Genomic DNA, 56,175 nt, shown 5'->3' with positions numbered 1-56,175 from the left:
TTTTGGCGTTTGGAGCCAAGCCCAGTGCGAGAACTCGGAATCGGTCGAGCAACCGACGACAGCGACATTGCGCTTTTCGAATTCAGCGAGTTCTTCCTGGAAACGATGAAGCTCTGTCGGGCAAACGAAGGTGAAGTCCTTCGGATAGAAGAAGAAAACGACGTATTTGTTGCCCTTGTATTGTTCGAGCGAGAAATTCTCGATGATGGTTTCGCCTTTGACGGCTTTGGCGCTGAAGGATGGAGCTGATTTGCCAACGAGGACGGACATGGAGCTGTTAGGTTGGAGTGAAAAAATCGGGCAGGATTTGTGCCCGGCGCTGGGTAGGCGATGCGGAGGTGGCGGACAAGGTTTTTGTCCCCTGAATCGATGTTGCGCCGGGCTGATAGTTCTGGATTTACTCGGAAACCGCTTGGAGTCGCAGGAAGCGATGGCCGCCACTTCCGATCGCTACGGTGGCCCGAATGGTCTGGGTTTGAGCTTGTTCTGACAGTGTTTCGTAAATGACGCCGACGTCGCTCCAGGTTTGCAAATCGTCCGACCACTGGGCTTTCAGGCTGATGTCGGTGGCATCGGCATTTTGCGTGTAGGTTAGCGAGAGTGTTGCCTCATCGACCCCTGGCTCCAGAGGCGGATTGGCAACCGCAGGATCGGTGCCGAGTGCATACTCCAGAAGATTCGGGATTTGATCGTGATCTGGATCGGCTAGCTGGCCGATGATGGATTCATCGGTCTCATCGGCGAATTGACTTTGCTGCCAGGCGGCAAAGCCAATCAGATTCGCGGCAAGTGGGGTGACTGCCGAAGCAGAACTTTCTCCAAGCGAATTGATGGCGATGACTCGGTAAAATAACTCGGTCTCTGCAGGTGCATCCGGATCGGTGTAAGAGGTTGAGCCAAGTTGGTCCGCGATCACCGTGAACGGACCGCTTGCTGAGGTGCCGCGTTCGAGTCGGTAGGAAGTGGCCCATGGTGTGGTGTTCCAGGTGAGCAAGGCACCGCCTGGGTCGGTTGAAGCCACAATCGTTCCCGGCGTATCCGGCAGTCGCAGTCCGTAGACTTCCAGTTCCGCGATGTTGCAATTCGGATCGGACCGATAGCGAAGGTAGCGGAAAGTGTGCGGATTGGTAACAGGGACTGAAGTGAAGGAACCGACCGGGGGTTGATCGGGAATGGTGTAAATGGTGACGGCGTCGCTGAAGTCAACGGAGTTGGCACCTTCAAATACTCCGCCCACCATGCGTGCAGCAAAGCCAGAGCGTGGTGCGTAACGAAGCGCGGTGATTTGTGCGGCAGAGCCGAGATCGAGTCCGACCCACGCGCCGAATTCATCCGGAGCGTCGAAGGCGGTGTTGAAGTTTCCATCGAACACGTTTTCCCGGACGTCGCCGAGATTCGACCATGAGCCTTCCGTGCCAATGATGGTGCCGGTGAGTTGGAAATTCGCCTCGGGTTGTGGTGGAAACGCGGCAGCGACTTCGGCGGCGCTTGAGATAGCGAAGTCACTTCCAACGGCTTCGACCTCGATCATGGCCGACGATTGATTGCCTGAGCGGGCGACATTTGCCGCGTAGAATGCATTCGCCGGAGTTGCGCCAAGCCAGAGCCGTGAACCATCAGCGAGTCGCTGGAAAACGTTGTAGTAATAGATGTTCCCGGTAGAGGATGCGCTCCACTTGATGCGCAGGTTGGTGTTATCCAACGTGCTTGGATCGTTTTGTATGATGCGCAAATCCGTGACGGCGGCGGGTGGAGTCGGCGTGCCATCGTAGATCGCGAATTGGCCAAGCCGGACCACGTAGTTTTCAATCACACTTGTGGATGAGCAGCGCACGCCAATGGTCGCGATTTTTTGACCAGCGTGTGAACCGAGATCGAAGGTCACGGTGTTCCAGCCATTGGTCGAAGTACTGCCAACATCGTAGTAAACCGGAGAACTTGGCGCGTCCTCGAATGCGATGGCGAGTTTTAGGTTCGATGGCGCCGAAGCGGTGCCGGTTTTGTAAACCAATTTGAATTTCGTATCCGCACTGACAGGCAAGCTGGCGGCGTAGAGTTTGATATCATTGGTGGCGTCCAGCTGACCGGAAATTTTCAAAGAACTACCTCCATAGTAGCTATCTTCAAAGAGCAGTGCGGGAGTCAATTTCGTCCCCGTGGAGGAAACGATCCATCTCCAGGTTGGCAGGACATCCTGAAGGCTCAGGTTGTTCCAGCCCGAGGTTGATACCACTTGGCCATCGATCAAATAGCGATCGCCCTGGCCACGATTGAAGTTGGTGACGAACGGCAGTTTTTCCAACGGCGACTGCGCGGGCACGTAGTTCGCCATGCCTTTCCAGCTTTCCGTGGTGGAGGTATTCGATGGATCCGCATTTTGTCCCGACCAGAAGCGGAGTTCGTTTTGCCGGAATTGGCCGGGGTTTCCTGAGTTCCGGAACAACGCCTGCTCGCCATAGAATGCAACGGAAACGCGGTGTTGGGAGCGGTTCGGGAAAATCGCGTCCCAGGAAACCGAAGTTCCCGTGCCGGCGCTTTCCACGTCGATCCCTGCATAGATCGAGTAAGGATCGAGTCCCAATCCCAAAGCCCTGCTGCGGGTGCTGGAAAGCATGTCACTATTCCACCAGAAATTGAGAAACATGCTGTCGGCGATTGCGTTGCCATCGCTCTTCACGAATTGCTCGTTTTCCGAGGTAAGCGCGTTCTGCCAGCTGATGCTGCCGGTGCGGGTCATGGCGTCATACCACATGATCTGCAGATCTGGGGCCTGCGCTTTGAAATACGAAATAAAATCCCGCATGTTCGTTGCGTCAGCAGTGCTACCTCCACCGGTCTCCTGGTTGATGAACCAGCCGTCAAAACCGTAGTAGCGGGCGACCTCGATCATCTTGTCGGCGACAGGAAAAGCATCGCCACTCTTCTGCAAAAACGTCTGCACCCAGTGGAACTGGCCGCCATAAACGTTCGGCGGGAAAAACACATTTCCCAAAACCGGCACGCCGTTGCGGTGGGCGGCATCGACGATCGGGGCCGCGGGTGCGAGGATGATTCCTTCACCTGCAGAACCGCCCCAAAACACCAATTTGTCCGTGTATTGCCAACCCGTGTAAGCATTGAAATGCGCCACCTTCGCCCCTTGCGACGGCAGGAAACTGGTCGAGCCAAATGACGATAAAATCGTGATCTTCGCCTCGTTGGATCGAGCGTTGAAATTCACCTTCAACGCCGGATTTGCCATCCGCGAAGTGATCGGAATCGAGGCACGGTTGAAATCGGAATCCGGGTCCGCCTCCGGTGTCCACTTCAGCAAGTAGTCCGGATGCCAGAACGAAGCATACGGCGGCACGGTCACCGGCAGCGAAAACGTATCGGTGCTTGCTTTGCGGTCGCTCGGCACGGAGCCGTTGATTCTAACATCTAACAAAAACCAATTCGTGCCATCGTTGCTGCCTTCCAACTTCCAGTTTCCGGGATCGCGTTCCTGCGAATCATTGGCGGTCGAAAACGAATAAGCATCGATGGTGGTGATTTCGGGAAAGCGGATGATGACACCTTGTTTCGCGTAGTTCAGCCATTTGGTATCGGTGCTGCCGTCGATCAACTTTTCAGGCCCTTCGGTTGCGGGCGAGGTGCCTGCGGCGTTGACTGCGGTCGCGCTGGAGAGATCGACGAGATTGCCACCGAGAAGAAATCGGAATTCGGAAACCTGCACCGAGTTCGGCGACGAGCTGTCCCTCAACCGCGTCGGAGTGAAGCGGAATTGAGAGAAACTTTTTTCGGCGGCGTGCGAAAATGTGGCGGCAAATAGGCTGCTGGCGAGCGCGAGGGGAAAGACGCGGAGAGCGGAAATTCTCCGCCCGGGAATGTAAATCATTGATAGTGCTTGATTGCGGTTCGGGGCCGCAATTCAAGCAACGAAAGGCGATTCAGGCAAGCCGTGCCGCCAGGAGCTCACGCTGGAAAATGAGCTCTTTTGGCAGATGGTCGTAGAGATCGAGGAAAAACTCAGCCTGACTGACCAGCTCCGCTTTCCATTCGTCACGGTGATAGTTCATGACCGCTTCGAATTGTTCCCGGCTGTAATTCTGCATGCTGGAGATATCGAAATCCTCCGGTGCCGGGGTCCAGCCGATCTGGGTTTCATGCCCGGCAGCGGTGCCGTGGCAGCGTTTAACGATCCATTCAAGAACGCGCATGTTTTCGCCGAATCCAGGCCAAAGGAATTTTCCGTTCTCATCTTTGCGAAACCAGTTTACATGGAAAAACCGCGGGAGGTGCTTGAGGTAACGCCGCATCTCCAACCAATGGGCGAAATACTCACCCATGTTGTATCCTGCGAACGGCAACATCGCCATCGGATCACGGCGAACTTTGCCGATCGTGCCTGCCGCTGCAGCGGTCATTTCCGAACCCATGGTCGCGCCAATGTAGACGCCGTGAGACCAGTTGTATGCTTGATAAACCAGCGGCATGGTTGTGGCACGGCGTCCGCCGAAAATGATCCCTTCGATGGGCACTCCATCGGGATTTTGCCATTGCGGATCAATGGTCGGACATTGCGAGGCAGGCGCGGTGAAACGGGCATTCGGATGTGCCGCTGGACGTCCGCAATCCGGTGTCCAGTCCTGGCCGGTCCAGTCGATCAGGTGAGCGGGGGCTTCTTTGGTCATGCCTTCCCACCAGACATCGCCATCGTCGGTGAGTGCGACGTTGGTGAAAATCGTGTTTTCCAGCATCGAATCCATGGCGATCGGATTCGTTTCGTATGCGGTTCCGGGTGCGACGCCGAAGTAGCCGGTTTCCGGGTTGATCGCATGCAGCTTGCCATCCTCGTGCGGCCACAGCCAGGCGATGTCGTCACCGACGATCGACGTTTTCCAACCGGCTTTTTGGTAGGACTCCGGCGGCACGATCATTGCTAGATTCGTTTTTCCGCAGGCAGAAGGAAAGGCTGCGGTGACGTAGGTTTTGGTGCCATCCGGAGCTTCGAGACCGACGATGAGCATGTGCTCCGCCATCCATTGATGTTCGCGCGCGATGTTGGATGCGATGCGGAGGGCGAGGCATTTTTTTCCAAGCAACGCATTGCCGCCGTAGCCGGAACCGTAGGACATGATTTCACGGGTTTCGACGAAATGGACGATGTATTTGTCCTCGTTGCACGGCCAGGGCACGTCCTGTTGCCCGGGCTCAAGTGGCGCCCCAACCGAATGGAGGCACGGAATGAAAAACTTGTGACCGTGGCGTTTCTTTGGCGCAACACCGGACCATTCTTCCTCAAGCCGCTTCAGAACGCTGGAGCCGATGCTGCACATGATTTTCATGTTGAGAACGGCGTAAGGACTGTCGGTCACCTGCACGCCAATTTTGGCCAATGGGGAATCAATCGGCCCCATGCAAAATGGGATGATATACATCGTCCGGCCTTTCATGCAGCCTTGGAATTTTCCCTGCAAAAGCTCGCGCATTTCGGTTGGCTCCGCCCAGTTGTTGGTGGGACCGGCTTCGTCGGCTCGGCGGGTGCAGATGAACGTGCGTTCCTCCACGCGGGCAACATCGGATGGGGCGGAGCGCGCGAGGAATGAATTCGGTCGCTTCTCAGGATTGAGGCGGGTGAAGGTTCCCGATTTAACCAGCAGATTGGAAAGGCGGTCCCACTCCGCGTTTGATCCTTCACACCATTCGACGGCATCCGGGGTGCAGAGTGTGATCATTTTATCGATCCATTTCTGAAGCGGTGCGTGGCTGGTGGAGGTCATTTTGCTCATGCTGTGGTTATCTTGAACCTGAGATGCACCAGTTTGCAACGAGATGACGCCGAATCGGGGGAATTTGGCCGATTTGCGTCGGATCTGATCGAAATTGCGGCGGTGGGTCTTGCGATGGGCGGATTGCCGTGCTAACCCCGGTGAATCCATGGGAGCAGCTGATCGAGATTATTCGCGGACGGAAACAAGGCGCTCCGCGCCGACTGGGACGCTGACACCGGTGGTTAAGTGGCTATTGATCATCAATATCGGGGTATATCTGCTGGATATTCTGTGGTTCCAGGGTCGATTGAGGAATTTAGGTGCCTTCACCATCAGTTCATCCATTCTTCAAGGGAAGATCTGGCAGCTCATCACCTTCCAGTTTTTGCACGGCAGCGTTGCCCACGTGCTATTCAACTCGATCGGAATCTACTTCTTCGGCCCCTGGATGGAACGCTGGTGGGGGGCGAGGCGTTTTTTGGTATTTTATCTCCTTTGTGGAGCGGCAGGCGCTTTATTTTATTCGCTGCTGACGCTGCTGCACGTGCTTCCCACGGACCTCTTTGGTGGATTGGTAGGTGCTTCAGCTGGCATCTATGGCATCTTGGTCGGGATTGCGATCATTGCTCCGAATTTACGGGCGATGCTCATTTTTCCTCCGATCGAACTTTCCATCCGGCAGATGGCTTTGGCTGTTTTGCTGATCGCGGTGGTGAAAATCGTTTTCGATCTGAGCAACGCAGGTGGCGAAGCAGGCCATCTGGGAGGTGCCATCCTTGGATTCATCCTGGTCAAATATCCGATTCTACTCGGTTGGGCGAAGAAGCATGAAAAAGAGGTCGAGATCATTCGGCCGAAGCGATTCAGTTTCCGTCCCGAGGCGAAATTGAAGCCTCGCACCAGTGTGAATCTTGAGCGTGATTCGGAGGTGGATCGCATTCTGGATAAAATTTCGCGTGAGGGCATCCACAGCATCACTGCTGAGGAAAGAGAAAAATTAAACCGTGCCTCGATAGGCAAAAAGTCCGACTCATGATGACAGATCAGGAAATGATGAATTGCCCGGATGATGCCTCGCAGATCGACCGACTGCGCGCCATCATGCATCGCCTGCGTGCACCAGGCGGCTGCCCATGGGATGCGGAACAATCCCACCAATCGCTGGTTTCCAATCTAATCGAGGAAGCTTACGAAACGGTCGATGCGATTCAGCGTGAGGACTTCGATCACATGAAGGAGGAGCTGGGCGATCTGCTGCTCCAGGTCGTGTTCCATAGCGAAATTTCGCAGGAAGCAGGTCGTTACAATCTGGACGATGTCGCTCGCGGAATTTGCGACAAACTCGTCCGCCGACATCCTCACGTTTTCGGCACGAGCGCTGCCGCTACGACAGATGCCGTACTTCAGCAATGGGATCAGATCAAGCGGGCGGAAAAAGGTGATGGTGAAAAACCCTACCTGCACGGTGTTGGCAAAGGCTTGCCTGCGTTGCTGCGGGCGGCGAAGTTGCAGAAGAAAGCCGCCAAGGTTGGCTTCGATTGGCCGGTGGAAACCGGCGTCATCGCCAAGATTCGTGAGGAATTGATCGAGCTGCAATCTGCCGTGGATGCCCAGGATTTGCCCGCGGTTTCAGAAGAGCTGGGAGATCTGATGTTTTCGGTGGTGAATCTCGCGCGCTTTCGCGGTGCGGATCCCGAGGTGCTCATGGCGACGGCGAATGCAAAATTCGAAACCCGCTTTGGCAAAATGGAGCAGCTGCTCAAGTCCCAAGGACACACTCTCGAATCGGCCACGCCTGGCCAAATGGAAAGTGCGTGGGAAGCGGTGAAGCAGGCCGGCGGTTAATTCTCGTGGATCGCCCAGCGGAGAAATCGTGACTTGGTGGTGCCGGTGGGTGCTGATGGCGCACGCGCCACCGCTTCGCCATCGGTGAGAGTCACTTCCACGCCTTCCTCGGACCAGTTCACGAGATCGTCCGACCATTCGGCTGAATAGGTGATGCCGTCCTTGACCTCTGGCAGAGGCTGGCGGAGCACGAGTCGTGATTCGGTTGCGTCCAGGAATGAACCTTTTGACGAGATATTCGGCTCCACTTCTTCGACCTCAATGGTGTTTGCAAGGGATCCTGGCTTGAGAGGGTCGAGGCTGAAGGCGTATTTCACGCCGTTTGGCACGCCGTCACCGGTATCGTCGCCAGCGAATCCTTTGGTGAGGAATGGGAAGTTGTATTCGATCCATGCATCAAAGCCCTGCTTCGGATTGGTGGTGGGGGTGATGGTATTGAATGGCCCGTAAGGGAACCAGCGGTTGCCGAGTTTCACATGCATGCGCAAGTGGACGGTCTCTCCTGCTTCCAGTTCTTCTCCGGTGAAATCCGAACTCAGGGCAAAGCTGGTGGTTCCACGCTCGATCGGATTCCGCTTGAGCAGTTCCAGCATTACGGTGTTCGTCGTGGAAATATCATCGATGAAAATACCTGTCGGATAAGTGGGATACAGGTGATGCGAGTAAACCGATTTATAGGGTTCCGCATGGTAGCGGAATCGCACGCGGACCGGCTCATCGGTGTTTGGAAGCTGACCGGACCAGGTTTTGATAGCGGTGTCCGGGTTGTTGATCCCTACAATCGGTTGGCCAATTGCGGTCCAGGTGGAGCCTGCATTGGTGCTGGCTTCAACCGTCAGAATACTGTCCGGAGTCATCAGACCACGCTTGTATAGGAAAGTGAGGGTCGAACCACTGGAAGTGAAAATCTCCCGATCCAGCTCAAAGCTTTGTTCCGGCGGGCGGTTTACGACCGGATCAAATAGATACGGGAAAGTGAGATGGAACACCTTGCTGCCATTGATCCCGGTGAAAACGCTGTAAGCCGGATAATTCACCGTTGTGCGGAAATCGTAGGTGGAATCGGTGCTGTTGATCACGGTGGCCGATTCTTCCTCTGCTGTCTCGATCCAATTGCCGGGAGCATCGCGGAAAGTGGAAATTTCCATGGCTTCGACTTGGCTGGACCATTCGAAATAATATTTCGGCGTGGCTGGCAAAAATGGTTCGGCGCTGCCCAATACGGTTTGTGGAATCGTCACAACGTTGGGGTTGATCAGCGTGACCGGGTAGGAAAACGATGATGGAACGCCATCTCCCTCGATGCCTTCAATCTCGACCACACAGTGGCGATCTTCGATCAGATCGGTCGCTGCCATGTCGCCGGTGACTTGCCAGACGATTGCCGGATTTGCGTAACGGTTGTCCCCGACGGCATTCATTTTGATCCGCGAGCCACCCTCGACAGTCATGTAAACGGTCGCGTTGGAAAAATCGGCGCCGGGATGGCTGCATGACCAATAAGGCGAGTTGATTGGGGCCGGAAAGTAGCCCTCATTCGGGAAAGTGAAAAAGCCGGTTCCGGTGGCCGATTGAACCTCGTCCGGTTTTTGCAGAACATACAAAGCGCTGGTCGGCGGCCGTGGAGTAAATGTGTCGGAGTTCCAGTAGCCCGGGGTATTTCCGGTGGAGAAATCCGTTGCGTTCGGAGACAGGACAAAACGGCGGTGACCGACCCGATCGTTTTCGCCGGTCGTGTTTGCGTAGTCCTCCCGCATGAAGGCATTGATCGCTGCCGGTCCGTAGAAGCCGTAAGTGAGGTTGGATTTGGCATTGCCATTCCAGGCGATGGTGCTCCAGCCGACGCACTGCGCAGGCACCGGGTCGTGGTTCAGCCCGCTCGCAGCATTTCCAGACGCAGTGGGGGAGCTGTAGGTCGCCGCGATCATGGTCGCAGAAGCTTGCGCGGCGGTGGCTTTGGTCGTCGTGTCGGCCGGCTTATAGGTATCGTCGGTATCGATGCGAACGGTAGAAGCCGTATTTAACTGAATATCCGCAGATACTCCTGCCATAGCTCTAAAGTAATTTAAACGTCGCTCGCAATCGCGAACTAAGTTTAAGTATTCCGGGCCGGGCTCACCCATGGTGGATGCACCTAAGTTAATAAATGCCTCGTGACTACGATAGTTTTCCGAAGCCTGGTAAACTCCATGCCAAAAAGAGACCACGTCATTCCGGTCATAAGTATCCACGGTAAATCCTGAACTTACCGAGTCTGATGGATCATCGGTATAAACCCGTGGCGTCCAGGCGATTGCATTCGCTGAAAACAACAGGGTGGATAGTAATGTCGCTCCTTTGAGGGTGAGGGAGGGAGTTAAGCTGGCCATGGATCTTGATATCGGATTGCTCCTGTCAAGACTGTCGACGGCTCAGCCAGTTCGGCGGATTCGAGGGTTAACTCAAATCGTCGAATTCATAGCGAATTGCCGACAGGCAAAACAGGCTTGCTGTTTCCACCCGGAGCACGATGTCTCCAAGTGAAGCAGGTTGAAATCCGGCACGGAGGGCTGCCTCGGTTTCAGGACAGGTAAAATCCCCTTCTGGGCCAATAAGTAAAGATACCTCTTTCATTCTTTCAGAAACGCGCAAAATCTTTTTGAGCGGCTCTGAGTTTTTTTGAAGCGATGCAATGATTTTCAGTGAGTTGCATGAATCGTTGTGATCCAGGCAATTATTGAACGTTTTCGGCTCGCTGATCGTAGGGAGCGTGTCCTGGCCACATTGTTTGCATGCTTCAAGCGCGATGCGTCGCCATTTATCGGCTTTTCCATCGCCTGGTTGGACCACGGTGTTTTGGGTGATGACCGGGATGATGGTGGACACACCCAGCTCAACCGCCTTTTGTACAATGAGCTCCATATTTTTCCCTTTCGGGATCGCTTGGAGCAGGGTGATGGCTGGCGATAGAACTGGTGAGGCAAGTGTCTCACCCATTGATAATGAGACCTTATCGCGTGAAATCTGAGTAATCTCGGCCGCGGCGCGCCGCCCTTTGCCATCGAAGACGACGATTTCCTTTCCCGGCTTGAGCCGCAGCACTTGGGAGGCGTGCCGGGCTTCATCGCCGGTCAGGATCGCTTGATCCCAAGTCTCGGGTGGCAGGAGGAACCGAGGCATGGATCAGGCGGGCTTATAAGTCGAAAAAGCGTTTCGCTTTTTGGAAGAATCCTTCCTGCATTGGGGAATTGGCCTCGCCGATCGATTCTGAGAAGTCACGGAGTTTCTCCTGCTGCTCATGATTCAGCCGGGTTGGTACCTCGACCTGGACCTTCACATTCAGGTCACCACGGCGTCCGCCGGAAAGTGCGGGAATGCCTTTGTCGCGCAGGCGGAAAACCGTGCCGCCTTGAGTGCCGGCAGGGATTTTGATCGATGACTGACCGTTCAGGGAAGGAACCTTCAGTTCGCCACCCAGCGCAGCCACGCTGAAAGGAAGAGGCACCTCGCAGAACAGATCGTCGCCTTCGCGCTCGAAGACATCGTGATCGCGGACGTGGAGGAATACGTAGAGATCGCCAGCTGGACCGCCGCGCACCCCAGCGTCGCCATTTCCAGACGAACGCAAGCGCGTGCCGGTATCGACCCCGGCGGGAATCCGGAGCTTGATCCGGCTGTCCCGCTGCACCCGGCCTTCACCGTGGCAGTCAGAGCATGGGTCGGAGATGGTTTCTCCCGCACCGCGGCATTCAGGGCAGGTGACCTGCTGGATGAAAATGCCAGCCTGGCGGGCGATCACGCCGCGACCACCGCAGGTCGAGCAGACTTTGACTCCACCGGAGCCTTTGGTGCCCTTGCTGTGGCAGGTTTCGCATGGAACGGAGCGCTCGATTTCCAACTCTTTCTCGACGCCTTTGGCGGCATCTTCGAGAGAGATTTCCAAATCGTAGCGCAAATCACTGCCACGCTGCTTGCCGGAGGATTTGCGACGGGATGAGCCGCCGCCGAAAAATTCTTCGAAGCCGCCACCGAAGGCACCTCCGAAAACCTGGGAGAAAATGTCCATCGGATCATGGAAGCCGCCACCGGAGCGACCTCCACCCATGCCACCGGAGAAGGCGGAGTGGCCGTAGCGATCGTAAGCAGCGCGCTTGTCCGGATCGGACAACGCTTCATAAGCCTCGCCAAGTTCCTTGAAGCGCTCCTCAGCAGTCGGGTCCCCGGGGTTTTTGTCCGGGTGAATCTTTACCGCCAATCTGCGGTAGGATTTTTTGATGACGTCGGGCGTCGCCTCGCGGGTGACTTCCAGGATTTCGTAGTAATCTCGTTTATCGGCCATCGTCTTATTGGGCTCCTTCTTCAGCCGGGTGTTTGGAAACGATCACGCTGGCAGGGCGCAGCAGGCGGTCACGCAGGCGGAATCCACGGCGGGTTACGCGCAGGATTTGTCCTTCTTCACCTTCCGCTTCTTCGGATGATACCGCATCGTGCAGATTTGGATCGAAGGTGCCGGTTGCATTGATTTCTTCCACTCCTTGATTGGAAAGGAATTCGTTCAGCTGGCGGCGAACCATGTCCATGCCGATGTAGATCATCGATTTTTGGTCTTGGGATGCGGCTTGCATGCCCATTTCGAAATTATCAATCACCGGGAGCAATTCCTCCAGCAAGCGCTGGTTGGCAAAACGGATCGCATCCTCGCGGTCGCGCGCGGTGCGCTTGCGGAGATTGTCCATTTCTGCAGCGGTGCGCAGGGAGACTTCCTTCCATTTTGCAGCTTCCGCTTCCAATTGCTCCCATGGGTCGGCATCCGCAGATGCTTCGGCGGCAGCGGGTTCTGGGGTTGGTTGGGTTTCCTGGGTGGCCGTTTCTTCGACGGAGTTGTCGGCAGTTTCGGCGTTTTTGTCAGGATCGGCGTCGGGGTGCATGGCGCATAGGTGTAATTGAGAATGTCAAACCGTCAACCCCCGGCAGCATGAAGTTGACCTCAGAAATTGTTAAAAATCACGTATCTTAAAGGTTCTCTGAATGAAGCGTGCGGGAAATCGGCTTGCCAACCCTTGTACAGATGGATAATCCCGCAAGTCCCTCGACGCGCGATTCTTTCATGAAGTTGGCCCAGCTGTTAGACCTAGATCAGATCCTTCCCGATATGAAAGCGGTGGATCACTGGCCGTCGATCCAAGAGCTGGTGCAACAGCTGGCTGAGTTGGGAAAGCTGGATGCCGCTCTGCATGAAGAAGTTCTGGAGTCTCTCAAGGCTCGGGAAGAGCAGGTTAGCACAGGGATCGGCCACGGAGTTGCGATCCCGCACGCGTTCTCCGATAATCTGGATCACGTGGTCGCGATCTTCGGTCGCTCCCAAAACGGCATTGATTTTCAGGCCCTGGATGACGCGCCGGTCCATTTCATCATTCTTTTTATTGTGCCGCGAAAGGATTATCACCTTCACCTTCGAACTTTGGCGGCCATTGCGAAAATGTTCACCAATGCCGGCATCCGGCGCCAATTGGGAATGGCCCAGAACCGGGAAGAAATTCTCGAAATTCTAAGCTCGAAGCCATCCCGCACCGGCTTGGCCACCAACTGATCTCCTGGTGATTTCCAGGACCCCTTTTTTTATCATGACGATCCTCCAGGACCTTGAATCACGTCTCGCCACTGCCCTCGAATCCGTAGTCGGCGAGCCGACGCGCGGTCCCGTGACACCTGCCGCGGACCTGAGATTCGGCGATTACCAATCGAATGCGGCGATGGTGTTGGCGAAGCAGCGCAAGACGAATCCGCGAGCCCTGGCGCAGGAAATCATCGACAAAATCGACCTCTCCGGCCTCGCCACTGCGGAAATCGCCGGTCCCGGCTTCCTGAACTTCCGGATTTTACCAGAGGCCTTCGCCAGCCGTGCGACGGCCATGCTGAACGATGAAAAACTCGGCGTGCCCAACATCGGAGCCGGCAAGACCGTGGTCGTGGATTTCTCTTCACCCAACGTCGCCAAGCCGATGCACATCGGTCACATCCGCTCGACCATCATCGGTGATTCGTTGGGGCGGGTGGCACGGTTTCTCGGTTTCAACGTGATTGCAGACAATCACATCGGCGATTGGGGGACCCAGTTCGGGATGATTCTCTACGGCTGGAAAAATCTTCTGAACCACGATGCGCTGGAAGTCGATCCTATCGCCGAACTTGTCCGCGTGTATCGCGAGGTCAATGCGGCGACCAAGGACAATCCCGAGTTGCGCGAGGAGTGCAAAAACGAACTGGTTCGTCTCCAAACCGGCGATCCGGAAAATACGGAAATCTGGCTGCGCTGCATTGATTTGTCGAAACTCGGCCTGCAGAAGATCTATGATCGCCTCGACGTTCATTTTGATTACTGGCTTGGCGAGAGTTTCTACAATGATCGGCTCGGCAGCCTGGTGGAAGAGTTCCTGGAAAAGGATCTGGCTCGCGTGAGCAACGGAGCGGTTTGTGTTTTTTCCGGCGGCACCAAAAAGCTCGAAGAAGACCCGTTCCAGGTGCACCGGGAAGAAGGTTGGGTGGACAATCCATCGATCATTCGCAAAGCCGATGGTGGCTTTCTCTATGCCACGACGGACTTGGCGACGATTGAATACCGGATCGATACCTGGAAAGCAGACCATGTCTGGTATGTCGTGGGTGTCCCACAGCAGCTGCATTTCCGTCAGTTGTTCGACGCCGCTGAACGCTGGGGTAAATCCTGTGATTTCCAGCACGTGGCCTTTGGTTCGATCCTGGGTGAAGACCGTAAAATGCTGCGCACACGATCCGGCGAAAATGTCGGCCTGATCGAGGTGCTGGAAGAAGCTGTTGAGCGCGCCGCAGCCGCCATTGCGGAGAAAAATCCGGATTTGGGAGCGGAAGAGGCTGCTGAAATTGCTGAAACGGTCGGCATTGGAGCGGTCAAATTCGCGGAACTTTCGCAAAACCGGCTCACCGACTACGTCTTTTCCTGGGAGCGGATGCTGGCCCTTCAAGGGGACACGGCCCCTTACCTGCAATATTCCAATGTCCGGATTCGTTCGATTTTCCGTAAACTAGAGCAACCATTCGACGCCGCGAACGCATCGATTGTCCTGACCGAAGACCAGGAAATCCATCTCGCCCGGTTGCTGGTTCGCTTTGGTGAAGTGGTGCCGACGGTGTTGGATGATTTCCGGCCAAACCTGCTGGCGAATTACCTGCTGGAATTAGCTCGTGCGTTCCACTCGTTCTTTGAGGCTTGCCCGGTGCTGAAGGCGGAAGGCGTGACTCGCGCAAGCCGCCTTGCGTTGTGCGATCTTGCCGCCAAGACCCTGGGCAAAGGCCTCGACCTTCTGGGTATCAAGGTGCCAGAGAGAATGTGAACCAAGTTTCATTTTTTAGTTTCGGCGAAGATAAGCTCAGGTAGGATTTGCGGCGTTCTTCGTCATGCCTCCATTTTACGTCATTGGTCACAAAAATCCGGACACGGATGCCATCTGCTCCGCGATTGGCCACGCCTCACTGCTGCGAGCTCTCGGTGAAGAGCCGGAAGCGGTGGCAGCCCGATGCGGTGACATCCCCCAGCGGACTGCCTGGGTGCTGGATCGGGCGGGGATCGAAGATCCGATTTTGCTGACCGATGCTCGGGTCAATGTCGGCATGCTCTGCCGCCGCGATGTCGTGCAGGTTTCGTTGTCGGACACCTTTTTGACGGCTTACCGCAAGATGCTCGGCTTCGGCGTGCGTTGCGTGCCAGTCACGGATGAGGAAGGTACGGTCCATGGGGTGCTGCGTTACCTTGATCTTTTGGAACTGCTGCTTCCTGCCGAAACCGAAGGTTTGAGCGTGCGGACGGTTCATGTGTCGCTCGCGAAATTGGCGGATACGCTTCAGGCTCAAAGTATTGGCGCGAAATTGCCGCCCCCGGAAGATGAGGAGGACCTGATCCTTCTCGTCGGTGCGTCATCCCAAGGCACGGTGGACAAACGTCTGCGCGTTGCGACCAAGGAAGGCAACATCGGCAAGTTCCTGGTGATTTGCGGCGACCGGCCGATTGTGCAGCGCTTGGCGATTGATCACGGCGCGCGGGCTTTGCTTGTCACCGGTGATAATCCGATTTCGGGTGATATTCTGGCTTATGCCGCGCGAAAAGGCATCGTCTTGCTGCGCTGCCATCAGGATACGGCGAGTGCGTCGACTCTGATCCGCTGTTCGCGCACGGTGCGCCACGTCATGGAAACCGATTTCACGACGCTGGGTGCTTGCGAACCGGTTTCCCGTTTGCGCAAGCGGCTTGCCAGTGTCGATCAGGACTTATTCCCGGTGAACGAGCACGAAACCGGGAAAATGCTCGGCGTCATTTCGAAATCGGACCTGGTCGATCCGCCACGCATTCGCTTGGCGCTCGTCGACCACAACGAATACGCCCAGGCGGTCAATGGGGTCGAGGAAGCGGAAGTCGTGGAAGTGATCGACCACCACCGCTTGGCTGGTGATTTGGTCTCGCGCGAGCCGATCCGGTATCTGAACGAACCTGTCGGCTCAACTTCCACCTTGGTCGCGCGGAAGTTCATTCACCGTGATCTCGAACCAGATCCGGGCGTTGCGATGTGCCTGTGCGCTGGAATCATTTCGGACACGCTCTGCCTAACTTCGCCGACGACGACATCGCTCGACCACGAAATGCTGAAATGGCTGTGTGGCATCGCGAAGATTGAGCCGGAAAAATTCACCGAGGAGTTCTTCGCCGTCGGCTCGCTGATTGCGACCGGAACGCCGAGCGAAATTCTCAATGCCGACCGCAAGGAGTTCACCGAGGATGGCATGAGCATCAGTATTTCTCAGGTTGAGGAACGCGATCTTCATGGGTTCAGCTCCCGCCGGGATGAACTGGAAAAGGTGCTCAAGGAATTGGCCGCAAAGTGGAATTACGACATCGCCGTGCTCGCGATTACCGACGTTACCGGTCACCACAGCGTGATTCTCGCAGTCGGTCCCGATGCCGTGCTGGCGCATTTTCCGTTCAAGCGAATCGACAGTTTGCTGTTCGATGCGCCGGGGGTGGTCAGCCGGAAGAAACAACTTTTCCCAGCGGTTTCGGAAGCGATCCGCCATTCCCGCTAGTTGGCTATGGAGCGGGCGATCGATGGCTTCATCCGCTTCATCGCAGTCGAGCGCGGACTATCGGAAGCTTATCAGATTTCGGTCAAGCAGACGCTGGATGCGCTCAGTGGCTGGATGGCCAAGCAATCCATTCCGCTCCAGGATCTCGGCACGGAGGAGCTTTCGAAGTTTCTGGGCGATCGGAAAACCACCGCACTCGCCACATCATCGCTGCGCATCGCCACGGTTCATCTCAAGGTGTTTTTCCGCTGGATGGCGATGACGCATCAGTTGGAAATGGATCCGGCGGAGCCCCTGATGGCGCCTCGCGGTGATCAATCGCTGCCGGAAACATTGCACGCCAGTGAAGTGGTGAAATTGCTCGATTCGATCGACCTGCAACAACCCCTGGGCCGACGCGACAAGGCGATCCTGGAGCTGTTTTACTCGTCTGGCTTGCGTCTTTCAGAACTTTGCAAAGCACGGCTTGAGTGGATCGATCTGGAAGAAGGATTCATTCGGGTCACAGGCAAAGGCAACAAGACGCGGCTCGTCAGGATCGGGCAGAAGGCGTTGGAGGCCTTTAACGATTACCTGCAGAATGAGCGTCGGTCGTTGGTCACCAAAAAAACTTCATCGCACGCGTTTCTGAGTGTGCGCGGCGGCCCGCTCTCGCCGGATCGGGTTCGTCAAATCGCGAAGGAACGGGCCGCTGCAGCCGGGATCGAGCAAAACATGTATCCGCACCTATTGCGGCATTCGTTCGCGACTCATTTGTTGGAAGGCGGCGCGGACCTTCGGGTCATCCAGGAACTGTTAGGCCACGCCGACATTTCAACCACCCAGATTTACACCCACGTCGATCGCCAACGGCTGAAGTCCGTTCACAAAAAATTCCACCCGCGAGGCTAGGGTTGAGTAAAATCCAGCCATTGACTCGATCTTGATGATTGCAGCTTATTCCTGCTTGGTCGTCGGCAGATCAACGGTGGGGGTGCCGTAGGGCTTGATTTCGAGCTTCGCGGCTTTCGGATTTTCCGGAGCTTTCTCGGATTTTTCCGCATCGGGTTTTGGCTTTTCCTCAGCCTTTGCAGGTTCTTTGGGATCTGCTGCAGGTTGATCCGGCTCAGGGACGACCACGGCTACTGCAGGAGTTTCCTCTTTCACCACGTGAACGGCTTGGAAAAGCAGGTTGTAGTTGTGGCGTAGCACTGCCGGGAATGAAACGCGGCCGGCTTCGACGATTTTTTCCCGCAGCATCTTTTCCGAGAGATCCGCGATGAGGTCGGTGCCGATCTGCACGGCGCGATCCACGCCGACAAGCTGTTGGCCAGCGGCGGTTCCGCCTTTGATGACTTCGCTGGTGATAGCCTGGCCTTGAATGGCGATGTTCGATTGGGCAGCGACGATGTTTCCTTTCTTATCCACCGTGATTTCCAGAACGGCGTGGTCGTCGGATGCGAGCCAACCACGCACGTGATCGATTCTTAACGAGATGAAAATGCCGCCGTCGGGTGTCGGTGTGATTTCAGGGCGATAGGTGCGATAGACCGCGCCGGAATGGGCGTATTCGGCTGCTTGTTTGCCTCGCTTGGTCCAGCCGCCGAGCTCTTTGCCGAATTCGTCCTCGTTTACCTTCACTTTTGCGAGCGAAGTGCCGAGGGATGCGAGAGAGATCGCGAGGATGGAGAAGAAACGATTCATGAGCAGAGGAGGTTGCCGCTGCTCATTATACACGAAACCGGCCGGTTTTATTCAAATATTTCCTGCGGAGGACCAGAATGATTGCTACCGAGCAACCGCTGGATTTGCTCCTCCGCCTTGATTTTGTGCTCTTCCTTAATGTAGGCGGTGACGGTTGAAAGTGCCGTCAGGATGGCACCCCAATCATCGGTGAAGCCGATGGCTGGGATCGCATCGGGGATCAAATCCGTAGGGAGAATCAAATAGCCGAGGGCGCCGATGATGACACCTTTTGCCCATTTCGGCGTGTCCTTGTCCTGCAGGCAGTAGAACAGAGTCAGCGCGGCCACGAGGGATTTCCGTCCCGCAGACACGGCGGCCCGTCGCAGGGTTTTCCAAAACTCTGCCTTGGAATACCATCCGGGGGCGAGCCGTTTGGTGGGATTCAGAAACCGAATTGGCATAAGAAATAGGGGAGGTTATTGGCTTACGGAAGGGCCCATGGTGCCTTGGCTCTCTTGCGAAGGGGCCTCGGCTTCCTTTTTGGCAGGTTCGTCCATGGCGATGCCTTCTGCGGCTGCGAAATCAGCGAGAGCCATGTCCGCAAGTGCTTTCTGCTCCGCTTCTTGAACGTGGATGTCACTCATGTTGAGACTGTCACGGGAAACCCGGGCGCGGCCCGCGGCTTTGGTGCGCTCGTCTTCCACAATTTCACTCAGTCGGCTGAGCGTGTCGCCGGAACCTCCGATGGAGGTGACCATGCCGGAAGCCATTTCATTCAGCTCGGCCATGGCTTTTTGGACTTTCATGTCGTCGATATCGCGGCGGAGTTTTTCCATTTTTTCACGGGCATTTTTGACCGAAACATCGCGGGCGCGAATGAGTTCCTTGTAGCGGGTTTCCGCATCGGCTAATTGAGCGGCGACTTCATCGTGTTGCTTGTCAACCGTTTGCAGGCGGAGCGCGTATTCCGCAGCGGTTTCGCGCTGACCGGCAGTGAGCATGGCTTTGGTGCGGGCGCGGAGGTCGTTTTCCTCTGCTTCCAGCTTCTTGGATTGAGAAAGGAGACGCTCGACCAGTCCGGCGTGCGTGGCGAGGCCCTTGTTAAACTCGACGATTTGCTTGCGGAGATTTTCCTTCTCCACATCAAGCAGGGCCTCCGGATTTTTGCGTTCGATGCCGCCGATGAAGAGTCCGAAGAAGCCTTTGAATAGATTTGAAATGCGTTTGAACATGGCCTGATTACCGGCCTAATATGATGGATTCAGCTGTTGGAGCAAGTAGAAGAGCCACCTCCTTTTGGAATCAGCTGGGTGGATGGGCCAGTTCGGGAAATCCAGCGATTGCACCGCAGGGCAGATCGCATTACTCCTTGGAGCGTGACCCGTCCTGTTGATCTCCTCATTGAATTTCTCGAATCCGAGCATGCGCGTGGCAATACGCACATGTATCTGGATGAAGAGGGACGGGATGGATTGCGCGATTTGTTTGAACGATCCCGCCCGGGAAATAAACCGCAAGTAGTCGCGAAACCTCAACAGGAGCAAGCTCCCGTCGCGCAGGTTTCGCTGGATGCGCCGCCTTCTGAACCGGCAGTGGTTCCTGCGGTTTCGCGCGATGAGTCAGGCTCCCGCGAAGAGCGCTTGGCCGCGTTAAGATCTCAGGCGGAAAACTGGCAGCCTGCCAAAGAGCTCGGGACCTTGCGGGACACGATGGTTTTTTCGACGGGAAATCCTCAAGCGAGGTTGATGTTGGTCGGCGAAGCGCCGGGCTACCAGGAGGAACGCGAGCGCGAGCCATTTGTGGGGCCGGCCGGGCAAAAACTGAACGATATCCTCAAGGCCATGGGAGTTTCCCGCGAGGAAGTCTACATTTCCAATATCGTCAAATTTCGCCCTGCGACGCCGAACCAGACGACCAACAATCGCAAGCCGACGCCCGAGGAAATGGCTTCCTGCATGCCCTTCGTGCGCGCGGAAATCGAGATCGTGCAGCCGGAATGCATCGTCGCGCTGGGCGGCACAGCGGCGGAAGGACTTCTGGGATTGGAAGGAACGGTGACCTCGATGCGCGGCAGCTGGCATGATTTTGAAGGCACGCCGGTGCGGGTGAGCTACCACCCGAGCTACTTGTTGCAAAGCGGCTCCAGCAGTACCGCCAAACGCTCGGTTTGGGAGGACATGCTGGCCGTGATGGAAAAGCTAGAACTGCCGATTTCCGAAAAACAGCGCGGCTATTTCCTGCCGAAAAAGTGAGCTGAACTAGAAGGATCAACCCGGTTCCTTAACGGCTTTTTCGCCGAGTAGCGTGATGGCGCGTGGCACGGATTTCCGGCGCAGGCCGAATTGGCGGACGGCGTGACGTTGCAAATGGGCGACCGCTTCATCGATGTCATCGGTGAAGAAAATCAGTTCGGGATCGCCGGGGCTGATGGTTCCTGCTTCGGCCATGCGGTAGACGAAGTCCATCAGCGGCTGCCAGTAGTCCTTGCCCATCAGGATGATCGGGAAATTTCGCAGCTTGCCGGTTTGGATCAGCGTCATGGTCTCGAACATCTCGTCAAGAGTTCCTGCGCCGCCTGGCAAAACGATGAATGCATAGGAATACTTCACCAAAATCGTCTTGCGGGTGAAAAAGTAACGCATGGTCACCGAGTGGTGGACGTTTTCGTTGAGCGCTTGTTCGAATGGCAGCTGGATGTTGACGCCGATTGAGCATCCACCGGCTTCGAACGCGCCTTTGTTGCCGGCTTCCATGATGCCGGGGCCGCCGCCGGTGACCACGGTGAAGCCGAGTTTGGCGCATTCTTCACCCATCCTGCGGGCCAATTCGTAGTATTCCGTGCCGGGTTTTGTCCGGGCGGAGCCAAAAATGGTCACGCAAGGGCCGGCGAAATGCAGCGTGCGGAATGCGCGCATGAAATCGCGGCAAACGTGAAACAACGTCATCAAATCCTGGAATCTTGAGCGCGGGCCGGAAAGCCAGGTGCGATCGGGCAGCTCAAGTTCGTAGATTCTTTGTTGGGCGATTTCCTCTTCACTGGCGTCCGGACAGTGGGGAGTGGATGGGGGTTTCATGACAAAAAAGAGCGCGACCCGCGAAGTGGCCGCGCCCTGAAGATGGAGCAAATTCGCAGAGGATCAAGCTGCGGCGAAATTGGCAGCAACTGCGTCCCAGTTCACCACATTCCAGAATGCGGCGATGTAATCAGGACGTTTGTTTTGATAGTTGAGGTAGTAGGCGTGTTCCCAAACGTCGAGGCCGAGCAGGGGAGTGCCGCCACCGCCGCCGAAATCAGCGCCGTTGATCGGGTTGTCCTGGTTGGCGGTCGAGGTCACGGCGAGTTTGCCGTCCGCGCCTTTGACGAGCCATGCCCAGCCGGAGCCGAAGCGGGTTGCGCCTGCTTTTGCAAAAGCTTCTTTGAAGGCGTCGAACGAGCCGAAAGCGGCATCGATTGCAGCGGCAAGCTCACCGGAAGGAGCGCTGGCACCGCCGGGTGCGATGACTTTCCAGAAGAAGGTGTGGTTGACGTCGCCACCTGCGTTGTTGCGAACGGCCATGCGGATGTCGTCAGGGAGAGAAGCGAGGTTTTTGATCAGCTCTTCGCTGGATTTGGCTTCGAGGTCGCTTTTTCCGGCGATCGCGTTGTTGAGGTTGGTGATGTAAGCGTTGTGGTGCTTGGAATGATGGATCTCCATGGTTTTCGCGTCGATGTAAGGTTCGAGCGCGTCGTAGGAGTAGCCGAGTTCTGGGAGAGTATGGGCCATGGTCGTTAGGGAGTTGGGATTCGGTCTTGTGCTCAGGTCCGATAGCACGGACAAGCGATGACGCCCATTACGAAAGCGAGCACGCACCTTCCCGCAAGGACAAATCCATCCACTCAGATCATGCCCCCGGAAATTCAACCCTATCTCCCGCATATTTTGATCGGCCTCGGCGGACTTTTCGTCGGCTGGTTGTTCACCCGGTTGTCTGCCAATAGCCGAATGGCGGCTGCCCAGGAGCGCTTGAAATCCGAGCAGCGTCGGTCCACGGAAATCGAAGCCCGGCTGGCCCAAATGACCGACGAGGCGCACCGGAACGAACAGGAAGGCCAGGCATTCCGAAATCAGGCAACCGAGCTCCGCTCCCGACTGGAGGTGGAAATGCGGTCGGCTGCTGAGAAACAGCTTCTGCTGGAGCGCTCCGAGGTAAAGCTCACCAATACCTTCAAGGCTCTGTCCGCTGACGCCCTGCGCGCTTCATCCGAGCAATTCCTGCGGCTGGCGAAATCGACACTTTCCGTTCAGAATGAACAGGCGAAAGGGGAGATTGAGCGTCGGAAGCTGGAAATCGAAACTCTGGTCAAGCCGATGGCGGACTCGCTGGGCAAGTTCGAGTTGCGGATCGGGGAGATCGAAAAAGCCCGCGAAGGCGCTTATGCCGAGCTGAAGGAGCAGGTTCGGGCACTCGGCGAGGGCCAGCTTGGGTTGCAGCGTGAGACCTCATCGTTGGTGAAGGCTCTGCGTCAGCCGACCGGGCGTGGCCAATGGGGCGAGCTGCAATTGCGCCGGGTGGTCGAGCTGGCAGGCATGCAGCAGCATTGTGATTTCGAGACCCAAACGACCACGACCACGGACGAAGGCAAGCGCTTGCGGCCGGATCTGATCGTGCGCCTGCCAGGTGGAAAAGTCATCGTGGTCGATGCGAAAACTCCGATGGACGCCTATCTAGATGCGCTGGAAGCCGTGGAAGATTCGAAACGCGATGCCGCGCTAAGCCGACACGCGCAGCAGGTGCGGACTCACATTCAACAGCTTTCGTCGAAAAACTACACCGCGCAATTCGAGCAGACGCCGGAGTTCACGGTGCTGTTTTTGCCGAGCGAATCGTTCTTTTCCGCCGCGCTGCAGACCGATCCGGGGTTGATCGAGCGCGGCGTCGAGCACGGTATCATCCTCGCCACACCGACGACCTTGATCGCGCTGCTGCGCGCCGTCGCCTATGGCTGGCGGCAGGAAGCGATTGCCGATAATGCCCGCGAAATTTCCGATCTCGGTCGGACATTGCATGAACGTCTGGGCAAGCTGGCGGATCATTTTGCCAAACTGGGTCGCTCGCTGGGATCGGCAGTGGAGAGTTATAACAGCGCGATCGGTTCACTCGAAACCCGGGTGCTCACCAGCGCGCGGAAATTCGAAGACCTTCAAGCAACGCCACCTGGTGCCATCATCCAGCATCTTGATCCGGTGGATAAATCCGCCCGCACCACGGCGCAGGCTGTGCCGGCCCCGGTAGCTCAACCCTTTTCGGTCCCGGCAGCACTTGATCCGCAGGACGATTTCGCGTTCCTGCCGGACCCTCCAGCCAGTGCCCGTCAAGCCGCGGCGGATTTGCGGTCTGCATTGGATCCCCGCTTCCAAAGTCCGGCTTGAGGGGGAGGAAAGCAGCTCGACAGTGCCCCGAATTGATGTTCCATTTAGAAAGTATGCGTAAATGGGTTCCTGCTTGCTGGTTGTCGCTCTTCAGTGTGGTTGCGGCACAGTCGTCTGGCGTGCCGCCGACTCCGGATGAAGTCAAAAGCGCCAGGCAGATCCTGATCGATCCGAAGCAGGAGATTTCCAAACTTGCCCAATTCATTTTCGGCAAGAACGGCGGCAACCGCCTGTTCTATCTGCCCACTCACGACGAACCTGCGACGCCAGCTACCTGGGGCTTCAAGTATGAGGACGTCCAATTCGATTCCCGGGACGGCACCCGTTTGCACGGCTGGTTCTTACCGGCGCGTGGCAAAGTGGATAAGGGGACGATTGTTTTTTCCCACGGCAATGCCGGTTCCATGGGGCATCACCTCGGCTTTGTGATGTGGCTGGTCGAGGCGGGTTATGACGTCTTCACCTATGACTATCGTGGATTCGGAAAATCCGCTGGTCAGGTGGATCGCCGCGGCATGCTGGATGACGTGCAGGCGGCATTCGCCTACGTTTCGGAACGCCCGGGTGTTGATCCACACCGGATCATTTCCTTCGGCCACAGCTTGGGTGGTGCGAAATCGATCACCGCGTTGGCTGAAAAGCACATTCCGGGATTGCGGGCGGTGATTGTCGACGGCGCGTTTGCGTCTTACAAATCGATGGCTCTGATCGTGGGCGGCCAGATCGGTGCCAATATTGTCTCGGACGATTGGGCTCCGGAGAATTTCATTTCCAAGATCGCCCCGGTGCCGCTGTTGGTGGTCCACGGTGATCAGGACGAAGTGGTCCCCGTGTCGCAAGGCCTTCGACTCTTTGAGCTAGCCCACGAGCCGAAGACCTTGTTTGAGGTGAAAGATGGCCATCACGGAGATTCCCTGCTCCGGGATGATGGTGCCTACCGCCAGCGCTTGTTGGATTGGCTGGCGAAGGTCATGGATGGCTGAAACCCAGCTTACTCGCCGGTTTTGACGAAGCTGCCGATGGCTTTGGCTACTTTTTCGGTCGGCACGTCTGCTTCCTTCTGAAGCTCGGCGATGACCTCTCGGAGGCGTTTTTGGTCGACCCATTGCTCGCAATGAATCGGGCCGGAGGCGTTGTCGATGATGCCCACCCATGCATGCCGAACTTTCGCCCAGAAGTCTTTTTGTTCATTCCAGAACTGGATTGCAGCTTGGAAGTCCACCTCATCGTCAGTCACGCGGCGATAGGTGTTTTTGCCGATTTCCAGGCACAGGCTTTCGTTGCGTCCATCGCGATGAACCACTTTTCGGTTTTCCTGGGTATGGACCCAACCGTCCGGGGTGATGATGTGATGATTGACGGCAGCGATGAGATCGTAGTCTTTGCGCTTGCTGTATTCACGCCGCGGCAGGGGGCGGGTCGAAGGCATGGATGTCCACGCTGAATAATTTCCCTCATGCACCCATTTGCCAGCTGCTTTGTAGCGCGGGCTGTCATCGACCGAGGTCACATATTGGGTCCAGGTGCCTTTCACTTCGTCAGCCGAAAGATGAACGGATTTCCAAGTGCGGTCGCCTTGGAAATCGAGCACGATCGGGTCTTCGTATTTCCAGATTTGTGCCCAGTGCTTAATGATCACCGGTTTTGGTCCGCCTTCGTTGATCACGAGCAAATGCTGCAAAGTGATGGTATTGCCGGTGTCCTCGACCAGTTCCACATGCTCATGGGCGTTCTCTTCGTATGGCTCATGAAATTCGTAGCCAGCAGTGAGCGAGACAGTTTCTTTGAACTGAAAGTTCACGGCAAAGTTGCCCGCCATGGACAGGATGGCTTTGCGATCAAGCTCGAAGTCGGCCTCGCCGGCGCTGGCAAACTGCACGCCGATGAGGGTGGTGAGGAGGAGAAGTGGTTTCATTTACCCGGCGATTACATCCTGCCCTCAGGGCCAGAGCTGGTGACGCGTTGCGTTTGCTTGGCGACCGGTTGCGAGGCTCAAAGCCGCTGGCGCTTCAGGAAATCAGACGGAGTCATGCCTTTCTCGAGCGCAAAGGCTTTAGAGAAATGCGAAAGTGAACTGTAACCGACCTGCAGTGCCACTTCCGTAACGTTCAGGCGGTTTCCCGCGAGCAGCTCCACGGCTTTCTCGATCCTCATCTCCCGCAGATGCAGCGAAAGTGGCTTGGACGTTTCCTGGCTAACCAGTCGGCTCAGGTAATGCGGCGCACAGCCGACATCGCTGGCGAGTTGGGAAAGATCCAGCGGCAGATCCAAGCGCCCGCGAAGCAGTTGCAGCGCGTCTCTGACATGGCGATGCACGAGATTTTTGATTTCCGTGCAAAATAAGGGCTGGGTTTCGTTTTTGTGGTGAAACAAGTGCAGCGATAGAATCTCCAACACTTTCGCCTGAAACCACGCCGGGTAGGCAGCTTCAGGAACCGGAACGTTTTGCATATCCTCGTAAAGCAATCGTTCCCGTTCGGTCCACCGGCGCAGCAATCCGTAGTTTTTTCCAGGAATCACCACGCCGCCACGGAAAATTCTCGCCACCGTATCCGCGCTCAGGCTGAGCACCAAAAATCGATGAACTTCATTGCCGACGAAACGCGTCGCGGTCACTTCGGCCCGGTCATCCACTGTTTGGAAAATGGCAAGCGATTGCGGCAGCAGGGTCAATCGAGCTGTTGGGCCGATGATGACGCCCTCGCCCGATTGATTCAGAATAAAGTGAAGCGACATCCCGGGGTAAACCGGAGTCCAGCCCGCCCGCGCACCTGCCGGAGAGACATACGACACCAAGCGGAAGCTAATGGCGCCGGTCTGTTGATGTAAAACGATCGCTTCGATGCCCACAAGGCATGCTCACTATTGAGACCCAGTCGCAAGAATAATTTTAACAGATCACTCCCGCCGAATTGAGCTCAGCGGGGAATCCCTTCTTGTTTTCGCCAATTTCCGGGTCTATCGGCGAGATCATGAAGTGGTTTTGCCTATTATTGCCAATGCTAGCCGGGTCCTTGCTGGCTCAAGAAGCGTCAAAAGTGACCCCTCTCGGTGAGGATCTGGACGGTTACGCTTATCCCTATGAGGTTCATAAACTGGAACTTAAGAGTCAACGGCAGGAGCTGCAGCTCGCCTACATGGACGTGAAGCCTGAACAGCCAAATGGGAAAACGATTGTTTTGATGCACGGTAAAAACTTTTCCGGTGCCTATTGGGGGCCAACCGCGAAATCGCTGTCAGAAAAAGGTTACCGCGTGGTGATTCCGGATCAAATCGGCTTCGGTAAATCCAGCAAGCCCTCGGCTTATCAATACAGCTTCCAATCTTACGGGCTGAACAACCGCGATTTGCTGGACTCTTTGAAACTCGATCAAGTCATCCTGGTCGGTCACTCAATGGGCGGCATGGTGGCGACACGATTTGCCCTGATGTTCCCGGAGCGCGTGGAAAAGTTGGTCTTGGTCGATCCCATTGGTTTGGAGGATTGGAAGCGCATGGTGCCTTACCAAAGCATTGACGAGGCTTATCAGCAGGAATTGGCAAAAACTCCGGAATCGATCCGGAAATACATGGAAACCTCTTATTTCGACAACCAGTGGAAGCCTGAGTATGACCCATTACTCGCGCTGCAGGCAGGCTGGGCGATCGGACCCGATAAGGAAAATCTGGCCTGGGTCGCGGCTCTTACCTCCGACATGGTCTTCACCCAGCCAGTGGTCCATGAATTCAAGGATCTGAAAGTTCCCACGCTGTTGATCGTCGGCGAGCGGGATCGCACTGCCATTGGGAAAAATCGCGCAACGTCCGAGGTCGCTAAAACCATGGGGCAATATCAAATCCTCGGCAAGAAGGTCGCAGCCAGCATTCCGAATGCGAAGCTGGTGACTTTTCCGGGTGTCGGCCACTTGCCGCAATATGAAGTTTACGATCAATACATTGCAGCGATCGAAGATTTCATCGGTGGCTGACTTTGACGGTTGAGCTGATGGTGTATTGCCCGCCCGGCGAAATGATGACCGCGTCCGGGTTGGCGATCATCGGCTCGATGCAAATGAATCGGAGGTAATCTTCATCTGGTAAATCCTGGAACGAGGCCGCCTTTTCGATCCAGGGATTCCAGATCATGGTCGCGGACAGCCCGGTCTGTTCAACCTGGACTTCCCGATTGCCTTCCATCAGCACCGCGCCCTCCAGGGTCGGGAAAAACGCTTCCACCTCCCGGTCAATATGCAGAGGGGATTTCAGGTATAAGCCGGTCACATGCGCAAGCCGGCTATCGGTGGTGGCAAAATAAGCGTGGATGGCACCGCTCACGGGCATCGGCTGTTCGCTCCGGTTGCAGGTCGTCAGACGGATTTCCAATTCGGAGCCGACGAAGATTTCCAGCTCGTAACGGAATGGAAACGGCCACAATTCGCGGGTCGCCTCGTCGTCTTCCAGTGAGAAAAATAAGCGCACACCTGTCTCGGACTCAGTGGCATCGTCGAAAGTCCAGAATCTCGTCCGGGCGATGCCATGGGCCGGTTTGGAGGAATCTGTCGGATGCGGGCCAAACCATGGCCAGCAGATCGGAATGCCGCCACGAATCGCTTTGCCTTCATGGAAGACAGCATCCGGGCTCAGGTAAATCACCGGATCTTCTCCCGTCGGCTGCCATTCCATGAGATGGGCTCCATGGCGCGCGACTTTGGCTTTGCAGGCGGGATGATCGATCTCGTAGATCACATACCCAGGCGCGATTTCGCGCTGATGCAGGTGTTTCATTGCTCAGAATGGTTTGGATAAAATGGAACGATTGGAACTCGGTCACATGGGCTTCAGCAGATAGCCGGCGACCCATCCTTCATCTCCATGGTCGTTTTTGCACCAATGCCATCCATGGATTTGGCGGACGGATTCCAAGGTGTCGCCGCGTTTGACGGTCAACACCGTCGGATCGAAGTCTTCGGTAACGGCAAATCTGCCTTCGCCCAGAGGCTCAAGCATGTTGTCCGGCACATAGCCGCTTCTTCCGCTGTTATCTCTGGCCCAAATCCAGCCCGGCCAAGCCCGGTCCTCCGGGCCGACGGTCACTTCATCACCGGCCTCCAAGGCCAGTGGATTGCGATCCTTTTCCTCGTAGTCTGCATTTGCGGTGAAACTGGCCATATGACGCACCAAGAAATCACCGATCGCGCAAAATGCGAATCCAGAATTTTGGAATCAGGATCGTGTTGACAATGCGTCTCCTTTACAGAAGCGCGGTGGCATGTAGTCTGCCTTTGCTTCTCCCCCCGTTCCCCCCACATGTTTCGCCCGTCTCGGCCTCCCGACCCTGATCAGGATCTGGTCACTCGTGCCCAGGAAGGAGATACGCGTGCATTTGACGCGTTGATCCTGAAATATGGCAACAAGCTCCATGGTTTGGTTTACAACATGACGAGCCACCATGAGGACACCCATGATTTGCTCCAGGAAATATTCGCGAAAGCTTACCAATCGCTACGAAAATTCCGCGGAAATTCGACTTTCTACACCTGGATCTATCAGATCGCGGTGAACCAGACGTTAAATTTTTTAAAGAAACGCAAACGGCGTCGTGGATTGAGTCTCACCGAGTTGGACCAAACCCTGCAGAAGGATCCGGCACTGATTGATTCGACCAACGAAGCGAATCCAGAGCGCCAAAGCAGGCTCAACGAGCTGCAAAAAAGTTTGAACGCCGCCATGATGAAGTTGTCAGACTCCCATAGAATGGTGGTGACCATGTATGATATTCAGGGGATTTCCCATGGCGAAATCGCAGGGATGCTCAAGGTTTCCGAAGGCACTGTGCGATCACGGCTGCACTATGCCCACATTCAACTACAGGCTGCCTTGCAAGACAGTTGGGACGAGAGGTTTTAAAATTTCTCTCGCCATTTTTTAGAATATTTTGTAAATCCTAACCATTAATCGCAGTGAAACCTTCTGTTGAACAACTTGGAAACCTGCTTGCCCTCAAGCGTGAGATACGCCCTGAGGAGGCATACTGGCAGGATTTTCTCTGCGAATTTCATCAACGCCAGCGAGAGCAAGCAGTGAAGAAATCGGGATTATCTGGAATGATTGGTTCAGTGGTGCAGTGGTTTTCGGAGATGGGCCCCTCGAAGTGGGCTTACGGAGCCGGACTTGCCTACGCTGCGGTGACAATCGGTTATTTCCTTTCGCCACCTTCTCCGCCTGCTGCTCAATCCCCCACGACCCCGGTCCATCGGGTTGTGGAACCAACACAGCCGGTCCAGCAGTTGCAGCGTCTCGATTTAAGCCCAACCACAGAGGGTGAAACCGGCGAACAGGTTTTTTAAAATCAAATACGACGCAATTTCGTCATGGTGATCTTCGGATGTCGGATCACATGGCTCACTTTTGCAGTGAGTATGGGGATGCTGCTTGCATCGGATTCATTCGTTGCGGCTCAGCAAGTTGATGCATCCTCTCCAGAGTGGGGCGTGACATTTGATACGGCCCGGAAAGACCATCCGACTCGCTCCGCCGCCAGCCCGATCGGCGATGGGGGCATGATTGTTTTTGTGGCTGCAACGGGTGCGAATCTTCAGTCGTTGAAACTCCATCGCGGGGAGGAATTGAAGCCTTCAACTTTGGCTGGGTATGATCCGATCACCGGTCTCGGATTTGTGAAGCCGCGTAACCTCGGGCTTTCAGAACCGTTGGTCTGGCTGAGAAGAACCCCCGTGTCGCCGAATCTGACTTTGCGGGCGAAACGCTCCCAGGCAGTCTTCAAGGGGCGGGTGAAAAGCATCGGCGGCAAGGTGCTGCCGCTGGCCTTGCTCAAGTTCGATTTTACTCCCGAAGTTCCACCTCCTGGGACGCCGATGCTGGATGCGAAAAACCAGGTAAATGCGATTTTGTTCCAGGCTGCCGATGATCAAAGCGCGTATGCTCTCCCGGTCGAGGCGGTGCATCGGGTTTACCGGGATGTCGAAAAAACCGGTCAGTTTCAGCGAGGTTGGCTGGGTATCAGCCTTTTAGCGGGGGCGGACCAGGCAAAAGTGGTACGCGTTTTGCCAGGATCTCCTGCCAAAGATTCTGGAGTGCAAGCGGATGATGTTCTAGTGGTGGTGGGCGACCGAATGATTAAAAACTATGCCGATGCCGTGGATGCGTTTTTCTATCTGGTTCCGGATCAGCCAGTGATTTTAAAATTCCAGCGGGGCGATCAGATGTTGAACATCCACCTGAAGCCTGCTGTGGAAAAGCCATGAATCGAATCGTGCTTGCCTCATCGTCCCCCCGCCGCCGCGAACTTTTGGCGGAGGCTGGAGTTGCTTTTGAAATCATCGTGTCTCCCGCCGAGGAAATTCATGATGCTGCCATTCCTTTAGAGCAGTTATGTGAGGAAAATGCCCGACTCAAGGCGGCAGCCGTAGCGGCTGAACATCCGGAAGCGATCGTGATTGGTGCGGATACGTTGGTCTACATCGATGGAGAACCTCTCGGCAAACCGGCGGATCTGGAGCAGGCACGCCAGACTTTGAAGAAGCTTTCTGGTCGCGAACACGTGGTTTGCACGGGAGTGGCGATTTGTGGACCAAAGGGGCGCATCTCGACCTTTCATGACCTCACGCAGGTCATTTTTCATCCCATCGATGATGAGGTCATTGATCGCTATTTTTCTGTCGCAAACCCGCTCGATAAGGCAGGAGCCTACGGCATCCAGGAACATGGCGATTTGCTGGTTGAGGGGATCCGGGGTGAATTTGACAATGTCATGGGATTGCCGACACGGAAAGTTCTAGAGGCCTTGAAAGTGGCCGCCGGGGAAATCGGTCATGATCCGGCCTAGGTCGGAGAAATCGTGATCTCCACGATTGCGTCCGGTGGCTGATTTGGCAGGCCCGGTAGGGAATTGATGGGGTTTTACTCCCTATCTCATCAGTTCGGGGAGGGAATGGCATTGCGAATCCTGGCTGGATGGGCGAAGAATCGGCCATGGGCACTCTGCCTCGATATCCACTCATTTTCAATCCGAAGGCGCGCAGTCAGCGCGGCCAGCGGACTTTGCGATTCCTGATGGAGCGGGCAAACCGGTTTGCGCTCTATGCGACCAATCATGCGGATGAAGCCCGGGAACTGGCCGCGCGCTTTGCCGCCGCTGGCGAGCCCATCGTCGTCGCTGCCGGAGGAGATGGGACCCTGAATGGCGTGGTAAAAGGATTGGCTGGCTCCAGCACCATCCTTGGTGTCTTGCCGGCCGGAACAATGAATGTCTTCGCTCGTGAGCTGGGAATTCCGTGGGACAACCTGACCCGCGCGTTCGAAATTTTGGAAAAGGGTTTGGTTCGTGAAGTGGATTTATTCCAAGCGAATGGCGCACCGTTTATCCAGATGGCGGGGGTTGGGTTCGACGCCATGGTGATCGAGGAAACGACCTGGGAGTCGAAAAAAATGTTGGGGCCGCTCGCTTATTTGCTAGCTGCGGTGAAAGTCCTCGGAGAACGCCCGCCGAAGATGGAGGTGATCTGCTCGGATGGCCGCCGTGAAGAGGGAGTGGCCGTTTTGGCGGGAAATGGTTCCCTTTACGGCGGGCAATTCAGGTTGTTCCGGAATGCGGACAATCGTGACTCGAAATTGGACGTTCTGGTTTTCAAGGAAGCCGGCTATCGTTTGGTCCTGGACTCACTGCGTGGCCTCGCTCAAGGCGGAATGGATCTCGCGGATTCCACCGTTTATTTCCAGGCGGAGGAGTTCAAGGTTGTGGTCGATCGCGAGGTGCCGGTCGAAGTGGATGGGGATTTGTTAGGGCGATCACGCGAGATTCGATTTGCCGAAAGCTCATGCCGCTTGCGGGTGATCGCGCCGGAAACACCGACCGTCAGTTGGTTTGCCGAAGCGGTGAAAGCATTGCTGCAATGGCCGCGCCGTCCCGCTGAGTTCCAAGCACCACGTGTGGGATGAAAAAGCGGCCGAAAATCAGATCGTGGATTAAGCGGATCTGCGTGCTCGGTGTTTTGACGGCACTGTTTGGGGTCGGGTTGATCAGCTACACTTATGTATCGGCAATTTGGGCCTCACGTGGCCGCATTTTCACGGATGTGAATGCTTTGCCGAAAGGAAAAGTCGGTCTGGTTTTTGGCACGACCGATCGGGTCAATGGTCGGGAAAATCCATATTTTCGTTACCGGATCGATGCTGCGGAGAAAGTTTGGAAAGCGGGCAAGCTGGATACTCTGATCGTTTCCGGCGACAACCGGACCCGTTACTACAACGAACCGGAGAAAATGAAGCAGGCATTGATCGCCCGCGGCGTCCCGGCGGATCGGATCGTGTGCGATTACGCGGGTCTGCGCACGCTGGATTCGGTGGTGCGGGCGAAGGAGATTTTCGGCGCCGAGCCGGTGCTATTTCTCAGTCAGAAATTTCACAACGAGCGGGCGATCTATTTGGCTCAGGCCAATGGCATCGAGGCCTACGGATTCAATGCCCGTGATGTGAGTGCGAAATTTGGATTGAGAACGCAGTTGAGGGAAGTCGCCGCGCGGGTGCAGATGTGGCTGGACGTGCATTTTCTCAACACCCGACCCCAGCACATGGGGGAGAAAATCAAGTTGCCGGACTGAGTTAGCGGTTCTCGATCAGGCTGCTGAAGTTGGATCGGTGCGAAGAATTTCGATTCCACGCCGGACATACGCCACGGTGGACCACACGGTGAAGACCGCGGCCACCAGGCAGGGATAAATGGGCGAAAAAGGCACGACCTTCAGCATGACCCAGCCAATGGCGAACATCTGCGTCACGGTGCAGACTTTGCCGCTCCAGTGAGGTGCGATTTTTACCCGGCTGCGGAGAAAATAAAGAATGGTGATGCCGCCCAGGATCACACAGTCGCGGAGGATGAGGAGCATCGGAAACCAGATGGGCAGGCGCCAGCCATCCGGCCCCCAATCGACCAGACTGAGGGTGATGACGGCGGTGAGAAGCAGCGATTTATCCGCGATGGGATCGATGAAAGCGCCGAATTTCGATTTTTGGTTAAACCGGCGCGCAATCCAGCCATCGAGGCCATCGCTTGCAGAGGCCGTGACGAAAACGGCCAGCGCTGCCCAACGGGTCGATTCAGAGGCATTTCCAGCATCGACGCTGTGACCATACCTGACCGCAAGGTAGCCGAAAACGGGCACCAAAAGCAGTCGCAGCAGGGTGATTTTACTGGCAAGCGTCACACCCTGAATGAAGCAGAGCCGATGCGCCTGCGAAACTCGAAACTTCACGCTGAGGTTGCGTCGCGCCGGGAATTGGTGAAACTCGCGGCATGAAACCCAAGGTCGGCACATTGGCTCCAGATTTCACCGCGCCGGTCGCGGTGGTCGCGGGTGGTGAGGCGGAATCCGTCACCCTGTCAGATTTGAAAGGGGAGAAGGTGGTTTTGGTGTTTTACCCGCGCGACAACACGCCTGGTTGCACCATGCAGGCCTGCGCTTTGCGAGACGGCTGGGACGCCATTGCGAACAAGGCCAGGATTTATGGCATCAGTGGAGACTCCGTCCAAAGCCACCAAAAATTCATCGGGAAACGCTCGTTGCCCTATCCGTTGATTGCGGATGAAAGCGGCGAGATCGTTCGGAATTATGGGGTGTGGGTTGAGAAATCCATGCTCGGCAAGAAATTCATGGGGATTGAGCGCTCCACGTTCATCATTGATGAAGAGGGAAAGATCGCCACCATTTTGGAAAAAGTATCTCCGGCGAAGCACTATGATTTGCTGCTCCAGGCACTAGGTTGAATTGACCCCATGACTTCGAAATCCTCCCCCAAACCTGACGGACACGTGGCTGCCGCGTCTCTTGTCATTGGTAGCCTCGCGATGTTGCTGACCGGTGGTTTCGCGCTGCTGCATTTGCTTGAGCGGCTGGATCTGATGCTGGTGGCGAAACTTTCATCAGGAATCCACCTATCGTTTTCGAACCTGCTTCCCGCATGGCAGGTTTGGGGTTTCACCTTGATCGTCTCGTACGGTATCGCGGCTTCGATCCTCGCGATCCGTGGGAATTGGCGGCGCTGGATTTTCTGGCTGGTTGCGTTGGGGTTGATCATTTTCTGGGTGCCGGTGCTGATTTTGGCTTCCTATGAACCAAAAATCGCCGCGCCATTCATCGCCGGTCTCTGGTCCGGAATCTGCGCGATGGTCTATGTCGGTAAACACCGGATGCCCGGAGAGGATTGATTTATGGCACGTGTGGATTTTCCTGAACCGGTCAAGGCGTTGATCGCCGAGCTTAAGCGGCTGCCTGGAATCGGCCCGCGTAGCGCGGAGCGCATGGCCGTGTGGTTTCTGCAAAGCCCGAAGGCGGAGCCTGCCGCACTTTCCCAGGCCTTGCTGCATGCAAAAGAATCCATCGTGGCGTGCCCGATTTGTGGATTCTTCGCGACGAAAAGTTTTTGCTCGGTCTGTGATGATTTGAAGCGGGATGACCAGATGATCTGCGTTGTCGAGCAGGCGACAGATGTGTTGCCCCTGGAGCGTTCCGGTTCATTTAATGGTCGTTATCATTGTTTAGGCGGTAAACTTTCACCGCTTGATCGGGTATCACCTGAGGATCTAAATATCTCACAACTATTGCAGCGTATTGATGCTCATCGTTCCGAAGTGGAGATAATACTTGCCCTGGGATCTGATGTGGAAGGGGAGGCGACTGCTAATTATTTGGCCGACATGCTTCGTGGCAAGAACTGCCGAATTACCCGGATTGCTCAAGGGCTACCTGCGGGTGGAGGACTGGAACACGCTGATGAACTGACACTCATGCGAGCCTTGCAGGGACGTCGGAGTTTTTAACTCATAAAATAATAGCCTATCCTATGTAGGGGTTTTGCTTACATAACTCGTTGGCCGATAGTCAAATCGGTGGTATTTTTCAAATGATTGAATGAGCTAAATCGATAATTCAACGCTTCTGTAACTAAATGCGAGGCTGTTTTGAAGTTGACTATACCACATCTTGATTCAGTATGGGTTTCTCCGTTCCCCCCTCCCTTTATTATGCGTTGCGTCCAATGCGGTTCTATTAAAGACAGGGTTCTCGATTCGCGAGCGTCGAAGGATGGAACCTCGATCCGCCGTCGCCGCGAGTGCCTGAACTGCTCCTACCGCTACACCACTTACGAACAAATCGAAAGAACTGAACTCCGCGTCATCAAGCGTGATGGCGTCCGGGAAGCCCTGAACCGGGAAAAGCTCATGAGCGGGCTGATCAAGGCCTGCGAAAAAAGGCCTGTTTCCATGGATCGGCTTGACCGCGCCGTTGAGGAAATCCTTACTGACCTGCACAAGGATCATCTCAGCGAGGTTCCCTCGGCGATCATCGGTGGTAAAGTGATGGATAAGCTACATCAGATTGACCCGGTAGCCTACGTTCGTTATGTATCCGTGTATCGTCAGTTCGAAGACGTGAACGAGTTCATCGCCGAAATTCAGTCGCTTTCGAATCACGCTGCGCGTGATCCGTTCCAGCGGCGCCTTTTCAAGGATTGACGTTAACCCAAAGTCCCTTTCGTCCCACTGTTTCACTCAAACCCCCAACCAGCCTCACCCAGAACGACCCCTCCCATTCTCCGTGATCTCCTTCATTGGCAATCGCCCTGCGTTACAAATCGGCCGCTATCAAGTGATTGATTATGGCACCGCATGGTTGGACGACTCGCTTCGGCGCGCTGCGAGTGCGGCGAACCATCCGGATTTTCCATTCATTGTGGAAATCCGCAGTGGAGTGGTGGAATACCTTGAGACGAAGTGCCCGCTTCGTTTGCTCCAAATCGAGGATCTCTTCGACAAGGTGCGGAAAATGTTGGTGAAGATTGGTTGCGAGCGGATTGCGGAAGAGCTCAGGCCGCTGGCTCCCCCTGTAACGGTCTCCTTGGTCAGAGCTGCGATCGAAGCAGGTTCCGGTTACGAACTCGCGTTCTTCGAAGTTCTCCGTGCGGAGTTGGAGGATTTGAGAAGTGCCGGTGCGGAGGAAATCCGTTTCAGCGGGCTGCGCGAGTCAGTCATGGTTCTCCGCTGCACCGGCAAATGGGATAAACGGTGCGAAACCGTTTCCCGGGAAATCGAGGAATTCCTGAAGTCCTGGGAAAAGGTTCCGGCTTGAAGGTTCTGATTTTTCAGAAACTCATTTTAACGCCTGCGACGACGCCGCGACCGCCCAAAGGTGCGCTGTCCTTGAGGAAGGAAGTGTGCTCACGGGCTTCTTCATTGGTCAGGTTGACGCCTTTGATGTAAAAGTCGGTCGTGGTGTATTTGCTGTTGAGCGTGTAGGTCAGCGCCGCGTTGAACATGACGTAGCTGTCGGTTGGCAGTTCGTTATCAGCGGTTTCATTTTGCCGTGCGGAGAAGATGCTTTCGACTCGTGCGCCAAACGGGCCGGTTTTGTAGTCGAGCGCCGCGCTGGCGTGGAAAGGTGAAATCCGGGGCAGTGGATCGCCGGTTTTGGTATCGTTCGCCTGCACGTAATCCGCCTTGAGTTCCAGATTCAGCTGATCGAGATCGGTCGTGTCAGTTGTCGCCGGCTGCAGCAAATGGAAGGTCGTTTCTAGCTCCCCGCCGAAGAACTCAGCCCCGGTAGAACGGTAAGCATATTCGGGTAATCCGTCTTCGATGTTACCGGTTGGGAATTGGCCGATGAACCGGTTGAAGTGGGTGTAAAATGCGGTAACGCCGCCGGTCACCCGTCCTGTGACCTTGCGCAGCGAAAGGTCAAATCCCAGCGCTTCTTCCGGTGAAAGGGAATCATCCCCGACTTCATAAGCGCCGGTTGCGACGTGCGGGCCATCGGCATAGAGCTCTTGATAGGTCGGCGCGCGCTCGGTCCAAGAGGAAGAAAGGGCCACCACGTAGTCATCGTTCGGGGTGTAAACCACTCCGAGTGATCCGCTGAAATTGTCGAAGCTGCGATCTCGTGCAGGACCAAAGTCCGAGTCTTGATCGGCATCCGCAGAAACGTTGTCGTAGCGCAGGCCACCTTCCAGACGGAAGTCGTTGTTGAGCTGCATTTCTTCGAAAGCAAACAGCGAATTGGTGCGGGTCAGCACACGGGGCAGGAATTTTTCATCGCCGACTGCTTCGAAATCGCTGCGTTGCGATTGAGCTCCGAAGGTTCCTTGCAAGGGGCCCCACTGGTCGTGCGAAAGCTCAATGCGGCCGTCATAACCTTCGTTGCTGAAGGTGGTGCCAGGCTCGCCATCCTCGTATTCGGTGTGCTCGTAATCGGATGTGGCAAAGCGGTATTTCAGCTCCTTGATGCCCTTGAATGGATCATACAGCGCCCCTTGGAAATCCCAACGGCGCTGGCGGAGATCGATGCTTACGTCTTTTTCCGCCGGGGAGCCGTAATCTGCGTCGAACCCGGAATAGGCGAGGCCGAAATAGCCACCATCCCATACATAAGAGCCGCCGCCAGAGAAGCCTTCGGTGTTCGAATAGCTGTTTCCGAGCTCATCCTTCTCCTCCGATTCACCGGCTGGCAGTGGATCGATGTCACGCAGTCGCTTGGAGCGTGCGTAGCCCGGGATGCTGAGGTTATCGACTTCCCGTTTGTATCCTTCGAGGTGCCAAGCGAAACCCTTGTAGCCGCCTTCGAGTTGGAAATCGCCGCCGATGCCATCGTCTGCCGAACTGTAGCGGCTGCTCAGACTGCCCCGGATCGGTTCGTCGATGCGTTCGCTAGGAATCCGACCGTCGACGACGTTCACCACTCCGCCAATGGCGTTAGGTCCGAACAGCACCGTTGCGGGGCCGCGGACGACCTCGATTTTAGAGACACTTACCGGATCAAAGCTGACGGCGTGGTCAACGCTGGTGGCGGAAGCATCAATCGTGTTCAGCCCGTTTTGAAGAATTCGGATCCGGTCGCCATCCATGCCGCGAATTACCGGACGGCTTGCGCCAGGTCCGAAGTAAGTCGACCGGACCCCAGGCTCTTTCGAAAGCGTTTCACCCAGAGTGGGTTGTAAAGTGAGCTGGAGTTCCTTGCCTTCGACGACTGTCGCGGGTTGGGCCAATTCTTGAAGGGTCGCGCTCAACCGACTTGCGGAAACGGTAAGCGCTTCCAGTTCAACATCTTGGCCGCTTGCTAGTCCGGCTATCAACAAGCTGCCGCCGGTCACCATGGATACTGTTTTGATCTGTAAGGTCATGGCGAGATCTCAATAAATTGCAGATGGAAGTCAATTGTTAATGCAATAAGATTGCCTTTTAAGGGGTGGTGGTCAGATTGGCAAAGCAGCCGAAGCTCGGGTTGGATTTCCGATCGAAGAACTCCTGAATCATCGATCACTGCGTTGTTTCCCGGGCTTGACCCTGATCGCGGTTTGCCCACGCTGCTGCGGCTCATGATTTCCATCCAGTCACTGCGCGTCGAATACGGCGCCCGCGTTCTTTTCAACGACCTTTCGTTCTCCGTTCAACCACGGGAACGGATCGCTTTCGCTGGCCATAACGGTGCCGGCAAATCGACGTTGATGAAATGCGTGGCAGGCATCATCAAGCCAAGTGCCGGACAAATCAGCGCGCCGAAAGGGACCCGCGTTGGCTATTTGCCGCAGGAGGGAATTCACGTGAAGGGCATCACCCTGTGGAATGAGACCGAGTCGGCTTTCAGCGAAGCGGTGGCGATGCGGGAAAAGATCGAGCGACTGTCGGCAGAACTGGAAAAGCTCGATCCACGTTCGTCGCCCTACGGCGATTTGCTGGAGGAAATCGGCGATCTCGAAATCCGTTTGGACACGATGGACCCGGCGCGGATGAAGCCGAAAATCGAATCCGTGCTGAAAGGATTGGGCTTTCAGACCAAGGATTTCACACGTGACTGTTCGGAGTTTTCCGGTGGCTGGCAGATGCGGATCGCGATGGCGAAGCTGTTTTTGCAGGAGCCGGAAGTGCTGCTGCTCGACGAGCCGACGAACCACCTCGACATCGAAACCCAGCTCTGGGTCGAGCAGTATTTGGTCAACTATCCTGGCGCGATTCTGCTTATTTCCCACGATCGCGGATTGCTCGATACCTTGTGCACTCGCACGATTGCCTTCGCTCATGGCCGGGCGGAGGAGTATGCCGGGAATTTTTCTTACTTCGAAAGAGAGTCGGTGCTGCGGAAAGAAATCCGGCTGAAACAATACACAGCCCAGCAACGGGAAATCGCCGATATTCAGCGCTTTATCGACCGCTTCCGTGCTTCGGCGAACAAGGCGACTCTGGTGCAATCGCGGATCAAGCAGCTGGCGAAAATCGAACGCATTCCTGCGCCTGAGCAGGACGATGCGGTGATGAATTTCAAATTCCCGCCGCCACCGAATTCAGGTCACATGGTGGCAAAACTGGAGGGCGTTTCGAAAGCCTACGGGCCGTTGCAAATTTTCAGCGGCTATGATTTCGAAATCAACAAGGGCGAGAAGTTCGCCATCGTCGGCCCGAACGGCGCTGGTAAATCGACGTTTTGTCGGTTGATCACCGCCCAGGAAGAACCGGACACGGGCAGCCACGCGTTCGGCCATAAAGTCGCGACTTCGTTCTTCTCGCAGAACCACGCGGACGAGCTCGATCCAGAGAAAACGATTCTCGAAACCGTCGAGGCGGCGGCCTCCCGGGAGTCCGCTCCACACGCGCGGAATTTGCTCGGCTGTTTCCTGTTCCGTGGGGACGATGTTTTCAAAAAAATCGGCGTGCTTTCCGGTGGGGAACGATCCCGCGTTGCCTTGGTTTGCATGCTGTTGCGGCCAGCGAATTTCCTGATTCTCGACGAGCCGACGAACCACCTCGACATGCAATCGCAGGATGTGCTGCAGCGCGCCCTGATCGATTATCCGGGCAGTGTGCTCATCGTTTCGCACAACCGGAATTTCCTCGATCCATTGGTGACCAAGACCTTGGAGTTCAGGCCCAGTCACATGCCGCGCGTGTTTCACGGCAACATTTCCTACTACCTCGACAAGATCGCTGAAGAGAAAAGCGCGCCCAAGAGCACCACAAAACCTGCCTCGTTGCCGGTTGCGGAGACGGCGAAGCCAAAGGCGGCACCGGGCGTGAGCCGCAAGGAGCAGCGGCGCATCGAGGCGGAAGCGCGCGAGCTCAAATCGAAGGTTCTCAAGCCTCTTGAGACCGAACTTGAGGCACTTGAAGTCAAGATTGCGGAATTCGAGTCAGCCCAGGCCACCTTGAGCGCGAATCTTTCGTCAGTCGAAGTTTCCAGCGATCCCGACAAGCTTCGTGAAACTTCCAATGCCGTGTCGAAAGTGGCGAAAGCGCTTGAGACCGCCTACTCGCGTTGGGGTGAAATTTCCGATGAAATCGAGAAAGTGAGAGAGAAGCTGGGCGATCAGGCTTAGGCAAATGCAAGCCGGTTTGACAGGTTCTGTCATTTCTGGGAACAGTTCTCTGACAGGCGGAATTTTCGCCGAATGATTCATTTTGCCCATGCTCCCAGCTCTCACAGGTCAATCGCCCGACGCTCTTTCAACCTGGCTCAAGGAGGAGGGGGAACCGGCATTTCGCTCGAACCAGATTCTGGATTGGACGTGGAAGAAGAAGGTCGGATCGATCGATGCGATGACCAACTTGCCTGCGACTTTGCGCGGAAAGCTGAGCAACGCATTTCGATTCGACTCCTTGGAACACACGCACACCCAGGGTAGCGAGGATACGACGCGGAAGTTTTTGTTCAGATTGCACGATGGGCGCTACATCGAGTCCGTGCTGATCCCGGCGAATCCGGCGCTGTATGGTGAAAAATCCGATCGCCGGACGCTGTGCGTTTCATCCCAGGTTGGCTGTGCGTATGGCTGCAAATTTTGTGCCTCGGGATTGGCTGGTTTTACCCGGAATCTGGATGCCTCTGAAATCGCCGGTCAGGTGCTGGCCGCCGAGCAGCTTTCCGGCCAACGGGTCGATAACCTGGTCTTCATGGGCATGGGCGAGCCGCTCTCGAATCTCGATAACCTGCTGGATGCGATCGCTTTGATCACAGGGCCGGAGACACTACATCTGGGGGCTCGGCACCTAACCATTTCCACTTCCGGCTTGGTGCCGCAGATCAAGCGCCTGGCAGATCACCCCCAGCAAATCCGACTGGCCATTTCATTGCATGGCGCAACCGATGAGGTCCGTGGTCAAATCATGCCGGTGAACAAAAAATGGCCGGTTGCCGAATTGTTCGAGGCGCTTGAGTACTGGAACTCTCGTAAGAACCAGAAGATCACCCTGGAATACATCTTGATCGACGGCGTGAATGATTCTCTGGAGCAGGCAACCATCCTTGCCCGTCACGCACGGAAACTCCGCGCCAAGGTGAATCTCATCCCCTACAACACGGTGGAAGGATTGGACTGGAAGCGTCCGCCGATCCCACGCTGCAGGGCATTCCAGGATGTGCTGAAAAATGCCGGTGTTTCCGCGACTCTTCGATTGGAAAAGGGGCACGACATTGATGCGGCTTGCGGCCAGTTGAGGCTTAAGCAAGAGACCGAGGAAGGCATTATCAAAGCACCGGTGAAACGCAAATGACCGAGGATCCATACGCCGTGGCTCCATCGATATTGGAGTCGGAGCCGGAAACCGCTCCCCAGTCTCGCGGCTGGACGGTGCATGGAAAACGACTGCTCGTCTCTGCTGGCGCGGTGTTACCGATGGTCGACCCGTTTTCCGGAGAAACACCGGAGCGGATGACCTTGTTTTTGCTCAGAGTTCAGAAGCGCCCGCGTGGATTGAGGCATCTTTTGATCGCTGGATTGGTCGCTCTGGTGGTGGCGCTTTTGGAGCTACTGCCTGAAGATTACAATCGAATGGTTTGGCTCTTTGGAGTGTTGTCGATTGTGGCCCAGATCATCATTGGTAGCTTTTACAAGTCGATCATGATGCGGGTCTTTGTATCTGAATCGACACTGATACGGATGCGTGTCGCTCGGATTTTGAACCTGACATTTGTCCTCGCGCTCATTGCATTGATGGGCACGAATGCCAGCGGGAAACTGCGTTTACTTCCCGTCGATTACCAGCACTGGCTGCTCCCACTGGTATTCATGATCCGCTTGGTGGCGGTCTTGTTGATGCGTGAGATCCTCTTCGCCGGCAGAACCGCTGGTGGTTTGATGAGAATCACCGGCGTTCATCCCAAGGCTTTGTTAGAGATGGAAAAACTGCTGCCAGACGAACGGAAAATGCCACCGCAGAAACACGATTGAGGCATGGTCGGTTAAGGATCGAGCTTTACGCCCGCATCGGTCATTTGCACGGATTGCAGCAGTCCGTTTTTACCATATTCGATGCGATCGATTGCAATCTCGCGCCTGCCTTGAAATGGGCCATCGCCAGTGCGGTTGTTCCAGCGGTGATAGGCGATCAGCCATCCTCCCTGACCGTCTGGGAAAATGGAGTGGTGGCCGGGGCCCTTATGATGTTCGTCGCTCTTCAGAAGCACGCCTTGATATTTCCACGGTCCCTTGGGGGTCTTTCCGGTGGAGTAATGCACGCTGTAGCTCGCATCACGGTAATTTCCGTGACTGTAGGTGAGATGATACAGCCCATCATGGTAATCGATGAACACCCCTTCTGTGAAGTATTCCGGATTTTGAGTTCTGATCTCCCGCTTCACGCTCACCAGATCGGAGTTTAGCTCAAAAATTTTCATCACCGACGCGGCGCTTCCTCCGGCGTAGAGGAAGAATTTTCCGCTTTTAGGATCTTTGAAAACCATGGGGTCAATGGCTTCAAAGTCTTTACCCCCAGTGATCAATGCCTTGCCGGAATCTTTGAAGGGGCCTTTCGGGCTGCGGCCGACGGCAACGCCAATCCGTGAAGGATGGGCAGGATCCTGGGGGCCGACCGAGTAGTAAAAATAGAACCGTTTTCCATCTTCGAAAATGCAGGGTGCCCACGGGCCGTGGCTCGATCTGCCGTCTTCGGCAATCCATGGAATGTCCTTAAAATCAAGGATCGGTCCATGTTCTTTCCAGCGGGTCAGGTCGCGTGACTCGAACGCGAGGAAGTTTTCTCCGCCCTTGCCGCGCGTGGCATACAGCCAGAATTTTCCATCGATGAGAGCGACATCCGGGTCGGCTCCGGGCATGATCGGATTGCCGGTTTCGGCGAGGCCCAAGGCGGACAAACAAAGCGAAAGAACGAGAATACGGAGGGTCATCGGCATCAGTTACGGAGCGGTTCCAAAAAAAAGTTCACCGTTTTTGTGCACGCTATCAATCAATTGCTGCTGATCCTGCAAATCACCGAAAAGTCGTGAAAATTCGTTCGTTTTGGCCCGGTAGAATCCCTATACTACCAAGCCATGAACCCAGCAACCTCACGTCGTAATTTCCTCGCCGCCGCCGGAGCCACCGCTGCCGTCGTCGGGTTTCCAAGTGTTCTTCGCGGCCAAGACGCCACGGATCATAAAACTCTGAAAATCGGTTTGGTCGGCGCGGGCGGGCGCGGAACGGGTGCCGCATCTCAGGCGCTCAGCGCGGATCCCAACGTGAAACTTTGGGCGATCGGCGATATTTTTGAAACCCAGATCACTCGCAGTCTGGAGTCGCTGCAGCCGCTTGCGGAAAAAATCGATGTCCCGGAAGGTCGTCGATTTGTCGGCATGGATGCTTATCAAAAGGTTCTCGATAGCGGGGTGGACGTGATCCTGCTCACCACACCGCCGGCATTCCGCCCACAGCACCTGCGCGCTGCAGTGGAAGCCGGGAAACACGTTTTCACCGAGAAGCCAATGGCGGTCGATATCGACGGCATCAAGTCGGTGCTTGAGTCCACCCGCATCGCCAAGCAGAAGGGCACCACGCTGCAACACGGCTTCTGCTGGCGTTTCTCGCCGAACACACGCGAAGGCTACGCCAAGGTTCTGTCGGGCGAGCTGGGAAGCGTGGTTTCGATTTACGGCACTTACATGTCCAGCGTGCCAAAGCCATCGACCTCGATCGATCAACGCGATCCAAAGTGGGCAGATGTGGAATGGCAGCTGCGCAACTGGATGGGCCACGAATGGCTCTCCGGTGGACCGCTCCTCGAACAAGCAATTCACACCGTGGACAAAGTTTCATGGGCGATGGGTGACATCGCGCCGATCGCTGCCCGCGCCGGTGGTGGCCGCGCACAACGCAAGGACGATGGCAACGTTTGGGATCACTACGAAGTGGTTTACGAATACCCGGGCAATGTGTTCTGCACCGTGGGTCAGCGCCAGTTCCCGGACACTTTCAACGAAGTGATGGATCGCGTATTCTGCGAAAAAGGCACGATGGAAGCGCCTTCCCGCGTTCTCACCAAAGATCGCGCAGGCAAGATCACCTGGGCCTATCGCAAGGAAGTCGAAAACATGTATCAGGTTTGCCACAACGAGTGGTTTGCTGCGATCCGCGCCGGCAAGGAACTCAACAGCGGCGAATACATGGCGAACAGCACCATGCTGGCGATCCTTGGTCGCGAGGCGGCTCACACCGGCCAACGCATCACTTGGGATGAGCTCTGGAAAAAAGATCAAGACCTTGCTCCGGACACACTCAGCATGGGTGACTCGCATCCGGTCGATCCAGTTCCGACACCTGGAACCTACAAGTTGGGCTAATCGGTTCCCATTTCCGTCACTCCATGAAATTGCCTCTTTTCCTCGCGGCAAGCGCTGTCGCTTGCGCAGCCGATCTTCCGAACCCTCAGCTTCTGCCCACGACCCGGGCGATCCATGAGAAAATCGCCGCGCAGGCCGATCCTGCAGCGGCAGACATGAAAACTTACACCGAGAAAGCACCTCTCGCCAGCGATGCTGCCTACGAGATGATTGCGATTCCCGGTGGTGAGTTTGTCATGGGTTCGCCGGACTCCGAGCCCGGTCACAAACCGGACGAAGGCCCGCAACACAAGGTAAAGGTCGATCCATTCTGGATGGGGAAACTGGAGATGACCTGGGATCTCTACCGGCCATTCATGGAAAACGGCAAAAGCCGGAACAAGGACGGCACGCTCAACCGGGATTCTGACATCTACAGCTCGGAAGCCCCGGAAATCAAAGAAGGAGAAACGCTTGATGATACCATCACCCAGCCAACTCCTCCTTACATGCCGATGCACTTCGAAATGGGCCAGGGCTATTCGAAGGAATACCCCGCGGTCGGCATGACCCAACATGCGGCGAGTAAATTCTGTGAATGGCTCAGCGCTCAGACCGGGCATTTCTATCGTCTGCCCACCGAGGCGGAGTGGGAATACGCGTGCCGCGCCGGAACCACCACGACTTACAGCTTCGGTGACGATGTTTCGAAGTTGGGCGACTACGCCTGGTTTGCTGAGAATTCAGAGTTCCAGTATCAAAAAGTCGGCACCAAAAAGCCCAACGCCTGGGGCTTGTATGACATGCTCGGCAATGTGTCCGAACTGGTCCTGGACCAGTACGAGGCTGATGCATACGCAAAAATGAAAGATGGTGCCGCCAATCCATGGATTCCTGCGGCCAATCGTTATCCGACGAGCGTTCGCGGGGGAAACTGGGATGCGGATCCGGAGATGCTGCGTTGCGCGGCGCGCCTCGGCACATCGGCGAAACTGAAGGCTCGCGATCCGCAGTTGCCGAAGTCGATCTGGTTTTTCACGGATGCACCATGGCTCGGGTTCCGGATTGTCCGTCCGTTGAAAACTCCGGATGTTGAAGAAATGCACCGCTACTGGAACATGGGTCCAGGGCCGACTGAGTGAACATGATGACCCGACGTCAGGCCATCGCATGGATCTCCGCGGCGGCATTGGCTCCCCGAGTGAGCGCTCGTGACGCATCGCCCGTCATGGAGCGCGCGCTGATGGGGACGCGGTTTGCCATTGAATGCGATCATCCGGATCAGGAACTGGTGAAAACCGCCTGCACCGCGGCGTTTGCTGCGGCGGACCAGATTAACGAAGTCGCGTCGGACTACATTGCGGATAGTGAGCTGTTGTCGTTGCAGAAACATCCTGCGGGCACGCCGGTGAAAGTTTCGGCCGAGCTTTTTCCGTTGCTGAAGCAGGCGCTGGAATTCGCACAAAAAACCGATGGTTTGTTCGACCCGACCTTAGGCCCACTGACGAAGCTGTGGCGCGAGTCAAGGCGTCGACTAACACTGCCCAGCCCTGAGATTTTGGAAGCGGCCCGTTCGGTGAGTGGCTGGAAATATCTGACACTGGACGAGGATAAATCGACGGCGACTTTCGCTAAATCCGGCATGCGGCTTGATCTCGGTGGGATCGCCAAAGGACAGGCGGCGGATGCGATGCTGGCTGTTTTGCAGAAGTACGGTATTTCTCGTATTTCGATCACTTGCGGTGGTGACGTGCGGCTCGGAGATCCGCCGGAGCAGCGCAAAGGCTGGCGCGTCGGCGTCCGGACTTTTGATAAAACGAGCGACTCAAGGACTTTGATTTTATCGAATGACGCAGTTTCGACTTCTGGTGATCTGCAACAGGCGATCGAGATTGATGGCGTTCGCTATGCGCATATTATCGATCCCATGACGGGACTTGGAATCACCAAGAAAGCTGCGGCCACGGTCATTGCCCCATGTGCGGCGATGAGTGATGCGCTGGCAACCGCGTGCTGCATCGCTACCCCGGAGCGTGCGCGTGAACTGGTCCGCACTGTTGGAGCCACTGAACTTTTTCTACCATGAATCCCCGCACTGCCATTGCCATCGCCGCCCATCCGGATGACATCGAATTCCAGATGGCCGGCACCCTGTTGATGTTGAAGAACATCGGTTGGGAAATCCATTACTTCAATTTAGCAACTGGAAACGGCGGCAGCATTTCCCATGGCCCGGATGAAACGGCGGCCATGCGTCGCGAAGAATCGATCCAAGCAGCTGCGATTCTGGGAGCGCACTGGCACCCACCGATCGCGAATGATCTGGAAATTTTTTACAATGATGAGCTGCTACGGAAAGTTGCTGCCGTGGTGCGTGAAGTGCGGCCATCCATTGTTCTCACCCATCCGCTCCAGGATTACATGGAGGACCACATGATCACCGCGCGCCTCGCGGTCACGGCGACCTTTGCTCACGGAATTCAAAATTACCGGACTGATCCGCCGCGCGATGCCTACCCGGACGATGTGACGGTCTATCACTGCACCCCCCATGGCGGGCGCGATCCATTGAGAAAAAAAGTGCTGCCTGGAGCCTGGACCAACACCACGACGGTGCATCAAACCGCCTTGTCCGCGCTGGCAGCACATCGCAGTCAAAAGGAGTGGCTGGATGCGACCCAGGGGATGAGCAGTTATCTGAACTCCATGGAGGAAAAGGCCCGTGGCATGGGAGTGCAGTCGGGGCGCTTTGAATACGCGGAAGGTTGGTGGCGCCATCTCCACACCGGTTTTTCTGCAACGGATCAGGATCCGCTTGCCGAAGTGTTAGGTGACGATCATTACATCAATCCAGCCTTTGAGGCATCGCTGGAACTTTGAATCATTAGCTTATGAAAACTTACAACGTCGGCATCATCGGTTACGGCTGGGTCGCCACTGCTCACATCCCCGCCATCAATGCCTGCAAGCAAGCGCAAGTCACCGCAATTTGTTCATCCCGCTCGTTAGATCCAGCTGAGCTCTCGGCAACTCACGGCGGCAGCGTCAAGGCATACACGGATTTGGATGCGATGCTGGCAGATCCGGAGATCGATGCGGTCTCGATTTGCAGTTATTCAAATCTCCATGCAGAGCAGGCAATTCAGGCGGCAAAGGCTGGCAAGCATTTGATCATTGAGAAGCCGCTGGCATTGAACTGGGAGGATTGCCAACGCATCGCCGCAGCGGTGGAGGAAGCGGGTGTGAAGGTATGCGTCTGTTTCGAGTGCCGGTTCTCCAGCCAATTCGTCGCCACCAAAGCCGTGATTGATCAAGGTCTGTTAGGTGATGTTCACTACGGCGAGGTCGATTATTATCACGGCATTGGCCCTTGGTATGGCCAATTTGAATGGAATGTAAAACTCGATGGCGGCCGTAGCGCGTTGCTCACTGCAGGCTGTCATGCGCTGGACGCCTTACTGCTTTGCATGGGCAGTGAGGTGAAATCGGTTTCCAGTTATTCAACCCGATCGAACAGTGGCATTTTCGAGCCGTATGAATATGATACGACCAGTGTGACCATTGTGACGTTCGCGAATGGCAAAGTCGGCAAATGCGCGGCAGTGGTGGATTGCCTGCAGCCCTATTATTTCCACACTCATCTCTGTGGAAGTGAGGGAAGCTTGTTAGATAACAAATTTCACTCAATGAAACTGCATACCGACAAGTCGGCTTGGAGTCAGCTCTCCATGACGATGTTGGATTCGGGCGATGTTTCGGATCATCCTTACCAGAATCAATTCCAGGCGTTCTTCGACGCGATTGATGCCGGAGAAGAAATGCCGCTGACCAATCTTGCCGCAGCGATGGAAACCCACCGGGTGATTTTTGCTGCAGATGAATCCGCGCGGACCGGGATGCCGGTGTCGCTGTGATGCACCGCAGCAGGCGATCCGGTGGTTCTAACGGATCGCCTGCTGTGGATGTGGTTTGTCAGAGTTTGATTTTCTGATGCCGGACCGGAAAGCCAAGTTCTTCCAGTGGCTTGGCGATGGATTTGAATCCATTGGAACTGGTTGAGCTTAGAAACTTGGTGCGCTCGCCATCGATCACGATGTTGAACTCATAGTAGTGCTCGCCATTCGAAAAGTGTTCCGAAGAAAACCAAACCCGGTAACGCCCGTTTTCGATGGTCACACCAGTTCTCGGTAATTCGAGAGTTCCGGTGTCGTGATGATAGCGCAGTAGATCGCCTTTCTTGATTTGAGAACGGCCATGGGCGAGTATCATGCATGGTACGCCAATCCCGGTTGCCACCGGGATTAGTATTCCGAATTTCAATGCCTCCTCGTTTTTGCTATGTCCTTTCAGTTGTGCCAGCCCGATTGCGAAAGCAACGCACAGGATGAAAAGTAAACCGGACATATAAATGCCTGTTCGCTGATCGAACCGAAAGATGCTAGTTTGGCTGATCGGGTCGTAAACCTTCTTCCACGAGCCAAGGTTATGATAAGAGGTATGCAATTGCTTCATGACGCATCTGCTAACTCTTGATCTACGAAGAACGTAGTTGCCGGGTGTTGCTGCAGGAATGATGCCGGAAGTTGATCCGTTACAGGCCCGGTCGTAGCTGCATCCACCACAGCTGCCTTGGCTGCTCCGAAGGCGAGGAGTGCGATTCTGCGAGCGCTGAGAATGGTCCCGCAACCCATCGTGATGGCGCCGGTCGGAACTTGTTCGATACCGCCGAAATCCTTGGCCGCATCTTCGCGGGTGATGGGATCTAACAAGACGTGGCGCGTTTTTGAATCGATCGCCGATCCGGGTTCGTTGAAACCGATGTGTCCGGTGCGGCCAATTCCGAGCACTTGGTAATCGATGCCGCCGGCATTCATGATGGCAGCCTCGTATGCTGCGCAATGATTGTTGATTTCCTGCTCGGCCACGGTGCCGGAGGGAAGATGAACGTTGGCTGGATCGATGTCGATGTGGTCGAACAAATGGCGCCACATGAAGTTCCAGTAGCTTTGTGGATGTTCGCGGTCCAGCCCGCAATATTCATCCAGGTTGAAGGTGGTGACATGGGCAAATGAAAGCCCTTCTTCACGATGCAGGCGGATTAGTTCGGCGTACAGTTTGAGCGGGGTGCCGCCGGTTGCCAGTCCTAGAACCGGCTTGGGTTTGCCACGAATGAGGGTGGCGATTTCCTGCGCAACTGCCTGAGATGCGGCTTCTGAAGTTTGAAAGGTCTTACGGGGAATGGGGTGGGTCATGATTGATAGAACGGCTCTGATCCGGCTCTACAGAAAACCGGAGCCAGCGAGTCGTGCTAGGCAAAAGTTCAGGGAATTTATCCGCCCATTCGGCAATGATAACTCCACCCGCGTCCAGATACTCATCCCAGCCGAGAGCAATGAGCTCCTCCGCGCTTTCGAGACGATAGAAGTCGAAATGAAACAAGGGGAGCCGCGCCCCATCGTATTCGTGAACCAAGGAAAATGTGGGACTTGTCACCACGGCCGGAGATCCCAAGCCAGCGGCAAATCCTTTGGTCCAATGAGTTTTGCCAGCACCGAGATCGCCTACGAGGGCAAAGATTGATCCCGGTGTTGCGTTTTCGGCAGCGTTGCGGCCGATTTCCACCATGGCCTCGGATGTGGCAGCTCTCTCGACCACGGTGGTATTTGTAGAAAATTACTGGATCAGTGTTCTGTTAGCGCTGTGGCTTCTGGTCCAGATGCTTGGAGAGGTATTCCCGTGGTGTCATGAGATCCGTGTGGCCATCCAGAAATAGAATCGGGATTTTACCAGTTACCGAAATTTCCTCCCATTTAGGATTACTGACGTTATCCTCTGTGATCACATAGGCCCAGTGCCAGAATGGGGCGATGATCGGTGTCTGCGTTTCGTCAGAGATGGTGTTGAGATTGACTTGGGTGTAAACCGCATCTTCCAAGGTGAGATCTTCATCCCGACTTTTGGCGATGTTCTGGGCGATGGCGGCATTCATGCCATAGCCGACGTTTTTGTGGGTGATTTTGCTTTTTGTGACCAATGGATTGACCAGCAGGCTGTCATTTTGCTTCCACCATTTATCATCCATCAGCTTGTCCAAGGAATCCCCGGAAATCTCTTGTTGGAGGATCATGTGCCAGTAGATTTCCTGATCATTGTCACTCATGTAAACTGGAGCTGGCAGTTTGTTCGAATGATCTGCGGCGTAGGAATGCAGGATGGTATTGAGCTGCCGCATGTTGGCAACCGAGCCGGATTGACGCCCTTTTTTGAGAATTTTTGGACCGATAATAGCGCTCATCGTGCCCAGCACGGCGATGATCACAATCACCACGAGTAGTTCAACGAGGGTGAATCCGTTTTTTTGAGTTTTGGCCATACGTTTAGCCAAGAGCTAGGATTGGAGGAAAGCCCGGGTCAAACAAAAAGTCGGCGCGGATCTTCGGCTATGGCCTGCCTAAAGCTTGGTGTTCCTGAGCCGCAACGCGTTCCCAATCACGGAGACCGAACTTAAGCTCATGGCGACCCCTGCGATGACCGGACTCAACACCCAGCCGAACACCGGATAGAGAATCCCTGCCGCCAGGGGAATGCCCAGTGCGTTGTAAAAAAAGGCGAAGAACAGGTTTTGTCGGATGTTCTTCATCGTGGCCCGACTCAGCTGGATCGCTTGGGCGATGCTGCGTAAATCCCCCTTCACCAGAGTGACATCGGCACTTTCCATCGCCACGTCGGTGCCTGTGCCCATGGCAATGCCAACGTCTGCGGCGCTTAGCCCGGGCGCGTCATTGATGCCATCGCCTGCCATCGCAACGAGATGGCCATCGGCCTGCAATTGCCTGACATGATCTGCTTTGCCAGCCGGTTCCACGCCCGCTTTGACAGAATCCAGGCCCAGTTGCTTGGCCACCGCGCCCGCCGTGTCTGGATGATCCCCGGTTACCATGGTGATGCTCAGCCCCAGCCGATGAAGCATTGCAATGGCATCCGCACTCGTCGATTTGATCGGATCCGCCACGGCTAGAATCCCAGCGGCTTTGCCGTCGATCGCAACGAACATGGCGGTTTTTGCCTCCTTTTGCAGCGAGCTTGCTTTGGCAACCCATGGCTCCAGTGAGGCAATGTTTTCGTTGCGCAGGAAATCATGCTTTCCAATGAGGATATCGCGACCACTGACGGTCCCTGCAACTCCGCCGGCGGTGATGGAGCGGAATCGATCCACGGGGCTGAGTTGCAAACCGCGATCCTTGGCTCCTGCTACGATCGCCGAACCGAGCGGGTGTTCGCTAGGTTGTTCCAGTGATGCCGCAAGACGCAGAAATTCCGCTTCATCCATGCCCTCTGCAGGTAAAACTTCCACAAGTCGTGGTCTGCCTTCGGTAAGCGTGCCGGTCTTATCCACTACCAAGGTGCGAACCTTCTCCAGGCGCTCCAGTGCTGAAGCGTTTTTCACCAACACCCCGGCTTGGGCACCTCTTCCCACGCCAACCATGATCGACATAGGGGTTGCCAAACCCAGAGCACAGGGGCAGGCGATGATCAACACCGCCACTGCATTGACGATGGCATAGGCCAGCTTCGGCTCCGGCCCCATCAGCAGCCAAAGAAGGAACGTCAGCGCTGAAATGATCAAAACCGCCGGGACAAAGATCCCGGATACCCGGTCAGCCAGACCTTGAATTGGAGCCCGGCTGCGCTGGGCTTCCGCAACCATGTTCACAATTTGTCCGAGCAATGTATCACTGCCGATCCGCTCAGCCCGCATGGTGAAGCTGCCAGTCCCGTTCACGGTGCCTGCAGTGACATGATCGCCCTGTCCTTTCTCAACCGGGACAGGCTCGCCTGTGATCATGGATTCCTCGACCCGTGAACTGCCACTGGTCACGACGCCATCGACTGGGATTTTTGCTCCGGGGACCACGCGCAATTCGTCGCCCACTGCGATTTCATCCACAGAAACTTCCCGATCGCCGTCTGCCGTGACTTTCCGCGCTGTGGGTGGCGCGAGATCTAACAACGCCTTGATGGCGCTGCCGGTTTTGCTGCGCGCCCGTGTTTCCAAAACCTGGCCAAACAACACCAGGACCACGATGACGGCCGATGCCTCAAAATAAATCGGCAGCATCCCCCGCGTCCGCATGGAGGCAGGGAACAGTCCCGGGGCCAGCATCGCTGCCGCACTGAAAATATACGCCGCCCCCACGCCGATGGCGATCAGTGTAAACATATTGAGATGTCCGCTCCGCAGTGAGCGCCATCCCCGGCGGAAAAATGGGAGGCCAGCCCAGAATACGACTGGAGTGGCCAGCACGAATTGAAGCCAACGCGAAACCTGGCCTGCTGCGACTTGGTGCAATGATTCGCTTGGAATCAAATGAGCCATCGCCAAAAGGAAAACAGGCAACGCCAACCCTGCAGCGATCCAGAGCATCCGGGTCAGGCTTTTCAATTCATCATCTTCCTCATCATCGGCAGCGCCTCCTGCCATTGGCTCCAGCGCCATGCCGCATTTCGGGCAATCGCCTGGATGATCCTGCTGGACCTCCGGATGCATCGGGCAGGTGAAAATCGTTTTTGCAACCGGCTTCCAGGAAGGGTTCCGCTCCAGCGCCATTCCACATTTCCGACAATCTCCTGGTTGATCCGATTCCATCCCGGGGCACATCGGGCAAAAATACTTCGCATCCTTGTTCGCCTTCACCGGACCATGCGCCGAGTGCTCTCCGCTGCAACAGCATGACTTCTTCTCAGGCATCTTCGGTTTGCAACATTCACTCATGATCGCTCTTTTCAGTTCGGGTTCAGCTGAAATGGCATTAAGGCGAATTCGAGTGCCTAGCAACCATTGGATCTTCCGAGCAGCGTCTCAATGATCCATTTTTTCCGAAATGCAGAATATTATCTAAGATCCGGCGATGCTGACTTCTGTGAATTTTTCATGAAGCCATGTTTTAAGACTGACAGGAAATGCATCCTTGGGTTGTCTGGTGGCAATCAGTCAATTCCAACCGGTCTTTGCTCCATGGTGCGCGAATCGACCAATGGCGGCAGCGTAGCCAGTCAAGTGATTGATCAAATCAATACCGTAGCGGATCAGGGGAGGGGGAAGAGAAGGCACTTCGATCTTGCGTCTCCAAATCTGCGCTTTGCCGATGATTGAGCCCATCGTTCAGGCGCTGATGCGTAAATCAACCCGTTGGCACACCAAAGTTCTACCACGTCCCTATCGCATCCAAAGGGCTGCGCACGCCACGGTCATTCCCTATTTCCGCCGCATGAGTATAGATCTCCGTCGTTTTCACATTCGCGTGTCCCAAAAGATCCTGCAGGGTTCGAATATCGGTTCCGCTTTTCAATAAGTCCGTCGCGAAACTGTGGCGCAGCGCATGACTCGTGACCCGCTTTCCTATACCAGCAGCCTCAGCCGCAGTTCGTAACGCCGCCGAATAGGCTTTAGCGCAGACATGATGTCGCCGCTTCACCCCGCTTTGAGGATCCAGTGATAAATGATCAGCCGGGAACAACCACATCCAGATCAACTTTTCACCCGCGCGAGGCATTTTGCGTGAAAGCGCATCTGGTAGCCAGACGCCTGGCACCTCATCCTCTCGATCCTTTTCCCAAATCGCCTTCGCTCGTTGCATCTCTTCCGCCATGCAGCTTTTGAGGGAATTGGGTAAAATCGTGCAACGATCCTTATCCCCCTTGCCAGCACGCACCGTCACCACGCCACGTTCCACATCCACGTCTTTATAGCGCAGCCGTACCAACTCCATCAGGCGCAATCCTGCACCGTATTGCAATAGCGCGAGAGGCTTATAACGCGGCTCAACCTTAGCAATCAATCGTATCAATTCATTACGGCTCAATACCACCGGTTCCCGCCGGGTTGTTTTTCTTAATTTTACTTGGAGGTCCACCTCTCCCCGCCCGCAAACATCGCGATAAAAGAATACCATGGCATTCAATGCCTGCTTTTGAGTGGCGAACGCCACCTTCTTTTCTCGGACAAGAAAAGTGAGCCACTCGCGTGCAACTTCCGGCTCCATGACCCGTTGTTCGGATTTTGCAAACTCACCGAACCTGGCCATCCAGCCTGCATAAGTCTGCCTGGTTCTTGGTGATAGGCCGCGTCTTGCCCCTACACGATATACCGCAACCTTCATGCGTTCTGGAATGGATGCGGTGGGTTTTCCGTGTTCCTTACCGCGCTCAAGCCAAGCCAGAAACCAACGAAATGCTTCCTCCCATTGGCGTAATTGCCATGCCGGGCGCCGGTGTTGCTTCCCACTTTTAATAGCAAAAATGCGCCACCATTGAACTGCTGCATCCCTTCCTGCAGGTAAATCCATTTTCATTCGCCAATTCTCAAACCAGCCTAAAACAAACCCATAAGCCTCAATCTCATTCCGTCCCAAATCCCGCGAACATGACAAATCCTCCCGCCAATTTTCAAATTTTGCATCTCGAAGGAATGTATTCATCTGAACAGAGATCGTCTGATGGTTGCATCCGGTCAATTTAGAAAATTATAATACGGGATGATGAGTTTTATGATGTTCCAAAAAATCAATGTGGATAAAAACTGCGAACCAATTGCTTCGGAGTTCTGAGATGTATTCTCATCCAAAAAATATGGTTTTTTTCATGAATTGGAAAACTCCTTGAGAACGAGTAAGATCCTGGCAGGGTGGATGAAATGATTCGCACCCACCGCAATTTTGCGATCGACTCGCTCGGAACCAATTATACTGTTCGCTGAGGAATTCACTCTGTAGAACTCCTCGGTGATGGATTCAAGCAAGCATGAATGAATCAAGAATTCCGGTTGCTTCGTGGTGAATGATG

General features: G+C 55.5%; 56 protein-coding genes (1 of these 56 only partly in view). 30 read left to right on the top strand and 26 right to left on the bottom strand.

Translation table 11 applies throughout. From position 1 onward, the window contains the following. The 3 genes from JIN85_RS10795 to JIN85_RS10785 all read right to left on the bottom strand — a co-directional run. Nucleotides 1–270: the start of a peroxiredoxin gene (locus tag JIN85_RS10795; protein ID WP_200270503.1), read on the bottom strand. Its footprint begins 357 nt before the window's first position; the window shows 270 of its 627 coding nt (coding positions 1–270); the start codon lies at nt 268–270; its stop codon lies off the left edge, out of view. Nucleotides 271–397: 127 nt separating this feature from the next. Then, nucleotides 398–3,877 (bottom strand): endo-beta-N-acetylglucosaminidase, encoded by a 3,480-nt coding sequence (locus JIN85_RS10790; protein ID WP_200270501.1) that lies wholly within the window; start codon nt 3,875–3,877, stop codon nt 398–400. Nucleotides 3,878–3,929: 52 nt separating this feature from the next. After that, the gene (locus JIN85_RS10785; protein WP_343225490.1) at nt 3,930–5,810 is read right to left on the bottom strand and encodes a phosphoenolpyruvate carboxykinase (GTP); all 1,881 of its coding nucleotides are present in this window, start codon (nt 5,808–5,810) and stop codon (nt 3,930–3,932) included. Between the two features lie 109 nt (nt 5,811–5,919). On the opposite strand from JIN85_RS10785, the gene JIN85_RS10780 reads away from it, so the two are divergent. Both JIN85_RS10780 and mazG read left to right on the top strand, forming a co-directional pair. Further along, on the top strand, nt 5,920–6,789 hold the full coding sequence (locus tag JIN85_RS10780) for a rhomboid family intramembrane serine protease (protein ID WP_200270497.1): 870 nt from the start codon (nt 5,920–5,922) through the stop codon (nt 6,787–6,789). After that, nucleotides 6,786–7,598 carry a nucleoside triphosphate pyrophosphohydrolase gene (gene mazG, locus JIN85_RS10775; RefSeq protein WP_234047366.1) on the top strand — a complete coding sequence of 271 codons (813 nt, stop codon included), beginning with the start codon at nt 6,786–6,788 and terminating at the stop codon, nt 7,596–7,598. Before JIN85_RS10780 ends, mazG begins: the two co-directional genes overlap by 4 nt. Here mazG and JIN85_RS10770 read toward each other — a convergent pair. From JIN85_RS10770 to grpE, 4 genes are all read right to left on the bottom strand, one after another. After that, on the bottom strand, nt 7,595–9,967 hold the full coding sequence (locus tag JIN85_RS10770) for a hypothetical protein (protein ID WP_200270495.1): 2,373 nt from the start codon (nt 9,965–9,967) through the stop codon (nt 7,595–7,597). The genes mazG and JIN85_RS10770 overlap by 4 nt on opposite strands. A gap of 67 nt (nt 9,968–10,034) precedes the next feature. After that, nucleotides 10,035–10,757 (bottom strand): 16S rRNA (uracil(1498)-N(3))-methyltransferase, encoded by a 723-nt coding sequence (locus tag JIN85_RS10765; RefSeq protein WP_200270493.1) that lies wholly within the window; start codon nt 10,755–10,757, stop codon nt 10,035–10,037. 13 nt (nt 10,758–10,770) lie between these two features. Next, complete coding sequence (dnaJ, locus tag JIN85_RS10760) at nt 10,771–11,916, bottom strand: molecular chaperone DnaJ (protein ID WP_200270491.1); 1,146 nt, start codon at nt 11,914–11,916, stop codon at nt 10,771–10,773. Nucleotides 11,917–11,920: 4 nt separating this feature from the next. After that, nucleotides 11,921–12,505: a nucleotide exchange factor GrpE gene (gene grpE, locus JIN85_RS10755; RefSeq protein ID WP_200270489.1), complete on the bottom strand. Its 585-nt coding sequence runs from the start codon at nt 12,503–12,505 to the stop codon at nt 11,921–11,923. Between the two features lie 179 nt (nt 12,506–12,684). On the opposite strand from grpE, the gene JIN85_RS10750 reads away from it, so the two are divergent. From JIN85_RS10750 to JIN85_RS10735, 4 genes are all read left to right on the top strand, one after another. Continuing rightward, complete coding sequence (locus tag JIN85_RS10750) at nt 12,685–13,167, top strand: PTS sugar transporter subunit IIA (RefSeq protein WP_200270487.1); 483 nt, start codon at nt 12,685–12,687, stop codon at nt 13,165–13,167. 34 nt (nt 13,168–13,201) lie between these two features. Beyond that, nucleotides 13,202–14,947 carry an arginine--tRNA ligase gene (gene argS, locus JIN85_RS10745; RefSeq protein ID WP_200270486.1) on the top strand — a complete coding sequence of 582 codons (1,746 nt, stop codon included), beginning with the start codon at nt 13,202–13,204 and terminating at the stop codon, nt 14,945–14,947. A 64-nt stretch (nt 14,948–15,011) separates the two neighbouring features. Further along, entirely contained in the window at nt 15,012–16,688 is a 1,677-nt protein-coding gene (locus tag JIN85_RS10740) for a putative manganese-dependent inorganic diphosphatase (RefSeq protein WP_200270484.1), read from the top strand. 6 nt (nt 16,689–16,694) lie between these two features. Next, on the top strand, nt 16,695–17,579 hold the full coding sequence (locus JIN85_RS10735; protein WP_200270482.1) for a tyrosine recombinase: 885 nt from the start codon (nt 16,695–16,697) through the stop codon (nt 17,577–17,579). A gap of 45 nt (nt 17,580–17,624) precedes the next feature. Here JIN85_RS10735 and JIN85_RS10730 read toward each other — a convergent pair whose 3' ends face one another. Genes JIN85_RS10730 through JIN85_RS10720 form a run of 3 tightly spaced genes read right to left on the bottom strand, consistent with a single transcriptional unit; the run spans nt 17,625 to nt 19,585 of the window. Then, nucleotides 17,625–18,371: a hypothetical protein gene (locus tag JIN85_RS10730; RefSeq protein ID WP_200270480.1), complete on the bottom strand. Its 747-nt coding sequence runs from the start codon at nt 18,369–18,371 to the stop codon at nt 17,625–17,627. Nucleotides 18,372–18,418: 47 nt separating this feature from the next. Beyond that, nucleotides 18,419–18,814, bottom strand: a complete 396-nt coding sequence (locus JIN85_RS10725; RefSeq protein ID WP_200270478.1) for a YkvA family protein — start codon at nt 18,812–18,814, stop codon at nt 18,419–18,421. A 15-nt stretch (nt 18,815–18,829) separates the two neighbouring features. Continuing rightward, the gene (locus JIN85_RS10720; protein WP_200270476.1) at nt 18,830–19,585 is read right to left on the bottom strand and encodes a PspA/IM30 family protein; all 756 of its coding nucleotides are present in this window, start codon (nt 19,583–19,585) and stop codon (nt 18,830–18,832) included. A 36-nt stretch (nt 19,586–19,621) separates the two neighbouring features. Between JIN85_RS10720 and JIN85_RS10715 the strand changes: the two genes are divergently transcribed. Beyond that, on the top strand, nt 19,622–20,605 hold the full coding sequence (locus JIN85_RS10715) for a uracil-DNA glycosylase (RefSeq protein ID WP_234047365.1): 984 nt from the start codon (nt 19,622–19,624) through the stop codon (nt 20,603–20,605). Between the two features lie 15 nt (nt 20,606–20,620). Here JIN85_RS10715 and JIN85_RS10710 read toward each other — a convergent pair whose 3' ends face one another. Together JIN85_RS10710 and JIN85_RS10705 are read right to left on the bottom strand one after the other, a co-directional pair. Beyond that, complete coding sequence (locus JIN85_RS10710) at nt 20,621–21,427, bottom strand: LOG family protein (RefSeq protein ID WP_200270474.1); 807 nt, start codon at nt 21,425–21,427, stop codon at nt 20,621–20,623. A gap of 63 nt (nt 21,428–21,490) precedes the next feature. Beyond that, complete coding sequence (locus tag JIN85_RS10705) at nt 21,491–22,117, bottom strand: superoxide dismutase (protein ID WP_200270472.1); 627 nt, start codon at nt 22,115–22,117, stop codon at nt 21,491–21,493. Between the two features lie 120 nt (nt 22,118–22,237). Between JIN85_RS10705 and JIN85_RS10700 the strand changes: the two genes are divergently transcribed. Together JIN85_RS10700 and JIN85_RS10695 are read left to right on the top strand one after the other, a co-directional pair. After that, nucleotides 22,238–23,764, top strand: coding sequence for a DNA recombination protein RmuC (locus JIN85_RS10700; protein ID WP_200270471.1), 1,527 nt, complete (start codon nt 22,238–22,240; stop codon nt 23,762–23,764). A gap of 53 nt (nt 23,765–23,817) precedes the next feature. Next, complete coding sequence (locus JIN85_RS10695) at nt 23,818–24,747, top strand: alpha/beta hydrolase (protein ID WP_200270469.1); 930 nt, start codon at nt 23,818–23,820, stop codon at nt 24,745–24,747. 8 nt (nt 24,748–24,755) lie between these two features. On the opposite strand, the gene JIN85_RS10690 is transcribed toward JIN85_RS10695, so the two are convergent. Together JIN85_RS10690 and JIN85_RS10685 are read right to left on the bottom strand one after the other, a co-directional pair. Continuing rightward, complete coding sequence (locus tag JIN85_RS10690) at nt 24,756–25,679, bottom strand: DUF6607 family protein (protein ID WP_200270467.1); 924 nt, start codon at nt 25,677–25,679, stop codon at nt 24,756–24,758. Between the two features lie 77 nt (nt 25,680–25,756). Continuing rightward, nucleotides 25,757–26,500: a helix-turn-helix domain-containing protein gene (locus JIN85_RS10685; RefSeq protein ID WP_200270465.1), complete on the bottom strand. Its 744-nt coding sequence runs from the start codon at nt 26,498–26,500 to the stop codon at nt 25,757–25,759. A 236-nt stretch (nt 26,501–26,736) separates the two neighbouring features. Here JIN85_RS10685 and JIN85_RS10680 point away from each other — a divergent pair, with 236 nt between their 5' ends. After that, entirely contained in the window at nt 26,737–27,732 is a 996-nt protein-coding gene (locus JIN85_RS10680) for an alpha/beta fold hydrolase (RefSeq protein WP_200270463.1), read from the top strand. Here the strand turns inward: JIN85_RS10680 and JIN85_RS10675 are convergent. Both JIN85_RS10675 and JIN85_RS10670 read right to left on the bottom strand, forming a co-directional pair. Continuing rightward, nucleotides 27,719–28,528 (bottom strand): D-hexose-6-phosphate mutarotase, encoded by an 810-nt coding sequence (locus JIN85_RS10675; protein ID WP_200270461.1) that lies wholly within the window; start codon nt 28,526–28,528, stop codon nt 27,719–27,721. The two genes, JIN85_RS10680 and JIN85_RS10675, sit on opposite strands and share 14 nt — an antisense overlap. Nucleotides 28,529–28,570: 42 nt before the next feature. Continuing rightward, nucleotides 28,571–28,912 carry an SH3 domain-containing protein gene (locus JIN85_RS10670; protein ID WP_200270459.1) on the bottom strand — a complete coding sequence of 114 codons (342 nt, stop codon included), beginning with the start codon at nt 28,910–28,912 and terminating at the stop codon, nt 28,571–28,573. Nucleotides 28,913–29,050: 138 nt separating this feature from the next. Here JIN85_RS10670 and JIN85_RS10665 point away from each other — a divergent pair, with 138 nt between their 5' ends. The 6 genes from JIN85_RS10665 to JIN85_RS10640 all read left to right on the top strand — a co-directional run bounded on the left by JIN85_RS10665 (nt 29,051) and on the right by JIN85_RS10640 (nt 33,363). Further along, a complete protein-coding gene (locus JIN85_RS10665) occupies nt 29,051–29,650 on the top strand; it encodes an RNA polymerase sigma factor (protein WP_200270457.1) in 600 nt (199 codons plus the stop codon). Between the two features lie 53 nt (nt 29,651–29,703). Beyond that, on the top strand, nt 29,704–30,090 hold the full coding sequence (locus JIN85_RS10660) for a hypothetical protein (protein WP_200270455.1): 387 nt from the start codon (nt 29,704–29,706) through the stop codon (nt 30,088–30,090). A 24-nt stretch (nt 30,091–30,114) separates the two neighbouring features. After that, entirely contained in the window at nt 30,115–31,008 is an 894-nt protein-coding gene (locus JIN85_RS10655; RefSeq protein ID WP_200270453.1) for a S1C family serine protease, read from the top strand. Then, nucleotides 31,005–31,589, top strand: a complete 585-nt coding sequence (locus JIN85_RS10650; RefSeq protein WP_200270451.1) for a Maf family protein — start codon at nt 31,005–31,007, stop codon at nt 31,587–31,589. The genes JIN85_RS10655 and JIN85_RS10650 overlap by 4 nt, the downstream gene beginning before the upstream one ends. A gap of 128 nt (nt 31,590–31,717) precedes the next feature. Then, nucleotides 31,718–32,701, top strand: a complete 984-nt coding sequence (locus JIN85_RS10645; protein ID WP_234047364.1) for a diacylglycerol/lipid kinase family protein — start codon at nt 31,718–31,720, stop codon at nt 32,699–32,701. Between the two features lie 53 nt (nt 32,702–32,754). Beyond that, nucleotides 32,755–33,363: a SanA/YdcF family protein gene (locus JIN85_RS10640; RefSeq protein WP_234047363.1), complete on the top strand. Its 609-nt coding sequence runs from the start codon at nt 32,755–32,757 to the stop codon at nt 33,361–33,363. Between the two features lie 15 nt (nt 33,364–33,378). Here the strand turns inward: JIN85_RS10640 and pgsA are convergent, their stop codons facing one another. Beyond that, entirely contained in the window at nt 33,379–34,014 is a 636-nt protein-coding gene (gene pgsA / locus JIN85_RS10635; protein ID WP_200270447.1) for a CDP-diacylglycerol--glycerol-3-phosphate 3-phosphatidyltransferase, read from the bottom strand. A 41-nt stretch (nt 34,015–34,055) separates the two neighbouring features. Here pgsA and JIN85_RS10630 point away from each other — a divergent pair, with 41 nt between their 5' ends. The 5 genes from JIN85_RS10630 (at nt 34,056) to JIN85_RS10610 (ending at nt 36,888) form a co-directional block, all read left to right on the top strand. Beyond that, nucleotides 34,056–34,526 carry a peroxiredoxin gene (locus JIN85_RS10630; RefSeq protein ID WP_200270444.1) on the top strand — a complete coding sequence of 157 codons (471 nt, stop codon included), beginning with the start codon at nt 34,056–34,058 and terminating at the stop codon, nt 34,524–34,526. A 9-nt stretch (nt 34,527–34,535) separates the two neighbouring features. Beyond that, nucleotides 34,536–34,967, top strand: coding sequence for a hypothetical protein (locus JIN85_RS10625; protein ID WP_200270442.1), 432 nt, complete (start codon nt 34,536–34,538; stop codon nt 34,965–34,967). A gap of 3 nt (nt 34,968–34,970) precedes the next feature. Next, on the top strand, nt 34,971–35,579 hold the full coding sequence (gene recR / locus JIN85_RS10620) for a recombination mediator RecR (RefSeq protein WP_200270440.1): 609 nt from the start codon (nt 34,971–34,973) through the stop codon (nt 35,577–35,579). Between the two features lie 204 nt (nt 35,580–35,783). Further along, nucleotides 35,784–36,275, top strand: a complete 492-nt coding sequence (gene nrdR, locus JIN85_RS10615; protein ID WP_200270438.1) for a transcriptional regulator NrdR — start codon at nt 35,784–35,786, stop codon at nt 36,273–36,275. Nucleotides 36,276–36,357: 82 nt separating this feature from the next. Continuing rightward, a complete protein-coding gene (locus JIN85_RS10610) occupies nt 36,358–36,888 on the top strand; it encodes a hypothetical protein (protein WP_200270436.1) in 531 nt (176 codons plus the stop codon). Nucleotides 36,889–36,901: 13 nt separating this feature from the next. Here JIN85_RS10610 and JIN85_RS10605 read toward each other — a convergent pair whose 3' ends face one another. Then, nucleotides 36,902–38,932, bottom strand: coding sequence for a TonB-dependent receptor (locus JIN85_RS10605; RefSeq protein ID WP_200270434.1), 2,031 nt, complete (start codon nt 38,930–38,932; stop codon nt 36,902–36,904). A gap of 195 nt (nt 38,933–39,127) precedes the next feature. Between JIN85_RS10605 and JIN85_RS10600 the strand changes: the two genes are divergently transcribed. The 3 genes from JIN85_RS10600 to JIN85_RS10590 all read left to right on the top strand — a co-directional run bounded on the left by JIN85_RS10600 (nt 39,128) and on the right by JIN85_RS10590 (nt 42,970). Then, nucleotides 39,128–41,119 carry an ABC-F family ATP-binding cassette domain-containing protein gene (locus tag JIN85_RS10600; protein WP_200270432.1) on the top strand — a complete coding sequence of 664 codons (1,992 nt, stop codon included), beginning with the start codon at nt 39,128–39,130 and terminating at the stop codon, nt 41,117–41,119. Nucleotides 41,120–41,207: 88 nt separating this feature from the next. Further along, nucleotides 41,208–42,293 carry a dual-specificity RNA methyltransferase RlmN gene (rlmN, locus tag JIN85_RS10595; protein WP_200270429.1) on the top strand — a complete coding sequence of 362 codons (1,086 nt, stop codon included), beginning with the start codon at nt 41,208–41,210 and terminating at the stop codon, nt 42,291–42,293. Continuing rightward, nucleotides 42,290–42,970 (top strand): hypothetical protein, encoded by a 681-nt coding sequence (locus JIN85_RS10590; RefSeq protein ID WP_200270427.1) that lies wholly within the window; start codon nt 42,290–42,292, stop codon nt 42,968–42,970. The genes rlmN and JIN85_RS10590 overlap by 4 nt, the downstream gene beginning before the upstream one ends. A gap of 11 nt (nt 42,971–42,981) precedes the next feature. Here the strand turns inward: JIN85_RS10590 and JIN85_RS10585 are convergent, their stop codons facing one another. Continuing rightward, entirely contained in the window at nt 42,982–43,926 is a 945-nt protein-coding gene (locus JIN85_RS10585) for a family 43 glycosylhydrolase (protein WP_200270425.1), read from the bottom strand. 144 nt (nt 43,927–44,070) lie between these two features. On the opposite strand from JIN85_RS10585, the gene JIN85_RS10580 reads away from it, so the two are divergent. Genes JIN85_RS10580 through JIN85_RS10560 form a run of 5 tightly spaced genes read left to right on the top strand, consistent with a single transcriptional unit; the run spans nt 44,071 to nt 49,247 of the window. Then, a complete protein-coding gene (locus JIN85_RS10580) occupies nt 44,071–45,354 on the top strand; it encodes a Gfo/Idh/MocA family protein (protein WP_200270423.1) in 1,284 nt (427 codons plus the stop codon). A 23-nt stretch (nt 45,355–45,377) separates the two neighbouring features. Then, nucleotides 45,378–46,475, top strand: a complete 1,098-nt coding sequence (locus JIN85_RS10575) for a formylglycine-generating enzyme family protein (protein ID WP_200270421.1) — start codon at nt 45,378–45,380, stop codon at nt 46,473–46,475. Between the two features lie 2 nt (nt 46,476–46,477). Then, on the top strand, nt 46,478–47,419 hold the full coding sequence (locus tag JIN85_RS10570; protein WP_200270419.1) for an FAD:protein FMN transferase: 942 nt from the start codon (nt 46,478–46,480) through the stop codon (nt 47,417–47,419). Next, the gene (locus tag JIN85_RS10565; RefSeq protein ID WP_200270416.1) at nt 47,416–48,213 is read left to right on the top strand and encodes a PIG-L deacetylase family protein; all 798 of its coding nucleotides are present in this window, start codon (nt 47,416–47,418) and stop codon (nt 48,211–48,213) included. The genes JIN85_RS10570 and JIN85_RS10565 overlap by 4 nt, the downstream gene beginning before the upstream one ends. A gap of 11 nt (nt 48,214–48,224) precedes the next feature. Beyond that, complete coding sequence (locus JIN85_RS10560; RefSeq protein WP_200270414.1) at nt 48,225–49,247, top strand: Gfo/Idh/MocA family protein; 1,023 nt, start codon at nt 48,225–48,227, stop codon at nt 49,245–49,247. A gap of 58 nt (nt 49,248–49,305) precedes the next feature. Here JIN85_RS10560 and JIN85_RS10555 read toward each other — a convergent pair whose 3' ends face one another. The 5 genes from JIN85_RS10555 to JIN85_RS10535 form a co-directional block, all read right to left on the bottom strand. Next, on the bottom strand, nt 49,306–49,602 hold the full coding sequence (locus tag JIN85_RS10555) for a hypothetical protein (RefSeq protein WP_200270412.1): 297 nt from the start codon (nt 49,600–49,602) through the stop codon (nt 49,306–49,308). 239 nt (nt 49,603–49,841) lie between these two features. Then, nucleotides 49,842–50,585 carry a glucosamine-6-phosphate deaminase gene (gene nagB, locus JIN85_RS10550; RefSeq protein ID WP_200270410.1) on the bottom strand — a complete coding sequence of 248 codons (744 nt, stop codon included), beginning with the start codon at nt 50,583–50,585 and terminating at the stop codon, nt 49,842–49,844. Further along, nucleotides 50,563–50,988 carry a tRNA (adenosine(37)-N6)-threonylcarbamoyltransferase complex ATPase subunit type 1 TsaE gene (gene tsaE / locus JIN85_RS10545; protein ID WP_325109039.1) on the bottom strand — a complete coding sequence of 142 codons (426 nt, stop codon included), beginning with the start codon at nt 50,986–50,988 and terminating at the stop codon, nt 50,563–50,565. Before tsaE ends, nagB begins: the two co-directional genes overlap by 23 nt. A 37-nt stretch (nt 50,989–51,025) precedes the next feature. Then, nucleotides 51,026–51,706, bottom strand: a complete 681-nt coding sequence (locus tag JIN85_RS10540; RefSeq protein ID WP_200270408.1) for a type II secretion system protein — start codon at nt 51,704–51,706, stop codon at nt 51,026–51,028. Between the two features lie 78 nt (nt 51,707–51,784). Further along, nucleotides 51,785–54,082, bottom strand: coding sequence for a copper-transporting P-type ATPase (locus JIN85_RS10535; RefSeq protein WP_234047361.1), 2,298 nt, complete (start codon nt 54,080–54,082; stop codon nt 51,785–51,787). 114 nt (nt 54,083–54,196) lie between these two features. Between JIN85_RS10535 and JIN85_RS10530 the strand changes: the two genes are divergently transcribed. Beyond that, nucleotides 54,197–54,487, top strand: coding sequence for a hypothetical protein (locus tag JIN85_RS10530; RefSeq protein WP_200270406.1), 291 nt, complete (start codon nt 54,197–54,199; stop codon nt 54,485–54,487). 52 nt (nt 54,488–54,539) lie between these two features. Here the strand turns inward: JIN85_RS10530 and JIN85_RS10525 are convergent, their stop codons facing one another. Together JIN85_RS10525 and JIN85_RS21370 are read right to left on the bottom strand one after the other, a co-directional pair. Then, nucleotides 54,540–55,685: an integron integrase gene (locus JIN85_RS10525; protein ID WP_200270404.1), complete on the bottom strand. Its 1,146-nt coding sequence runs from the start codon at nt 55,683–55,685 to the stop codon at nt 54,540–54,542. Between the two features lie 287 nt (nt 55,686–55,972). Continuing rightward, nucleotides 55,973–56,175, bottom strand: a 203-nt coding sequence (locus tag JIN85_RS21370; protein ID WP_234047360.1) for a hypothetical protein, incomplete at its 5' end; no start/stop codon positions are given.

This window comes from Luteolibacter pohnpeiensis (assembly GCF_016595435.1).
GTDB classification, from domain to species: domain Bacteria; phylum Verrucomicrobiota; class Verrucomicrobiia; order Verrucomicrobiales; family Akkermansiaceae; genus Luteolibacter; species Luteolibacter pohnpeiensis.
This window is presented reverse-complemented; position numbering and strand designations above follow the sequence as displayed.

Excerpts from the sequence above, each read along its gene's own strand:
- JIN85_RS10665 (WP_200270457.1), top strand. The coding sequence starts at position 29,051 with ATGTTTCGCCCGTCTCGGCCTCCCGACCCTGATCAGGATCTGGTCACT.
- dnaJ (WP_200270491.1), bottom strand. The coding sequence starts at position 11,916 with ATGGCCGATAAACGAGATTACTACGAAATCCTGGAAGTCACCCGCGAG.
- JIN85_RS10625 (WP_200270442.1), top strand. The coding sequence starts at position 34,536 with ATGACTTCGAAATCCTCCCCCAAACCTGACGGACACGTGGCTGCCGCG.
- grpE (WP_200270489.1), bottom strand. The coding sequence starts at position 12,505 with ATGCACCCCGACGCCGATCCTGACAAAAACGCCGAAACTGCCGACAAC.
- JIN85_RS10580 (WP_200270423.1), top strand. The coding sequence starts at position 44,071 with ATGAACCCAGCAACCTCACGTCGTAATTTCCTCGCCGCCGCCGGAGCC.
- JIN85_RS10670 (WP_200270459.1), bottom strand. The coding sequence starts at position 28,912 with ATGGCCAGTTTCACCGCAAATGCAGACTACGAGGAAAAGGATCGCAAT.
- JIN85_RS10555 (WP_200270412.1), bottom strand. The coding sequence starts at position 49,602 with ATGATACTCGCCCATGGCCGTTCTCAAATCAAGAAAGGCGATCTACTG.
- JIN85_RS10720 (WP_200270476.1), bottom strand. The coding sequence starts at position 19,585 with ATGTTCAAACGCATTTCAAATCTATTCAAAGGCTTCTTCGGACTCTTC.
- recR (WP_200270440.1), top strand. The coding sequence starts at position 34,971 with ATGGCACGTGTGGATTTTCCTGAACCGGTCAAGGCGTTGATCGCCGAG.
- JIN85_RS10705 (WP_200270472.1), bottom strand. The coding sequence starts at position 22,117 with ATGGCCCATACTCTCCCAGAACTCGGCTACTCCTACGACGCGCTCGAA.
- JIN85_RS10680 (WP_200270463.1), top strand. The coding sequence starts at position 26,737 with ATGAAGTGGTTTTGCCTATTATTGCCAATGCTAGCCGGGTCCTTGCTG.
- JIN85_RS10565 (WP_200270416.1), top strand. The coding sequence starts at position 47,416 with ATGAATCCCCGCACTGCCATTGCCATCGCCGCCCATCCGGATGACATC.
- JIN85_RS10530 (WP_200270406.1), top strand. The coding sequence starts at position 54,197 with ATGATCCATTTTTTCCGAAATGCAGAATATTATCTAAGATCCGGCGAT.
- rlmN (WP_200270429.1), top strand. The coding sequence starts at position 41,208 with ATGCTCCCAGCTCTCACAGGTCAATCGCCCGACGCTCTTTCAACCTGG.
- JIN85_RS10560 (WP_200270414.1), top strand. The coding sequence starts at position 48,225 with ATGAAAACTTACAACGTCGGCATCATCGGTTACGGCTGGGTCGCCACT.
- JIN85_RS10675 (WP_200270461.1), bottom strand. The coding sequence starts at position 28,528 with ATGAAACACCTGCATCAGCGCGAAATCGCGCCTGGGTATGTGATCTAC.
- JIN85_RS10700 (WP_200270471.1), top strand. The coding sequence starts at position 22,238 with ATGCCCCCGGAAATTCAACCCTATCTCCCGCATATTTTGATCGGCCTC.
- JIN85_RS10605 (WP_200270434.1), bottom strand. The coding sequence starts at position 38,932 with ATGACCTTACAGATCAAAACAGTATCCATGGTGACCGGCGGCAGCTTG.
- JIN85_RS10570 (WP_200270419.1), top strand. The coding sequence starts at position 46,478 with ATGATGACCCGACGTCAGGCCATCGCATGGATCTCCGCGGCGGCATTG.
- JIN85_RS10690 (WP_200270467.1), bottom strand. The coding sequence starts at position 25,679 with ATGAAACCACTTCTCCTCCTCACCACCCTCATCGGCGTGCAGTTTGCC.
- JIN85_RS10695 (WP_200270469.1), top strand. The coding sequence starts at position 23,818 with ATGCGTAAATGGGTTCCTGCTTGCTGGTTGTCGCTCTTCAGTGTGGTT.
- nrdR (WP_200270438.1), top strand. The coding sequence starts at position 35,784 with ATGCGTTGCGTCCAATGCGGTTCTATTAAAGACAGGGTTCTCGATTCG.
- mazG (WP_234047366.1), top strand. The coding sequence starts at position 6,786 with ATGATGACAGATCAGGAAATGATGAATTGCCCGGATGATGCCTCGCAG.
- JIN85_RS10525 (WP_200270404.1), bottom strand. The coding sequence starts at position 55,685 with ATGAAAATGGATTTACCTGCAGGAAGGGATGCAGCAGTTCAATGGTGG.
- JIN85_RS10765 (WP_200270493.1), bottom strand. The coding sequence starts at position 10,757 with ATGCCTCGGTTCCTCCTGCCACCCGAGACTTGGGATCAAGCGATCCTG.
- JIN85_RS10600 (WP_200270432.1), top strand. The coding sequence starts at position 39,128 with ATGATTTCCATCCAGTCACTGCGCGTCGAATACGGCGCCCGCGTTCTT.
- JIN85_RS10540 (WP_200270408.1), bottom strand. The coding sequence starts at position 51,706 with ATGGCCAAAACTCAAAAAAACGGATTCACCCTCGTTGAACTACTCGTG.
- JIN85_RS10710 (WP_200270474.1), bottom strand. The coding sequence starts at position 21,427 with ATGAAACCCCCATCCACTCCCCACTGTCCGGACGCCAGTGAAGAGGAA.
- JIN85_RS10750 (WP_200270487.1), top strand. The coding sequence starts at position 12,685 with ATGAAGTTGGCCCAGCTGTTAGACCTAGATCAGATCCTTCCCGATATG.
- nagB (WP_200270410.1), bottom strand. The coding sequence starts at position 50,585 with ATGACCCACCCCATTCCCCGTAAGACCTTTCAAACTTCAGAAGCCGCA.
- JIN85_RS10780 (WP_200270497.1), top strand. The coding sequence starts at position 5,920 with ATGGGAGCAGCTGATCGAGATTATTCGCGGACGGAAACAAGGCGCTCC.
- JIN85_RS10645 (WP_234047364.1), top strand. The coding sequence starts at position 31,718 with ATGGGCGAAGAATCGGCCATGGGCACTCTGCCTCGATATCCACTCATT.
- JIN85_RS10630 (WP_200270444.1), top strand. The coding sequence starts at position 34,056 with ATGAAACCCAAGGTCGGCACATTGGCTCCAGATTTCACCGCGCCGGTC.
- JIN85_RS10535 (WP_234047361.1), bottom strand. The coding sequence starts at position 54,082 with ATGCCTGAGAAGAAGTCATGCTGTTGCAGCGGAGAGCACTCGGCGCAT.
- JIN85_RS10730 (WP_200270480.1), bottom strand. The coding sequence starts at position 18,371 with ATGAATCGTTTCTTCTCCATCCTCGCGATCTCTCTCGCATCCCTCGGC.
- JIN85_RS10740 (WP_200270484.1), top strand. The coding sequence starts at position 15,012 with ATGCCTCCATTTTACGTCATTGGTCACAAAAATCCGGACACGGATGCC.
- JIN85_RS10650 (WP_200270451.1), top strand. The coding sequence starts at position 31,005 with ATGAATCGAATCGTGCTTGCCTCATCGTCCCCCCGCCGCCGCGAACTT.
- JIN85_RS10685 (WP_200270465.1), bottom strand. The coding sequence starts at position 26,500 with ATGTCGCTTCACTTTATTCTGAATCAATCGGGCGAGGGCGTCATCATC.
- JIN85_RS10770 (WP_200270495.1), bottom strand. The coding sequence starts at position 9,967 with ATGGCCAGCTTAACTCCCTCCCTCACCCTCAAAGGAGCGACATTACTA.
- JIN85_RS10575 (WP_200270421.1), top strand. The coding sequence starts at position 45,378 with ATGAAATTGCCTCTTTTCCTCGCGGCAAGCGCTGTCGCTTGCGCAGCC.
- JIN85_RS10585 (WP_200270425.1), bottom strand. The coding sequence starts at position 43,926 with ATGACCCTCCGTATTCTCGTTCTTTCGCTTTGTTTGTCCGCCTTGGGC.
- JIN85_RS10735 (WP_200270482.1), top strand. The coding sequence starts at position 16,695 with ATGGAGCGGGCGATCGATGGCTTCATCCGCTTCATCGCAGTCGAGCGC.
- argS (WP_200270486.1), top strand. The coding sequence starts at position 13,202 with ATGACGATCCTCCAGGACCTTGAATCACGTCTCGCCACTGCCCTCGAA.
- JIN85_RS10725 (WP_200270478.1), bottom strand. The coding sequence starts at position 18,814 with ATGCCAATTCGGTTTCTGAATCCCACCAAACGGCTCGCCCCCGGATGG.
- JIN85_RS10655 (WP_200270453.1), top strand. The coding sequence starts at position 30,115 with ATGGTGATCTTCGGATGTCGGATCACATGGCTCACTTTTGCAGTGAGT.
- JIN85_RS10790 (WP_200270501.1), bottom strand. The coding sequence starts at position 3,877 with ATGATTTACATTCCCGGGCGGAGAATTTCCGCTCTCCGCGTCTTTCCC.
- JIN85_RS10590 (WP_200270427.1), top strand. The coding sequence starts at position 42,290 with ATGACCGAGGATCCATACGCCGTGGCTCCATCGATATTGGAGTCGGAG.